The sequence below is a fragment of the Microbacterium sufflavum genome (genome assembly GCF_023101165.1).
Classification (GTDB): Bacteria; Actinomycetota; Actinomycetes; order Actinomycetales; family Microbacteriaceae; genus Microbacterium; species Microbacterium sufflavum.
In genome coordinates this window covers 3509299-3565559 of sequence record NZ_CP078076.1, presented here as the reverse complement: position 1 = coordinate 3565559, position 56261 = coordinate 3509299, and the positions used below count along the sequence as shown (strand labels likewise).

51 protein-coding genes and 2 pseudogenes (2 of these 53 only partly in view) are annotated in these 56261 nt (G+C 71.8%); 33 read left to right on the top strand and 20 right to left on the bottom strand.

The annotated features are described in order from the left end of the window. Positions 1 to 1105, bottom strand: the 5' portion of a protein-coding gene (locus tag KV394_RS17305) for an aspartate aminotransferase family protein (RefSeq protein WP_136044907.1). It extends 284 nt beyond the left edge of the window; 1105 of the gene's 1389 nt are visible here — the first part of the coding sequence; its start codon is at positions 1103 to 1105; the stop codon falls past the left edge of the window. 25 nt (positions 1106 to 1130) lie between these two features. Then, a complete protein-coding gene (locus tag KV394_RS17300) occupies positions 1131 to 2615 on the bottom strand; it encodes a CoA-acylating methylmalonate-semialdehyde dehydrogenase (protein WP_247982000.1) in 1485 nt (494 codons plus the stop codon). A gap of 96 nt (positions 2616 to 2711) precedes the next feature. On the opposite strand from KV394_RS17300, the gene KV394_RS17295 reads away from it, so the two are divergent. After that, the gene (locus KV394_RS17295) at positions 2712 to 4259 is read left to right on the top strand and encodes a PucR family transcriptional regulator (RefSeq protein WP_247981999.1); all 1548 of its coding nucleotides are present in this window, start codon (positions 2712 to 2714) and stop codon (positions 4257 to 4259) included. 16 nt (positions 4260 to 4275) lie between these two features. Here KV394_RS17295 and KV394_RS17290 read toward each other — a convergent pair. The 6 genes and pseudogenes from KV394_RS17290 to KV394_RS17265 all read right to left on the bottom strand — a co-directional run bounded on the left by KV394_RS17290 (position 4276) and on the right by KV394_RS17265 (position 10256). Further along, a pseudogene (locus KV394_RS17290) lies at positions 4276 to 5666 on the bottom strand (aspartate aminotransferase family protein). Further along, positions 5663 to 6130 carry an Lrp/AsnC family transcriptional regulator gene (locus KV394_RS17285; RefSeq protein ID WP_247981998.1) on the bottom strand — a complete coding sequence of 156 codons (468 nt, stop codon included), beginning with the start codon at positions 6128 to 6130 and terminating at the stop codon, positions 5663 to 5665. The pseudogene KV394_RS17290 and the gene KV394_RS17285 overlap by 4 nt, the downstream one beginning before the upstream one ends. 84 nt (positions 6131 to 6214) lie before the next feature. Then, positions 6215 to 7375 (bottom strand): acyl-CoA dehydrogenase family protein, encoded by a 1161-nt coding sequence (locus tag KV394_RS17280; protein WP_136031142.1) that lies wholly within the window; start codon positions 7373 to 7375, stop codon positions 6215 to 6217. Continuing rightward, the gene (locus KV394_RS17275; RefSeq protein WP_247981997.1) at positions 7372 to 8130 is read right to left on the bottom strand and encodes an alpha/beta fold hydrolase; all 759 of its coding nucleotides are present in this window, start codon (positions 8128 to 8130) and stop codon (positions 7372 to 7374) included. Before KV394_RS17275 ends, KV394_RS17280 begins: the two co-directional genes overlap by 4 nt. 48 nt (positions 8131 to 8178) lie before the next feature. Next, the gene (locus KV394_RS17270; protein WP_136031138.1) at positions 8179 to 9096 is read right to left on the bottom strand and encodes a sugar kinase; all 918 of its coding nucleotides are present in this window, start codon (positions 9094 to 9096) and stop codon (positions 8179 to 8181) included. Continuing rightward, complete coding sequence (locus KV394_RS17265) at positions 9093 to 10256, bottom strand: MFS transporter (protein ID WP_136031136.1); 1164 nt, start codon at positions 10254 to 10256, stop codon at positions 9093 to 9095. The genes KV394_RS17270 and KV394_RS17265 overlap by 4 nt, the downstream gene beginning before the upstream one ends. Positions 10257 to 10679: 423 nt before the next feature. On the opposite strand from KV394_RS17265, the gene nrdH reads away from it, so the two are divergent. From nrdH to nrdF, 4 genes are read left to right on the top strand one after another with little or no spacing between them, the layout of a single operon-like run. Continuing rightward, positions 10680 to 10913: a glutaredoxin-like protein NrdH gene (gene nrdH, locus KV394_RS17260; RefSeq protein ID WP_017202656.1), complete on the top strand. Its 234-nt coding sequence runs from the start codon at positions 10680 to 10682 to the stop codon at positions 10911 to 10913. Between the two features lie 6 nt (positions 10914 to 10919). Further along, entirely contained in the window at positions 10920 to 11354 is a 435-nt protein-coding gene (gene nrdI / locus KV394_RS17255) for a class Ib ribonucleoside-diphosphate reductase assembly flavoprotein NrdI (RefSeq protein WP_136031133.1), read from the top strand. Beyond that, positions 11351 to 13495, top strand: a complete 2145-nt coding sequence (gene nrdE, locus KV394_RS17250) for a class 1b ribonucleoside-diphosphate reductase subunit alpha (RefSeq protein ID WP_282187130.1) — start codon at positions 11351 to 11353, stop codon at positions 13493 to 13495. The genes nrdI and nrdE overlap by 4 nt, the downstream gene beginning before the upstream one ends. Positions 13496 to 13525: 30 nt before the next feature. Beyond that, a complete protein-coding gene (gene nrdF, locus KV394_RS17245; protein WP_136031130.1) occupies positions 13526 to 14506 on the top strand; it encodes a class 1b ribonucleoside-diphosphate reductase subunit beta in 981 nt (326 codons plus the stop codon). A 96-nt stretch (positions 14507 to 14602) separates the two neighbouring features. Here the strand turns inward: nrdF and KV394_RS17240 are convergent, their stop codons facing one another. Then, positions 14603 to 15607 carry a hypothetical protein gene (locus KV394_RS17240; protein ID WP_206253023.1) on the bottom strand — a complete coding sequence of 335 codons (1005 nt, stop codon included), beginning with the start codon at positions 15605 to 15607 and terminating at the stop codon, positions 14603 to 14605. A gap of 120 nt (positions 15608 to 15727) precedes the next feature. Between KV394_RS17240 and KV394_RS17235 the strand changes: the two genes are divergently transcribed. Together KV394_RS17235 and KV394_RS17230 are read left to right on the top strand one after the other, a co-directional pair. Further along, positions 15728 to 16039, top strand: a complete 312-nt coding sequence (locus KV394_RS17235; RefSeq protein ID WP_136031128.1) for a DUF7882 family protein — start codon at positions 15728 to 15730, stop codon at positions 16037 to 16039. An 18-nt stretch (positions 16040 to 16057) separates the two neighbouring features. Further along, positions 16058 to 17794, top strand: coding sequence for a DUF4304 domain-containing protein (locus KV394_RS17230; RefSeq protein WP_247981996.1), 1737 nt, complete (start codon positions 16058 to 16060; stop codon positions 17792 to 17794). 25 nt (positions 17795 to 17819) lie between these two features. Here KV394_RS17230 and KV394_RS17225 read toward each other — a convergent pair whose 3' ends face one another. Further along, entirely contained in the window at positions 17820 to 18431 is a 612-nt protein-coding gene (locus KV394_RS17225; protein ID WP_247981995.1) for a flavodoxin family protein, read from the bottom strand. An 88-nt stretch (positions 18432 to 18519) separates the two neighbouring features. Between KV394_RS17225 and KV394_RS17220 the strand changes: the two genes are divergently transcribed. Then, the gene (locus tag KV394_RS17220; RefSeq protein ID WP_136031122.1) at positions 18520 to 18726 is read left to right on the top strand and encodes a hypothetical protein; all 207 of its coding nucleotides are present in this window, start codon (positions 18520 to 18522) and stop codon (positions 18724 to 18726) included. Between the two features lie 24 nt (positions 18727 to 18750). Here KV394_RS17220 and KV394_RS17215 read toward each other — a convergent pair whose 3' ends face one another. From KV394_RS17215 to KV394_RS17205, 3 genes are read right to left on the bottom strand one after another with little or no spacing between them, the layout of a single operon-like run. Further along, positions 18751 to 19353, bottom strand: coding sequence for a GNAT family N-acetyltransferase (locus KV394_RS17215; RefSeq protein ID WP_136031120.1), 603 nt, complete (start codon positions 19351 to 19353; stop codon positions 18751 to 18753). Between the two features lie 33 nt (positions 19354 to 19386). Next, a complete protein-coding gene (locus KV394_RS17210; RefSeq protein WP_136031117.1) occupies positions 19387 to 19782 on the bottom strand; it encodes an ImmA/IrrE family metallo-endopeptidase in 396 nt (131 codons plus the stop codon). A gap of 25 nt (positions 19783 to 19807) precedes the next feature. Then, positions 19808 to 20179 (bottom strand): helix-turn-helix domain-containing protein, encoded by a 372-nt coding sequence (locus tag KV394_RS17205; RefSeq protein WP_136031115.1) that lies wholly within the window; start codon positions 20177 to 20179, stop codon positions 19808 to 19810. Positions 20180 to 20273: 94 nt separating this feature from the next. Between KV394_RS17205 and KV394_RS17200 the strand changes: the two genes are divergently transcribed. From KV394_RS17200 to KV394_RS17185, 4 genes are all read left to right on the top strand, one after another. Next, positions 20274 to 20504: a helix-turn-helix domain-containing protein gene (locus KV394_RS17200; RefSeq protein ID WP_247981994.1), complete on the top strand. Its 231-nt coding sequence runs from the start codon at positions 20274 to 20276 to the stop codon at positions 20502 to 20504. A 21-nt stretch (positions 20505 to 20525) separates the two neighbouring features. Next, the gene (locus KV394_RS17195; RefSeq protein WP_136031111.1) at positions 20526 to 21455 is read left to right on the top strand and encodes an aldo/keto reductase; all 930 of its coding nucleotides are present in this window, start codon (positions 20526 to 20528) and stop codon (positions 21453 to 21455) included. A 38-nt stretch (positions 21456 to 21493) separates the two neighbouring features. Beyond that, complete coding sequence (locus tag KV394_RS17190; protein ID WP_136037193.1) at positions 21494 to 21877, top strand: PLD nuclease N-terminal domain-containing protein; 384 nt, start codon at positions 21494 to 21496, stop codon at positions 21875 to 21877. A 67-nt stretch (positions 21878 to 21944) separates the two neighbouring features. Continuing rightward, positions 21945 to 22889 (top strand): DUF1214 domain-containing protein, encoded by a 945-nt coding sequence (locus KV394_RS17185; RefSeq protein WP_247981993.1) that lies wholly within the window; start codon positions 21945 to 21947, stop codon positions 22887 to 22889. A gap of 42 nt (positions 22890 to 22931) precedes the next feature. Here KV394_RS17185 and KV394_RS17180 read toward each other — a convergent pair whose 3' ends face one another. Continuing rightward, positions 22932 to 23894 (bottom strand): epimerase, encoded by a 963-nt coding sequence (locus KV394_RS17180; protein WP_247981992.1) that lies wholly within the window; start codon positions 23892 to 23894, stop codon positions 22932 to 22934. Continuing rightward, positions 23891 to 24541 carry a TetR/AcrR family transcriptional regulator gene (locus KV394_RS17175; RefSeq protein ID WP_136045873.1) on the bottom strand — a complete coding sequence of 217 codons (651 nt, stop codon included), beginning with the start codon at positions 24539 to 24541 and terminating at the stop codon, positions 23891 to 23893. Before KV394_RS17175 ends, KV394_RS17180 begins: the two co-directional genes overlap by 4 nt. A gap of 106 nt (positions 24542 to 24647) precedes the next feature. On the opposite strand from KV394_RS17175, the gene KV394_RS17170 reads away from it, so the two are divergent. Then, the gene (locus KV394_RS17170) at positions 24648 to 25454 is read left to right on the top strand and encodes a sugar phosphate isomerase/epimerase family protein (protein WP_136031102.1); all 807 of its coding nucleotides are present in this window, start codon (positions 24648 to 24650) and stop codon (positions 25452 to 25454) included. Next, positions 25454 to 26590, top strand: a complete 1137-nt coding sequence (locus KV394_RS17165) for a Gfo/Idh/MocA family protein (protein ID WP_247981991.1) — start codon at positions 25454 to 25456, stop codon at positions 26588 to 26590. The genes KV394_RS17170 and KV394_RS17165 overlap by 1 nt, the downstream gene beginning before the upstream one ends. Here the strand turns inward: KV394_RS17165 and KV394_RS17160 are convergent. After that, entirely contained in the window at positions 26542 to 27759 is a 1218-nt protein-coding gene (locus KV394_RS17160) for an ROK family transcriptional regulator (RefSeq protein WP_247981990.1), read from the bottom strand. The genes KV394_RS17165 and KV394_RS17160 overlap by 49 nt on opposite strands. A 114-nt stretch (positions 27760 to 27873) precedes the next feature. Between KV394_RS17160 and KV394_RS17155 the strand changes: the two genes are divergently transcribed. The 7 genes from KV394_RS17155 (at position 27874) to KV394_RS17125 (ending at position 35868) form a co-directional block, all read left to right on the top strand. Then, complete coding sequence (locus KV394_RS17155) at positions 27874 to 28983, top strand: Gfo/Idh/MocA family protein (RefSeq protein WP_247981989.1); 1110 nt, start codon at positions 27874 to 27876, stop codon at positions 28981 to 28983. Continuing rightward, entirely contained in the window at positions 28980 to 30500 is a 1521-nt protein-coding gene (locus KV394_RS17150) for a sugar ABC transporter ATP-binding protein (protein WP_247981988.1), read from the top strand. Before KV394_RS17155 ends, KV394_RS17150 begins: the two co-directional genes overlap by 4 nt. After that, positions 30497 to 31597: an ABC transporter permease gene (locus KV394_RS17145; protein ID WP_247981987.1), complete on the top strand. Its 1101-nt coding sequence runs from the start codon at positions 30497 to 30499 to the stop codon at positions 31595 to 31597. Before KV394_RS17150 ends, KV394_RS17145 begins: the two co-directional genes overlap by 4 nt. After that, positions 31594 to 32664 (top strand): ABC transporter permease, encoded by a 1071-nt coding sequence (locus tag KV394_RS17140; RefSeq protein WP_247981986.1) that lies wholly within the window; start codon positions 31594 to 31596, stop codon positions 32662 to 32664. The genes KV394_RS17145 and KV394_RS17140 overlap by 4 nt, the downstream gene beginning before the upstream one ends. A 14-nt stretch (positions 32665 to 32678) precedes the next feature. After that, positions 32679 to 33875 (top strand): substrate-binding domain-containing protein, encoded by a 1197-nt coding sequence (locus KV394_RS17135; RefSeq protein WP_372490612.1) that lies wholly within the window; start codon positions 32679 to 32681, stop codon positions 33873 to 33875. A gap of 77 nt (positions 33876 to 33952) precedes the next feature. Continuing rightward, positions 33953 to 34804: a sugar phosphate isomerase/epimerase family protein gene (locus KV394_RS17130; RefSeq protein ID WP_247981985.1), complete on the top strand. Its 852-nt coding sequence runs from the start codon at positions 33953 to 33955 to the stop codon at positions 34802 to 34804. Between the two features lie 56 nt (positions 34805 to 34860). After that, positions 34861 to 35868, top strand: a complete 1008-nt coding sequence (locus KV394_RS17125; protein WP_136031084.1) for a sugar phosphate isomerase/epimerase family protein — start codon at positions 34861 to 34863, stop codon at positions 35866 to 35868. 120 nt (positions 35869 to 35988) lie between these two features. Here the strand turns inward: KV394_RS17125 and KV394_RS17120 are convergent, their stop codons facing one another. Continuing rightward, positions 35989 to 36951: an NYN domain-containing protein gene (locus KV394_RS17120; protein ID WP_136031082.1), complete on the bottom strand. Its 963-nt coding sequence runs from the start codon at positions 36949 to 36951 to the stop codon at positions 35989 to 35991. After that, the gene (locus tag KV394_RS17115) at positions 36944 to 37939 is read right to left on the bottom strand and encodes a Gfo/Idh/MocA family protein (protein WP_247981984.1); all 996 of its coding nucleotides are present in this window, start codon (positions 37937 to 37939) and stop codon (positions 36944 to 36946) included. The genes KV394_RS17120 and KV394_RS17115 overlap by 8 nt, the downstream gene beginning before the upstream one ends. Before the next feature lie 104 nt (positions 37940 to 38043). Here KV394_RS17115 and KV394_RS17110 point away from each other — a divergent pair. The 9 genes and pseudogenes from KV394_RS17110 to KV394_RS17070 form a co-directional block, all read left to right on the top strand. After that, positions 38044 to 38469: pseudogene (locus KV394_RS17110) on the top strand (LLM class flavin-dependent oxidoreductase); the annotation flags it as partial. Positions 38470 to 38528: 59 nt separating this feature from the next. After that, positions 38529 to 39410, top strand: coding sequence for an LLM class flavin-dependent oxidoreductase (locus tag KV394_RS17105; protein WP_247981983.1), 882 nt, complete (start codon positions 38529 to 38531; stop codon positions 39408 to 39410). Between the two features lie 128 nt (positions 39411 to 39538). Further along, positions 39539 to 41173: a TIGR04028 family ABC transporter substrate-binding protein gene (locus KV394_RS17100; RefSeq protein WP_247981982.1), complete on the top strand. Its 1635-nt coding sequence runs from the start codon at positions 39539 to 39541 to the stop codon at positions 41171 to 41173. A gap of 16 nt (positions 41174 to 41189) precedes the next feature. Further along, positions 41190 to 42167 (top strand): ABC transporter permease, encoded by a 978-nt coding sequence (locus KV394_RS17095; protein WP_136030853.1) that lies wholly within the window; start codon positions 41190 to 41192, stop codon positions 42165 to 42167. Then, a complete protein-coding gene (locus tag KV394_RS17090; protein WP_247981981.1) occupies positions 42164 to 43054 on the top strand; it encodes an ABC transporter permease in 891 nt (296 codons plus the stop codon). The genes KV394_RS17095 and KV394_RS17090 overlap by 4 nt, the downstream gene beginning before the upstream one ends. Positions 43055 to 43109: 55 nt before the next feature. Next, positions 43110 to 44753 (top strand): dipeptide ABC transporter ATP-binding protein, encoded by a 1644-nt coding sequence (locus KV394_RS17085; protein ID WP_247981980.1) that lies wholly within the window; start codon positions 43110 to 43112, stop codon positions 44751 to 44753. Further along, positions 44750 to 45796: a putative FMN-dependent luciferase-like monooxygenase gene (locus tag KV394_RS17080; protein ID WP_247981979.1), complete on the top strand. Its 1047-nt coding sequence runs from the start codon at positions 44750 to 44752 to the stop codon at positions 45794 to 45796. The genes KV394_RS17085 and KV394_RS17080 overlap by 4 nt, the downstream gene beginning before the upstream one ends. Beyond that, positions 45793 to 46440, top strand: coding sequence for a CMD domain protein (locus KV394_RS17075; protein WP_247981978.1), 648 nt, complete (start codon positions 45793 to 45795; stop codon positions 46438 to 46440). Before KV394_RS17080 ends, KV394_RS17075 begins: the two co-directional genes overlap by 4 nt. Continuing rightward, positions 46437 to 47141: an alkylhydroperoxidase domain protein gene (locus KV394_RS17070; protein ID WP_247981977.1), complete on the top strand. Its 705-nt coding sequence runs from the start codon at positions 46437 to 46439 to the stop codon at positions 47139 to 47141. Before KV394_RS17075 ends, KV394_RS17070 begins: the two co-directional genes overlap by 4 nt. Positions 47142 to 47216: 75 nt before the next feature. On the opposite strand, the gene KV394_RS17065 is transcribed toward KV394_RS17070, so the two are convergent. Together KV394_RS17065 and hrpA are read right to left on the bottom strand one after the other, a co-directional pair. Continuing rightward, entirely contained in the window at positions 47217 to 48161 is a 945-nt protein-coding gene (locus KV394_RS17065; protein WP_247981976.1) for a quinone oxidoreductase family protein, read from the bottom strand. Between the two features lie 96 nt (positions 48162 to 48257). Next, positions 48258 to 52190 carry an ATP-dependent RNA helicase HrpA gene (gene hrpA / locus KV394_RS17060; RefSeq protein WP_247981975.1) on the bottom strand — a complete coding sequence of 1311 codons (3933 nt, stop codon included), beginning with the start codon at positions 52188 to 52190 and terminating at the stop codon, positions 48258 to 48260. 43 nt (positions 52191 to 52233) lie between these two features. Between hrpA and KV394_RS17055 the strand changes: the two genes are divergently transcribed. The 3 genes from KV394_RS17055 to KV394_RS17045 form a co-directional block, all read left to right on the top strand. Then, complete coding sequence (locus KV394_RS17055; RefSeq protein ID WP_247981974.1) at positions 52234 to 53469, top strand: heparan-alpha-glucosaminide N-acetyltransferase domain-containing protein; 1236 nt, start codon at positions 52234 to 52236, stop codon at positions 53467 to 53469. Next, the gene (locus tag KV394_RS17050; protein WP_247981973.1) at positions 53466 to 54305 is read left to right on the top strand and encodes an aldo/keto reductase; all 840 of its coding nucleotides are present in this window, start codon (positions 53466 to 53468) and stop codon (positions 54303 to 54305) included. The genes KV394_RS17055 and KV394_RS17050 overlap by 4 nt, the downstream gene beginning before the upstream one ends. Positions 54306 to 54497: 192 nt before the next feature. Then, a protein-coding gene (locus KV394_RS17045) for a thioredoxin domain-containing protein (RefSeq protein WP_247981972.1) crosses the window boundary here: on the top strand, positions 54498 to 56261 show its 5' portion. The gene runs 39 nt beyond the window's last position; the window shows 1764 of its 1803 coding nt (coding positions 1–1764); it begins with the start codon at positions 54498 to 54500; its stop codon lies beyond the right edge, outside the window.

Below are 56261 nucleotides of genomic sequence, written 5' to 3'. Positions count from 1 at the left end.
GGTGCCGTTCGACCCAGGAGCGCAGGGTCGGCTCGACGACGCGCTCGCCGAGGTCGCGGACGCGCTCCAGGATCCCGTCCCGGCGGAACACCTCGAACGTCGCGACGCCGGCCGCGCACGCCAGCGGATGCCCGGAGTACGTGAGCCCGCCCGCGAACGGCATCGTGTCGAACGCGCGGGCGATGCGGTCGGAGATCACGACACCGCCGAGGGGCACGTAGCCCGAGTTCACGCCCTTCGCGAAGGTGAGGAGGTCGGGCTGCGCGCCGAACGCGTCGATGCCGAACCACTCGCCCAGGCGCCCGAACCCCACCATCACCTCGTCGGCGATGTAGACGATGCCGTAGCGGTCGCACAGCGCGCGCACCCCCGGGAGGTAGCCGGGCGGCGGCACCAGCACGCCGTTCGTGCCGACGACCGTCTCGATGATGATCGCCGCGATCGTCTGCGGTCCCTCGAGCTGGATGGTCTGCTCCAGGTGGGCGAGGGCGCGCTCGGCCTCCTGCTCCGGCGTCTCGGCGTGGAACGGGGAGCGGTACAGGTACGGGCCGAAGAAGCGCACGGCTCCCGCGTCGGCGGTGTCGTTCGCCCAGCGGCGGGGGTCGCCCGTGAGCGAGATCGCGGTCGAGGTGGAGCCGTGGTAGCTGCGGTACATCGACAGCACCTTGCGGCGCCCGGTGGACTGGCGGGCCATGCGCACCGCGTACTCGTTCGCCTCGGCGCCGCCGTTGGTGAAGAACACCTTCTCGAAGCCGTCGGGCGCCACCTCGGAGATCAGCCGGGCGAGCTCGCCGCGGACGTCGTTGGCCATGGCCGGCTGGATGGTCGAGAGCCGCCCCGCCTGCTGTTGGATGGCGGCCACGAGGTCGGGGTGCTGGTGACCGAGGTTCAGATTGACCAGCTGGCTGGAGAAGTCGAGGTAGGCGTTGCCGTCGTAGTCCCAGAACGTGGAGCCGCGCCCCGCGGCGACGGGCAGCGGATCGATCGCCGCCTGCGCGCTCCAGGAGTGGAAGACGTGCGAGCGGTCGTCGGAACGCACGCGCGCGTCGGCCGCCGCATCGGGCAGGGGAAGGGTGGCGCCGTGCCGATCGGTGTAGGTGGTCATAAGTCGTGCCTTCCGGTCGCGGTGGTCAGTGGTTGCTCGGGAAGCCCAGGTCGATCTGGGAGGGGGTGTGGTCGGGCCAGCGGGTCGTGACGACCTTCGAGCGGGTGTAGAAGTGGATGGACTCGGGACCGTAGATGTGGGAGTCGCCGAACAGCGAGTCCTTCCATCCGCCGAACGAGTACGCGCCGATCGGTACAGGGATCGGCACGTTCACCCCCACCATGCCGACCTCGACGTCGAACTCGTACTGGCGGGCGGTGCCGCCGTCGCGCGTGAAGATCGCGGTGCCGTTGCCATAGGCGTTGGCGTTCACGAGGGCGACCGCGTCGGCGTAGGTGTCCACACGGACGACCGACAGCACCGGGCCGAAGATCTCCTGGTCGTACGCGGCCATGCCGGGACGCACATGGTCGAGCAGGCTCACGCCGAGGAAGAACCCGTCGGAGTCGAACTCCTGCCGCGTGCCGTCGACGACGACCGTCGCGCCCTCCGCCGGTGCACCGTGCACGTACGAGGCGACCGCGTCACGGTGCTCGCGCGTGATGAGCGGTCCCATGTCGCTCGCGGCGTCGGTGCCGGGGCCGATCCGGAGTCCGCCGATGCGTGCGGCGACCGCGGCCACCAGGTCGTCGGCCACGTCGCCGACCGCGACCAGCACGGACACCGCCATACAGCGTTCACCCGCGGAGCCGTAGGCGGCGGACACGGCCGCGTCGGCCGCGGCGTCGAGGTCGGCATCGGGCATCACGACCATGTGGTTCTTCGCGCCGCCGAGCGCCTGCACCCGCTTGCCCGCGGCCGACGCCCGCCGGTAGATCGAGCGCGCGATGGGCGTGGAGCCGACGAAGCTCACCGCATCCACGCGGGGCGAGTCGAGCAGGGTCTCGACGGCCTCCCGGTCGCCGTGCACGACGTTGAGCACGCCGTCGGGGAGCCCGGCCTCCCGGAACAGCTTCGCGAGCCAGACCGCGGCGGAGGGGTCCTTCTCGCTGGGCTTGAGCACGACCGTGTTGCCACACGCGATCGCGGACGCGACCATCCACAGCGGCACCATGACCGGGAAGTTGAACGGGGTGATGGCCGCCACGACACCGACCGGCTGCTTGACGGAGTGCACGTCCACGCCGCGAGCGACCTGTTCGCTGCGCTCGCCCTTGAGCAGGTGCACGAGCCCGGCGGCGAACTCGACGTTCTCGATGCCGCGCGACACCTCGCCCGCCGCATCGGAGAGCACCTTGCCGTGCTCGGACGTCACGATCGCCGCGAGCTCGGACGTGCGGTCGGCGAGCAGCTGCCGCAACCGGAAGAACACGTCGGCGCGCTTGATCAGGCTGCTGGCCCGCCACGCGGGGAGCGCCGCGGCCGCGGCGGCGACGGCGGCCTCGACCTCCGTGGCGTCGGCGAGCGCCACCTGCTTCGTGATCCGGCCCGTCGCGGGGTCGTACACGGGGGCGGTGCGGCGTGCCGCCGCGGTCTCGCTGCCGTCGATGATGTGTCGGACGATGTCCACGGTTCCTCCGCTGGGTGATGCGCGGCCGGACACTCTGACCGGCGCTCGCTACGCTGGGTGCGAGTCCATGGTCACAGAGCGGGCAGGAGATGCGGAGTGTCAGAACGTCGGGAGTTCTCCCCGTCCGAGACAGATCGTCCGGAGCGACACGGATCGCCGCTGCTGCGCGTGGCGGACGTGGTCGCGCTCCCCGTGGTGCAGGACGGTGCGCCGCGCGTGCTCGTGGGCGGGGCGGCGCTGGACGCGGGCGTGCGCTGGGTGCACGCGTCCGACAGTGCCGGGGTCGCGCGATTGCTCGACGGGGGAGAGCTGCTGCTGACCACGGCGGCCGCCTGGCCGCGCGACGCCCGCTCGCTGCGCGCGCTCGTGCGCGAGCTGGCCGCGGTCGGCGTCTCCGGGGTCGTGGTGGAGCTCGGCGACCGGATGCCGCGCGTGCCGGACGCCGTGGTCGAGGCGTGCGCGGAGGCGTCGCTCGCCCTGGTCGCGCTGGCCGGAGAGGTCAAGTTCGTCACCGTGACGGAGGCCGTGCACCGCGCACTGATCGACGCGCAGACGGCGGCCCTGCGCGAACGGCAGCGACTGCACGAGCTGTTCACGGCCCTCAGCCTGCGGGGAGCCCCGGCGGACGTGATCGTGACCGAGACGGCCCGCGCGCTCGACGCGCCGGTCGTGCTGGAGAACCTGGCGGGAGAGGTGATCGCCACCGAAGCGCTGTCCCGTCCGGTCGCCGAGGTGCTCGCGCTGGGCGCCGACGGGGCGTCCGAGCGGGTTCCCGTGCAGGCGAGGGGTGTGCGCTGGGGGTCGCTCACGGCACTCGTGGGGCCCCCGCACCCGGCCGGTCGGCTCACGGTCCTGGAGCTGGGGGCCACCGCGCTCGCGTTCGGATGCCTCGCAGACGGAGCGGCGGAGTGGACGGTGCTCGCGCATCGCACGCTGATCGACGACCTACTGGGGTCGCGGTTCGCGCGCGTCGACGATGTCGCGGCACGGCTCGCCCGACTGGGGTTCGACGTGGGCGGGCGTGCGGCGTGCGGCGTGGTCGTGCGCACGTCCGAGGCGGCGGACCGTATCCGAGCCCGCGCGACCGCGGAAGGGGTGGCCGCGCTCGCCGCCCGACGCGACGACGCGGTCGTGCTCCTCGTCGTCCCACCAGCCGGAGGTCTGAGCGACGCCGCCGCGCGCCGCATCGCCGGCCCCGCGGTCGCGGTCGTCATCGGTCAGCCGGCCGACGACGTACCCGGCCTCCTCGCATCCACCAGGGCTGCACTGGAACTCGCCGCCCGGGCCCCGGAGGACGCCGCCGACACCGTGCGCCGCGTGGCCGACCGTCCGCTGGCGCAGCTGGTGGCGGCGCTCGGCGATGACCGCCGACTGCAGGAGCACGGCGAACGCATGCTCGCGCCGCTGATCCGCTACGACCGGGAGCGCCGCGGGGATCTGCTCGACGTGCTCGCCGCGCTCGTCGCCCACCCGGGGAACCGGTCGGCGGCCGCGACGGCGAGCCACCTGTCCCGCTCCGTGTTCTACCAGCGGCTCGCGGTCATCGCAGATCTGCTCGCCGTCGACCTCGACGACGGCGAGGTGCTGGCGGCGCTGCACATCGCGCTGCTGGCGCGGCCCCGCGGAGCCCGAGAACGTTCCTGACGCCGCACGGCGTGGCTCAGAGCACCGCCTGCGCCCGCGTGAGCACGTCCCGCAGGATCTGCGTGATCTCGCGGAACTCCGCGGGTCCGACGGTCAGCGGCGGGGCGAGCTGGATGACCGGGTCGCCGCGGTCGTCCGCCCGGCAGTACAGCCCGGCCTCGAACAGCGCGGGCGAGAGGAAGCCGCGCAGCAGCCGCTCCGACTCCTCCTCGTCGAACGTCTCCCGCGTGGCGGTGTCCTTCACCAGCTCGATGCCGAAGAAGTACCCGTCGCCGCGCACGTCGCCCACGAGCGGGAGGTCGAGCAGTGTCTCCAGCTCCGCGCGGAACACCGGCGAGTTCTCCCGCACGTGCGCGTTGAGTCCTTCCTCGTCGAAGATCGCGAGGTTCTCCAGGGCCACCGCGGCCGACACGGGGTGGCCGCCGAACGTGTAGCCGTGCGGGAAGGAGACATCGCCCTGCGCGAACGGCTCGTACACGCGGTCGCTCACGATCGTGGCGCCGATGGGGGAGTAGCCGCTGGTCATGCCCTTGGCGCACGTGATCATGTCGGGCACATACCCCAGCCCCGTGCAGGCGAAGGTGTGCCCGAGCCGTCCGAACGCGCAGATCACCTCGTCTGACACCAGCAGCACGTCGTGTCGGTCGCAGATCTCGCGCACGCGGGCGAAGTAGCCGGGCGGCGGGGGGAAGCAGCCGCCCGAGTTCTGCACCGGCTCGAGGAACACGGCCGCGACGGTGTCCGCACCCTCGAACAGGATCATCTCCTCGATGCGGTCGGCGGCCCAGCGCCCGAACGCCTCGAGGTCGTCGGCGGGCGCGCCCATCTCGGCCGCACGATAGAAGTTGGTGTTGGGCACGCGGAACCCGCCGGGTGTGACCGGCTCGAACATCGCCTTCATGGCGGGGATCCCGTGATCGCGAGGGCCCCCTGCGGGGTGCCGTGATAAGCGACGGCACGCGAGATCACCTTGTGCTTGGCGGGCTTCCCCTGCAGCTTCCAGTAGTGCTTCGCGAGCTTGAAGGCCGTCTCCACCGCCTCGCCACCGCCCGTGGAGAAGAACACGCGGTTGAGGTCGCCGGGCGCCTCGTCCGCCAGCCGGTCCGCGAGCTCGATCGCCGCGGGGTGCGCGTACGACCACAGCGGGAAGAACGCCAGTTCGGACGCCTGCGCTGCCGCGGCCTCGGCGAGCCGGCGCCTGCCGTGTCCCGCGTTCACCACGAACAGTCCCGCCAGACCGTCGATGTACTCCCGGCCCTCGACGTCCCAGATGCGGTGCCCGTCGCCCCGGACGATGATCGGCACGCCGGAGTCCGCCATGGTCGACTGGCGGGTGAAGTGCATCCAGAGGTGATCCTTCGCCATGGACTGCAGCGCGGACGCGGACGGCACGGAGCGCGAGGTCATCGGGTCCCCCAGTTGTAGAGCTGCTTCTGCAGCTTCGCGTAGATGAACGTCTCGGTCGACAGCACGCCGTCGATCGGACGGATCACGTCGTTCACGAGGGCCAGCAGGTGGTCGTCGTCTTCGCACACGACCTCGACGATCACGTCGAACGAGCCCACCGTGATGACGACGTAGTCGACGGCGTCGATCTCCGCGATCGCCTCCGCCACGTGCCGGGCGTCCCCGGCCACACGGATGCCGATCATCGCCTGGCGGTGGAAGCCGAGCTGCATCGGATCGGTGACCGCGACGATCTGCATCACGCCGGTCTCGGTGAGCCGCTGCACGCGCTGGCGGACCGCCGCCTCGCTGAGGCCCACCACGCGGCCGATGTCGGAGTAGGAGCGACGCCCGTCGTCCTGTAGCAGTTCGATGATGGTCTTGGAGATCGCGTCGAGGGCGGAGTTCTTCTTCGCCGATGCCATGCTGCGATCCTGGCACTGACGGCGGTCATGGACAACCGGATCCGTCGAATCTGAGTGACCGACCTGCACGATCCGTGCGTTCGGTCAGGCCTCCACGGGTCCGAGCCAGGCGCTGGCCGCGGTCGCGTGCGCCGACTCGGGGTCGGACGGATGGAACATCCCGGCGAGCACATCGCGGTACAGCCGGGAGAGCTCGTTCCCAGAGAAGTAGGACCCGCCGCCCGCCACCAGCATCGCCTCGTCGACCACGCTCTTGGCCATCGTCACGGCACGGTGCTTGAGGCCGGACAGGGCGGGGAACCAGCGCGGCCCGTGGTCGACGCGCTCGTCCACGTCGCGCGCGAGCGCGGCGATCTGGGGCGGCAGCGCGTCGTACGCGATCGCCATGTCGGCGATGCGCCAACGGATGTCGGGGTCCTGGCTGTAGGCGGCACCGCTCTTCTTGGAGCGACGGGTCTGCGCGGTCGCGACCGCGAGCTCGAGGGCACGGCGGGCGATGCCGGTGTACACCGAGGCCAGCAGGATCTCGAACACCGAGAAGATGCCGAAGACGATGGGGTCGGCGCTCGGGCCCTGGTCGATCCGCCGGACCACGTGCGCCGCGTCGGCGACGGCGCGGTCGAGCCGCGTCGTCCTGCTCTGGGTGCCGCGCATGCCGAGCGTGTCCCAGTCGTCCGAGGTGGTGACGGCGTCGGTCCGCTCGACGAACGCGAACACGAGCTTCGGGGCGTCCGCGCTGGTGGTGTCCAGGCCGTGCAGTCCGAGCCTGGTCCAGACGGGCGCGAGCGAGGTGAAGATCTTGGTGCCCGTGAACGCGTAGCCCCCGTCGGCGTCGGGCACCGCGGCCGTGTCGCTGCCGAACAGCACGAGGTCGTTGCCGCCCTCGCTGATGCCGAACGCGAACACCTCGCCGGCGACCGCGCCGTCCTGCACGAACTCGAGCCCGGGAACACCCCGGTCGGAGAAGACCTTCGCGACCCCGGTCCACACCAGGTGCATGTTGATCGCGAGGGCCGTGGCGGGGGCTGCGCCCGCAAGACGCTGCTGAAGGATCGCGGCCTCGGCGAGCCCGAGTCCGGCGCCGCCGCGCTCGACCGGGACCAGGATCGACAGGTAGCCGGCGTCGCGGAGCTCGTCGAGGTCCTGCTGCGGGAACGTGTTCTCGCGGTCGTGGATCGGCGCGCGTTCGCGGATGCGGGCGAGGAGGTCGTCCGGGAGGTAACGGGTCGGGTCGAACGCGGTCATGCGAGTGCCTCCAGGAGCTGTCGGATCGCTTCCTCCGGCCGGTCGCGATGAAGGGAGTGCCCGGCGCCCGCCACGACCGACATCGTGATCCGCGGGTTGCCGGCGAGCACCTCGGCGGCGAGGTCGCCCGCGAAGATGCTGTACACGGCGGGATCGGCGCCGATGACATGGGTGGGGACGGTGAGACGGGCGGCGTGCGCGCGTACGTCCCACGGCTGGTTCTGCGCGCTGGTCTGCTCCACGGCCCAGGCGCTCGCGCGCCGCACGGCGTCGATCTTCAACTCGTGATCCTGCGGGTGCCAGTGCGGGTGCTCCTCCCGGACGACCTCGATCCGGTTGTCGGAGAAGGCCCGTTCCTGGCTGCGCCGCACGATGCCCGCGTCGCGTCCCTCGACGTGGAGGGCGGGGTCGATCAGCACGAGGCGTCGCGTCCAGTCCGGCGAGCCGGCGGCGGCGACCGTCGCGGCCGCCCCGCCCAGCGAGTGGCCGACGACCGCGTCCCACGGTCCTCCGCCGTCGGATGCCGTCGCCGCGAGGTCGGCGGCGTACGCGTCGACGGTGTAGTCGAGGGAGCGGGGGGCGTCACCGTGCCCGCGCAGGTCGACGGCGGTCGCGGCCGCTCCGGTCGCCGCGATGGCATCGCCCAGGCGCCACATGAGGGCGCCCGACGAGCCGAGTCCGTGCACGAGGAGAATGCGGCGCGCGGCTGCGGGATCGCCCCACGACCGTCGGGGCAGGGTGAGGGGTGCGGGCATGGCACCAGCCTACGACCGCGGCCGCGGCACCGGTCGGCCCGGCGGGGCTCAGCCGACGCGGGTCAGCGGGGGCAGGTCGGCCGCGATCCGCAGGACCCGGGCGGCGGCGGCGTGCCCGGCGGCCAGGCGTGCGGCGAGGTCCTCGCCCTCGAGCGTCGCCGCGAGGAAGCCGGAGGCGAACGCGTCGCCGGCTCCCACCGGCTCGACCACGTCCACCGTGGGGGCCGGGACGAACACGGGCTCGGCGTCGTGCGCGAACGCGGTCGCGCCCACGTCGCCGTCCTTCACCACGAGCAGCGCGCAGTGGGGGAGGTGCGCCCGGATCGCGGCCGGTGTCGCGGTGCCCCAGATGCGCTCCGCCTCGTCGCGGCCGACGAAGGCGATGTCGGCGGCGTCCGCGAGTCGCGCGAGCGTCGAGGCCGCGTCCTCCGGGCTCCACAGGGCGCGGCGGTCGTTCACGTCGAACGACACGGTGGCTCCCGCGGCGCGGGCGTCGGCGTACAGTGCATCGACCATCGCCAGGCAGGTGGCGGATAGCGCCGGGGTGATGCCGGTGGTGTGCACGATGCGCACGCCCTCGAGCCGGGCGGCGTCGAGGAAACCGGGAGCCATGCGGGAGGCCGCGGATCCGCGCCGGTAGTAGTAGACCGCGGATGACTCGACACCGGGATCCTTGAACATGACCCCGGTCGGCGCGTCCCCGTCGCGCTCGACCCACAGCTCGACCCCGCGACGCTCGAGCTCGCCGGCGAGACGGTCGCCCAGCGGGTCGTCGCCGAGGCGCGAGGCCCAGGCGGCGCGGTGCCCGGCCGCGGCGACGCCGACGGCCACGTTGGCCTCCGCGCCGGCATGGGTGAGGGTCGCGGTGTCGGCGTCCGCGAGCGGTGCGCCGGTGGGGGTGATCAGGGCCATCGACTCGCCGACGCAGACGATCTCGGGCGCGGGGGAGGGGACGGGGAGGCTCATGAGGGGGTGACCGCCAGGGGTTCGGTGTCGGGATGCGGGCTCGCGTCGCGGTGACGCAGGTCGGGGAAGGCGCGGACGAAGACGATGGAGACCAGGAGGCCGACGCCGGCGAAGATCGTGGCGGCGAGGTAGGCGCCGCGCCAGTCGCCGACGTCGACGAGGAAGCCCGCGACGGCGGACCCCGCGGCGGCGCCGATCAGCTGCCCGGTTCCCGCCCAGCCGAAGGCCTCCGCTGTCTCGCTGAACTTGACGCTCGCGGTCGTGATGGCGAACAGGACCGCGAGCGCGGGGGCGATGCCGATGCCCGCCAGGATCAGGGTGCCCCCGAGCCAGAAGACGTTGAGCATGACCATGGTGAGCGCGAGCCCGACCGTGACGATGAGGAGCCGTCGGGCCATGGCCCACGGGCCGATCGGGATGTGGCCGAACGCGAGGCCTCCGGCCAGGCTGCCCGCCGAGAACACCGCGAGGATGAGGCCCGCCGCGAGGCTGCCGTGCTCGAATGTCGCGACGACGCCGACCTCCACGGCCGAGCAGGCGCCGATCAGGAGGAAGCCGATCACGGTGGCCAGCAGCACGGGGGGCTTGAGCACGACCGTGCCGAGCGCGTTGCGGCTGCGCGGGATGCGCACGCGCCCCACCTCGGGGGAGAGGATGAACCACGCGCCGCCGCCCACGAGCACGATCGCGACCAGCAGCAGCCCTTCGGTCGTGCCGATCTGGGTGGAGACCAGGGTGATGACGACGGGGGCGAGCACCCAGATGATCTCCTGCAGCGAGGCGTCGAGCGAGAAGAGCGGGGTGAGCTGACCGGCGTTGACGAGCTTGGGGTAGATCGTGCGCACAGCGGCCTGCACGGGAGGGGTGGAGAGCCCGGCGACCATGCCGAGCGCCATGTATCCCGGCACCGAGAGCGGGAGGACGGCCAGGCCGAGCACGGCGAGTACGCACACCGTCAGGGTGAGGGTGAGCACGCGACGCATGCCCCACGCGCCCATCCAGCGGCTGGTGATCGGCCCGGCGACGGCCTGCCCGACGCTGGTCGCGGCGAGCACGAGACCGGCCGATCCGTAGGAGCCGGTCTGCTGTTCGACGTGCAGCAGGATCGCCAAAGACATCATCCCGTTGGGGAACCGCGCGGTGAGCTGGGCGGCGATCATGCGCCCGACTCCCGGCGTGCGAAGGAGATCCCGATAGCCCGCCACCCGACAACGGTACCGGCCCGCGAGGGGGCTGCGGAGACGGCGTCGGGGACGACACGCCGCGACACGCCCGCGACACGCCGAAGAGCGAATTCCACAGGCATTCGGATGTCCGAGGCCCGGCGTACGGTGCCCCCTGTGGATGGATCTCTCCCAGCGTCTTCCCAGCCGCGATTTCACGCGGTTCGGGAGGGCGGCGAGCGCACCTCCGCCTGTGGAAGAAACGGTGGAGAACCTGTGTTGTATCAGTGGAGAGCGGTGGAAAAACTACACGGATGTAACTACTACCCCTTGTGGTCACTCCGAATGTCCGCACCCATATGTAGTATTGAGATCCCGGCGGGGGCCTGCCGGAGAAACCAGAGATTCGAGGGGAATCAGATGTCGATCACGGTCTACACCAAGCCTTCCTGCGTTCAGTGCAACGCCACCTACCGCGCCCTCGACGCCAAGGGCATCGAGTACGAGATCCACGACCTGTCGGAGGACCCGACGGCCCTGGAGCAGGTCAAGGCGCTCGGCTACATGCAGGCGCCGGTCGTCGTCACCGACGAGGACCACTGGTCGGGCTTCCGTCCCGACAAGATCGACGAGCTCGCCTCCCGCCTGGCGTGATCGGCCATGAGCGCCGTCGCGACCGCAGCGCCGCTCCTGGTCTACTTCTCGAGCGTGTCGGGTAACACCGCGCGCTTCATCGAGAAACTCGGGTTCCCCGCCCGACGCATCCCCCTTCACCGCACGGACGAAGACCTCGTCGTCGACGAGCCCTTCGTGCTGGTCACCCCCACTTACGGTGGGGGTGCGGGGCGCGGCGTCGAGAAGGGCGCGGTGCCCAAACAGGTGATCCGGTTCCTCAACGACGAGCGCAATCGGCGCCACATCCGCGGAGTGATCTCCGCGGGCAACACCAACTTCGGCGACGCGTTCTGCCTCGCCGGCGACATCATCAGCCGCAAGTGCCACGTGCCTCACTTGTATCGGCTCGAGATCTTCGGCACACAGGACGACGTGGATCGCGTGAGCGACGGATTGGAACGACGGTGGGAACTTCAGTGACCGAGACGGTGGCCTTCAAGGTGAACCCCGCATACGAGGGGCTCGACTATCACGCCCTCAACGCGATGCTCAACCTGTACGACGCGAACGGCAAGATCCAGTTCGACGCCGACAAGCGCGCCGCGCGGGAGTACTTCCTGCAGCACGTGAACCAGAACACCGTCTTCTTCCACTCGCTCCGTGAGCGCCTGGACTACCTCGTGGAGAAGGAGTACTACGAGGGCGCGGTCATCGAGAAGTACTCGTTCGACTTCGTGCAGAAGCTCAACGACCTGGCCTACTCCAAGAAGTTCCGCTTCGAGACGTTCCTCGGCGCGTTCAAGTACTACACGAGCTACACGCTCAAGACGTTCGACGGCAAGCGCTACCTGGAGCGCTTCGAGGACCGCGTCGTGATGACGGCCCTCGCCCTGGCCGACGGCGACGAGAAGCTCGCGGTCAACCTGGTCGAGGAGATCATCTCCGGTCGCTTCCAGCCGGCCACCCCCACGTTCCTCAACGCGGGCAAGGCGCAGCGCGGCGAACTCGTCAGCTGCTTCCTGCTGCGCATCGAAGACAACATGGAGTCGATCGCCCGCGGCATCAACTCCGCGCTGCAGCTGTCCAAGCGCGGCGGCGGCGTCGCCCTGCTCCTGTCGAACATTCGCGAGGCCGGTGCGCCGATCAAGCAGATCGAGAACCAGTCGTCCGGCATCATCCCCGTCATGAAGCTGCTCGAAGACAGCTTCAGCTACGCCAACCAGCTCGGCGCGCGTCAGGGCGCCGGCGCGGTGTACCTCAACGCGCACCACCCCGACATCATGCGGTTCCTCGACACCAAGCGCGAGAACGCCGACGAGAAGATCCGCATCAAGACGCTGTCGCTCGGCGTGGTCGTGCCCGACATCACGTTCGAGCTCGCCAAGAACGACGAGGACATGTACCTGTTCTCGCCGTACGACGTCGAGAAGGTCTACGGCGTGCCGTTCGGCGACATCTCGGTCACCGAGAAGTACCGCGAGATGGTCGACGACCCGCGCATCAAGAAGACGAAGATCAACGCCCGCGAGTTCTTCCAGACCGTCGCCGAGATCCAGTTCGAGTCCGGCTACCCGTACGTCATGTTCGAGGACACGGTCAACAAGGCCAACCCCATCAAGGGGCGCATCAACATGTCCAACCTCTGCAGCGAGATCCTGCAGGTGAACACGCCGACCACGTACAACGACGACCTGTCGTACGACAGCATCGGCAAGGACATCTCGTGCAACCTCGGCTCGATGAACATCGCGCTGTCGATGGACGCCGACGACCTCGGCCAGACGGTCGAGACCGCGATCCGCGCGCTCACCGCGGTCAGCGACCAGAGTCACATCGGCTCGGTGCGCTCGATCGAAGACGGCAACGACCGCTCCCACGCGATCGGCCTCGGCCAGATGAACCTGCACGGGTACCTCGCCCGCGAGCACGTGTTCTACGGTTCGGAGGAGGGCATCGACTTCACGAACATCTACTTCTACACGGTGCTGTTCCACGCGCTGCGCGCGTCGAACAACCTCGCCATCGAGCGCGGCACCACGTTCGACGGGTTCGAGGACTCGACCTACGCGTCGGGGGAGTTCTTCGACAAGTACATCGAGCGCGCCTGGGTCCCCGAGACCGAGAAGGTGAAGGAGCTCTTCGCCGGCAAGCACATCCCCACGCAGGACGACTGGGCCGCGCTGAAGGCGTCGATCCAGGAGCACGGCATCTACAACCAGAACCTGCAGGCCGTGCCGCCCACGGGATCGATCTCCTACATCAACAACTCCACGTCGTCGATCCACCCGATCGCGTCGAAGATCGAGATCCGCAAGGAGGGCAAGCTCGGTCGCGTGTACTACCCGGCGGCGTTCATGACGAACGACAACCTGGAGTACTACCAGGACGCGTACGAGATCGGCTACGAGAAGGTCATCGACACGTACGCCGCGGCCACGCAGCACGTCGACCAGGGCCTGTCGCTGACGCTGTTCTTCAAGGACACCGCCACCACGCGCGACATCAACAAGGCGCAGATCTACGCGTGGCGCAAGGGCATCAAGACGATCTACTACATCCGCCTGCGTCAGCTGGCACTCGAGGGCACCGACATGACCGAGTGCGTCTCCTGCATGCTCTGACCGGCCTCCGTACCCCAAGGAACACGAGAAATGACTCCGCACGAACCCCTCAAGCTGGTCGACAGCGTGCAGGCGATCAACTGGAACCGCATCCAGGACGACAAGGACCTCGAGGTCTGGAACCGCCTGGTGAACAACTTCTGGCTGCCCGAGAAGGTGCCGCTGTCGAACGACATCCAGTCGTGGAACACGCTCACCCCCGACGAGCAGACGCTCACGATGCGGGTGTTCACCGGCCTGACGCTGCTCGACACCATCCAGGGCACCGTCGGCGCCGTGTCGCTCATCCCCGATGCGATCACTCCGCACGAGGAGGCCGTCTACACGAACATCGCGTTCATGGAGTCGGTGCACGCGAAGAGCTACTCGTCGATCTTCTCGACGCTGTGCTCCACGAAGGAGATCGACGAGGCGTTCCGCTGGTCGGTGGAGAACCCGAACCTGCAGAAGAAGGCGCAGATCGTCACGGACTACTACCGCGGCGACGACCCGCTCAAGCGCAAGGTCGCCTCGACCCTGTTGGAGAGCTTCCTCTTCTACTCGGGCTTCTACCTGCCGATGCACTGGTCGAGCCGGGCGAAGCTCACCAACACCGCCGACCTCATCCGCCTCATCATCCGTGACGAGGCCGTGCACGGCTACTACATCGGGTACAAGTTCCAGCGCGGGCTCGAGACGCTCGACCAGGCGCGCAAGGACGAGCTGAAGGACTACACGTTCTCGCTGCTCTACGAGCTGTACGACAACGAGGTGCAGTACACGCAGGATCTCTACGACGGCGTCGGCCTGACCGAGGACGTCAAGAAGTTCCTGCACTACAACGCCAACAAGGCCCTGATGAACCTGGGCTACGAGGCGATGTTCCCCTCGACGGTCACCAACGTGAACCCCGCGATCCTGTCGGCGCTCTCCCCGAACGCGGACGAGAACCACGACTTCTTCTCGGGGTCGGGCTCCTCGTACGTCATCGGCAAGGCCGAGGCCACGGAAGACGACGACTGGGACTTCTGAGTCCCCCGGCCGACGTCGACGATCGATAGGCCCCGCGACCCGCTCACCATGAGCAGGTGGCGGGGCCCTTCCGCGTGGACGTGCACCCGGCAGTCGTCACCGGGCGTCGCGCTCGTCGGCCAACCGGGCGCGGCGCTCCTCCTCGCGCTTGGAGTACGTGGCGGCCCGGATCGCCTCGTCGGACTCCAGGCCGGTGCCCAACGCCCCGCCGACAGTCGCCGCCGACGCGACGAACCAGGTGAGCACGAACAGATCGCCGAACTCGACGGACCGCCCGAGGTCTTCACTCATGACCGCGGGGTCGAGGACGAACAGCGCCCACGCCAGGTTCACGACGTAGAGCGTCAGATAGCAGATGACGATCCCGACGGTGAGGGTCAGCAGCGTCGAGGTGTTGTAGAGACGGGATCGCTCCCGCGCCGCGGGCGAGTCGTCGTCGGGTCGGTCCCACAGCCTGCCGTCGATCACGATCCAGGCGATGATGATCGCGATCGAGGCCACCGTCGCCGCCACCAGGCGCCAGGGCGACAGCGAGAGGGCGAGAGACCACACGGTCGGCTCGATGGTCGCCACCGCGCCGGTGGCGAGGGCGGCGACGAGCGCCGATTTGAGACCCGCGGCGAGCCGCCACGGGCGGTTGGCCAGCACCATGCCCAGGAGCACACGCCCCCGGGCGCTGAGCCGGGGGAGCGGCAGGCGCTGCTCTTCCGGCGAGACGGGTTCAGCCATCCCGTCCACGAGGCCCCGAACCGCGTGTCGTGCGCGGCGCTGCACCCGGAACCCTCCCAGTGCGGGAAGCGACAGGACGGCGGAGCGCCGTCGAGGGTGGACCGCTGCCAGGAGATAGCGGCCGTCGTCGTCGCGGAGCGGAAGCTCGGTGACGCCGATGACGAGGTCCCACCCGTGCTGATCGGCGTGCGAGCGGAGTCGCTCCAGAGCGACGTCGACATCCTCCGACCCGAGGGTGAACGGCTCGCTGACGAGCTCGACGATCCATCCGTCGGCCTCGGCGGCGAGCGGTGGAGTGAGGCCGGTCATCCGGCGCGCAACGGCGGTGGGCGACGCCGGATCCGCGACGAGACCCACTCTGATCGTCTCCATGCGCGGAACCTACACCCGCACCGCGCCGGGCCCAGGGCCTTGACAGCCCCGGACGAGTCCTCCTCCCGCGAGCGCAGCACGGCCTTCGCATGCGGGAGAGTCGCCCGCTACAGTCGTGGCATGGGAACCATGCAGTACGGGAGCGGCAGCGAGATCCAGATCGAGGACCGCGCCCTCGCACACCTCAAGGTCGCGATCGCGACCAAGCTCCGCCGCAACGAGAGCTTCACGCTCTCCTGGCGTCACCCGGAGGGCGACACCCCCGGCCGCTCGACCATCTGGCTGCACCCGTCCATCCCGCTCCGGTTCACGTTCGAGGAGCCGGAGACCCCGCAGCTCAACGTGAAGTGGATCCAGGCGCTGATGGTCGAGGCGAGCTCGTCCGGAGGTATCAGCCTGGTCGACGAAGTCATCGATGGTCCCGCCGAGTAAGCGCTCGGCGGTGCCGGCGTGGCACTGACCCGCGAGGCACTGCGCCGTGAGCTGGGGGAGGCCCTCGGTCGTCCCGTGTCGTCGGACACCGACTGGGCGGAGGCCTTCGCCGGGAGAGCGTCGACACCGCGCCTCCAGCTCGTCGCGCTGCTGCTGATCATGGACGTCAGCCCGCAGCTCGTGAACGGGTGGCGGCATCGATCGGCCGAAGACGATCTCATCCGCTCCCTCCCGCGCAAGAAGCTGCCCTGGGACGCGGAGACCGCGGCGTTCGCCCTGCGCGCCGCGCTCGCCATCGATGCCATGAGCTATGTGTGCGCCCCGGCGCTGCGCGGCGCCGAGACGGCGATGGACGCCGGGCATCGGGATGCCGAGCTGTATGAGGCGCTCGAGGCCAGCGTGCAGCACCTCGACGGGCTGATGTCCGGACGGTTCGCTTCGCGCTACGGCGTCGACAAGGATCTCAAGGTCGCGCGCCGCCTGCGGGCGTCGTTCCTGCCGTCGGGAGTCCTCGACCTCACGGTGGTCGACGACGGGGACGAGTGGGCCGAGCGGGCACGACGACTCGCCCGCGCGCTGCCCGTGGATGACATCGAACCGATCGTGCGGCACCTGGCCGCGCTCGGACACAAGGCGCCGTCCCAGACCTGGCAGCGCCAGGCGCGGCAGCACGTGCAGTCCGACGCCGGCCGCCGTCTGGTGCGCGAGTGGATACGCGCCGCGGCCGAGACCGGGGTGGCCGCGGACGGCCACCTCTTCACGCCGTCGAACGAGGATCTCGTGCGCGCGGCCGTCGTCGCCGCGCGCTGGCTGTCCTCGGACGACGTGCCCGCGCCGCTGCTCGGCGCGCTCGCCCGCCAGGGCGCCGCCACGCGACCCCCGCAGACCGAGTCGCTCGCCCTGCGGGTGGCGACCGCGGCGATCGACAGTCTGGTGCAGCGCGAGGCCCCCGCCGACACCGCAGAGCTCGAGGCGCTGCTGGAGAGCATCGCACGCCGCGATCTGGTGAAGCGCATCGGAACGGCGCTCGGCTCGGAGGCGACGGCCCGAGCGGCGACGCGCGACGACGACCTGAAGCGGGAGAAAGCGGCGGCCGTGCGGGCCAAGGCGAATCCGATCCCCCGGGTGCTGCGTGGTGAGGTCGATCGGCTGTTGCGCGACCACGTCGACGGCACGATGCGCGGATTCGGCTTCCGCAAGTCGGGGCGCACGTGGCGGCGGACCGTGGAGGATCGCGTCGAGGTCGTCGACTTCTTCTCCAGCGGCCTGCACATGAGCGTGCACTACGGCGTGCTGTTCCCGGCGCTGCATCCGGAGGACGGCGTCGCCATCCACCGCGACCCGCAGCGGGTGAAGCCCTACCAGCTCGATGTGTCGATCGTGGAGAGCGCGTGGTTCGCGGAGGAGGACACCCTCGAGCGGCTGGCCGCCCGCGTGCGCTCGGCCATCGTGCCGTTCCTGGGCGCCTGCGGCGACCGGGCTCGGCTCGCGGCGGTGCTCACCACAGGGGAGGGCATCCCGGCTGCGGAGGGCGTGCGGGATCCGGTGACCGGCCACACCGAGACGACGCTCCACCTGCGCACCCGACCGTTCACGCCCGGCATCGCGCTCGGCGCCCTGTCGTGCGTGGCCGGGGACCGGCTCTCCGCGCAGGCGTGGCTCGACGACGCCGATGCCGCGGTCGATCCCCTCAGCCATCCACGGTCGAAGGCGGAGATCGACTACTGGCGCCGGCGCCTCGCGGCCACGGAGTGAGGGCGCCGCGGCGGACGTCCTCGCGTCAGGACGCCGGGTACGGCTGCGCGGTCAGCTGCCGTGCGAGGTGTGCCGCGTTGCGCGCGGCCGTCTGGATGGCCGAGGCCACCTTCTCCGGGGTCTCCTCGAGGTCTTTGTAATCGACCGTCTGCATCGCCTCGCCGTTCCAGTACACCGAGGCCTGGGCGGGGATCGTGTAGCCGATGTCGTCGAGCGCCTGGAACAGGATCGCCGAGATGTGGTGGGCGCCGTCCTCGTTCCCGAGCACGCCGGCGATCGCGACCTTGTCGAACAGGATCGGGCGGCCCTGGTCGTCGGTCTCGCTCAGCTCGGCGTCGAGCCGCTCGAGCACGCGCTGCGCCACGCTCGAGTGCTGGCCCATCCAGGTCGGCGTCACGAACACGAGGATGTCCGCCGCCAGCACGCGCCGACGCAGGGCTGGCCACTGGTCGCCGTCGCCCATGTCCTTCTCGACACCGGGACGGATGTCGAAGTCGACGGCCCGCACCATGTCGCCGGAGACGTCGTGCGCGGACAGGGCGTCGAGCAGCTGGCGCGCGAGGAGGTCGGAACTCGACTCCGCGGGGGACGGCTTGAGCGTGCAGGAGATCGCGAGGGCGGTGAGCGTACTGGTCATGCGACGATCACACCAGGCCCGGAGACCGCGGCACAGGGCCTTCCCGGGGCCGGGCTATCCTGGTAGGGCACCGACGACAGGAGATCCCGTGATCCTCAGCTTCTTGTTCTTCATGATCCTCTTCCTCGGAGGCTTCTGGCTGCTGGGGATCGCGCACGAGCTCCCCGACACCGCCGCCGCGCTCACCTTCTGCGCCGGCATCATCCTGGTCTCGCTCGCCCTCGGTTTCGCGATGCGGCAGCGCGGTTCGGCCACGCGCCGCTCCAAGAACTGGACCGGCAGCCCGACCGAGTGAGGCCGACCCCGTCGGCGCGATCGCTCAGCGCCGACGGGACAACCGCGCCTCCAGGTTCGCCCGGACCGCGGGCCACTCGGGCTCGATGATGGAGTACTCGACGCTGTCGCGGAGCGCGCCGTTGCGGTAACGACTCATCGCGCGCATCACGCCGTCCTGCTTGGCGCCCAGTCGCTCGATCGCCGTGCGCGACTGGAAGTTGACCCACTGCGTGGTGAGCCCGACGCGGAACACCCCGAGCGTTTCGAACGCGTGCCGCAGGAGCAGCAGCTTCGACTCCGCGTTGGTTCCGGTTCCGTGCGCGGACGGGCGGTTCCAGGTGTAGCCGATGTGGAGCCGGGGCACGTCGGCGACGATGTCGTAGTACGACGTGAGGCCGAGGATCCGTCCGCTCGCGTCGATCGCGGTGAACGGCAGCATCTCGCCGCGGTCGACGAGCCCGAGCCGCCGATCCACCTCCGCGGCCACGCCGTCGGGCTCCGGGACCGACGTGTACCACGCCGTCTTCCACAGCTCGCCCTCGCGGACGGCGTCGACCAGCCCGTCGATGTGGGAGCGATCGAGGGGACGCAGCTCGACGAGGTCGCCGGTCAGGGTCACGGGGGCGGGTGGGACGAGGAAGGCCATGTCCCCATTCAACCAGCGCGATGCGGGTGGACCTCACGCCGCCCGGGTCGCGGTGGTCCCCTGGCGCAGCAGACGCTGGAAGGCGACGACGATCTCGACCGTGACATCGAGCTCGAAGGCGAGGCTCGCGAGGTGCGCGCCGCGAGCCCGCTCGGCGGCGGCATACGCCTGCGGTGTGAGGAGGAGCCGGGCGGCCCACTCGTCTGCCGCCCGTTCCTGGCGTTCGCGGGTGTGGGGAACCTCGGTGGGTCGATGACCGAGATGTGCGTGACCCAGCTCATGCGCCAGCACGCTGCGGGCCGTCCGTCTGCTCATGCCCGGCGCGAGGCGGATGGTGCCGGTCGCGGGGTCGAACCCGCCGCGCGTGCGTCCCGGGCGCTCGATCACGCGCAGACCGAGGTCTTCGGCGCGCAGGAGGAGCTGCTGCATGTGCGTCCTCCCACGGTCGTCGGCGTCAGTCGTAGAGGTCGTCGGTGTCGGCGTCGTGCCGCTCGTCGGATTCGAAGGCGACCTCGCGGGTATTGTCGCGCGGGGTGGCGACATCGGCGGTGCGGCGCAGGGGAGTGATGATGGCGGTGGTGCCGTCGGCGTCGAGGCGCTCCTCGGCTCTCGCGACCAGGACGTGCGGCTCGATCCCGAGAGTCGCGCACACGGCATAGACCACGGGCACCGGGATCGCGCGCTTTCCGGTGACGTAGTTGTCGAGGGCGCTGCGTGCGATACCCACGCTGCGTGCCATCGCCGCGATGCTGCTGCGCGCGGCGGCGATCTCGGCCCGCATCTGCCGCCCGACGGCCTCGTTGAACTGCTCGGCAGGTGTCCTCATTCGGCACACCCTAGCAGCGCTCCGAGATCAAGATGCCGTCATATCGGTTCATTCTTCCCGAGTGCGTGTCCGCGTGTGGGGGTAGTGTCGGCGTATGGGGACAGAACTGAGTCACACGATGGCATCGACGGTGGAGGCGGCGCGACTGCACGCCGGAGTGTCGCTCGACCGGCTGGTGGATCGATCGGGCATCTCCGCTCGTCGACTGCACGACCTCTTCGACGCGCGCGTGGACTTCACCATGGTCGACCTCGCGCGCATCGCGGCGGCGCTCGACATCCCGGTGACGGACCTCCTGCCGTTCTCGACTGCCGTGGACCCGTGAGTGCGCGATAGCGTGGCGACCATGAAGACCGTGCCCTTCGGAACCGCCACCGCCCCCGCCGTCATCGCCGGGATGATGCGTATCGCCGACAAGGACGACGCCCACATCCGCGAGCTGTATGCGACAGCCCGCGAGGCCGGCATCGACTTCTTCGACCACGCCGACATCTACGGCGGTGCGATGCACCGCTGTGAGGCCCGCTTCGCGGAGGCGCTCGCCCTCAGCCCGGGCGAGCGCGACGAGATCGTGCTGCAGACCAAGTGCGGCATCGTGCCGACGCAGGGGATGTTCGACTTCTCCTACGACCACATCGTCACCCAGGTCGAGGGATCGCTCGCCGCGCTGCGCACCGATCGCATCGACGTCCTGCTGCTGCACCGACCGGACGCGCTCGTCGAGCCCGACGAGGTCGCGCGGGCGTTCGACCACCTCGAGTCCTCCGGCAAGGTCAGGGCGTTCGGCGTCTCGAATCACACCCCGTCGCAGATCGACCTGCTCCGCACGGCCGTCCGCCAGCCCCTGATCGCCAACCAGCTGCAGCTGTCGCTCACCCACGCGCCGATCATCGCGCAGCCGGTCGCAGCGAACATCGGCGGACACGACCAGAGCATCGTGCGGGACGGCGGGGGCATCGTCGACTACTGCCGGCTGAACGGCATCACGGTGCAGGCGTGGTCGCCGTTCCAGAGCGGCACCGACGCCGGTGTCTTCCTGGGCAGTCCGGAGTATGCCGAGCTGAACGCCGTGATCGACCGGCTCGCGGCCCAGTACGGCGTCGAGCCGATCGCGATCGCCACCGCGTGGATCACGCGGCACCCCGCCGGGATGCAGGTCGTGCTCGGTACCACGACCCCCGAGCGCGTGCGGGACGCGGCGGCCGGCGCCGACGTCGTCCTCACGCGGCCCGAGTGGTACGAGCTGTTCCGCGCCGCCGGGCATCTCCTGCCCTAGGGCGGCGCGGCGCACGACCCGTCGTCTACCCTGAACTCATGCCGTTCCTGTTCTCGCTGCTGATCATCGCGCTGATGGTCGGTGCGCTGATCGACATCATCACCCGCGACGACGGGCAGGTGAAGCACCTGCCCAAGATGGTGTGGCTGATCATCGTGATCCTGCTGCCGCTCGTCGGAAGCCTGCTGTGGTTCGCGCTCGGACGCGAGTACGGCGAGGGCGGCGTCGCGATCCCCCGGATGCGGAGGGCCGAACGACCCGCCGCACCCACCGTGACGGCGCCTCCCTCCCGGCCCCGCGACACCCGCACGACGGAGCAGCAGATCGCCGACCTCGACCGCGAGATCGAGGAGTGGCGGTTGCGCGAGGAACTTGAGAAGCGGCGACGCGACGACGGCGACGCGCCCGCGGCGGGAGCGTAGACGGTTCGGAGACCGGCCGTTCGAGACGATCCTGGCTCGGGGTGCGCGTCGGTGCCATGATGCCGGTATGAGCACACCCGTGAACGTGGAGAACTTCGCCGTCGCCGAGACCCACCGCATGATGTCCGACCTGCAGCGCGACGCCGGGGGCGTGAACCGGTTCCGACACAACAGGGAGCCGGCCGCGATCGAGCATCAGACGGTCATCCGGCTCAACCGTGACACGCTCTACAGCTTCGCCGTCGTCGACATCCGCGCGGGGGCGACGCTCACGATCCCGGACCACGGCGATCGCTACCTCTCGGCGATGGTCGTCAACGAACGCCACTACGTGGACGCCGTCTTCCACGACCCCGGAGAGTACCGGCTGACCACCGAGCGGTTCGGCACACCCTACGTCGTGGTCGCGGTGCGCATCCTCGTCGACCCGGAAGACCAGGCAGACGTGGCCGTCGTGACGGCGCTCCAGGATCAGCTCGGGATCGACAGTGCGTCCGCCGAACCGTTCCCCCTCCCCGACGACGACCCCGCGGACCTGGACGAGACACGCGGGGCACTGCTGACTCTTGCGCGGAACCTGCGCGGCTTCGACCGCATGTTCGGAGCCGAGGCCGAAGTCGATCCGATCCGGCACCTGATCGGAACCGCGGCGGGGTGGGGAGGGCTGCCCTCCTGGGAGGCTCAGTACATCGGAGTCGACCCGCGGCTGCCGCAGGGGCGGTACGAACTCCGAGTGGTCGACGTTCCCGTGGACGGGTTCTGGTCCATCTCGGTGTACAACGCCGACGGCTTCTTCGAGCCGAACGACCGCGGTGCCTACACGATCAACAACATCACCGGAGTCCGGGACGACGACGGCGCCATCACGGTGCGGTTCGGCGACCACCCCGACGGCGTGCCGAACGTGATCCCGATTCCGGAGGGGTGGAACTACCTCGTGCGTCTGTACCGTCCGCGGGCCGAGCTCCTCGACGGGAGCTGGACGTTCCCGGCCCTGCAGCGTTCGGTGTGACCCTCGCCGGAGACGTCGACCTGATCGCGCGCCGGGGTGCGATCAGGTCGACGCGGCGAAGGAGGAGCGCAGCGCCTCATCGAGGTCGGGATAGCGGAACGTGAAGCCCGCGGCGCGGAGCTTCTCGGGCAGCACCCACCGGCTCTTCAAGACGAGCTCGGTCTCGGTGCGGATGCCGATCGCGCCCAGCTCCAGCATCCACCGCGGCGTCGGCGGGCCGAGACGCACCCCCAGCGCGCGACGCACGGCCGCCATGAAGGCGACGTTGTCCACGGGGTTCGGTGACGCGGCGTTCACCGGACCCTCCAGCGCCGGCGTCTGCTCCAGGAACTCCACGATCCGCGCCACATCCTCGAGGTGGATCCAGCTGAACCGCTGGCGACCGCGGCGCGCGCCGAAGCGATGCGCGGTGCCGGCCTCCCGGCGCGCACGGCTCACCGGCCAGCGCCCGTCGTACTGCGGGCCACCGAGGCCCAGGCGGGCGAGGGTGCGCAGCGGGCCGAGCACTCCGCCGTCGCCCAGAACGATCGCGCTGCGCAGGGCGACACGGCGCGTGCCGGGCAGCGCGCCCGTGAACAGCTCCCGCTCCCAGGCCTTCGCGACCTCGACCGAGAAGCCGCTGCCGAGCTCGCCGTCCGCCTCGGTCATCGGCCGGTCCTCGGCGTGGCGGTAGATCGTCGCGGTGGACGAGTTGATCCACAGGGCGGGCGGGGCCGAGGCGCGCGCGATCGCGGTGCGCAGGGCGGCGGTGGTGTCGAGCCGGGAGCGGAAGATCTCGGCGCGGTTCGCCGGCGTGTACCGGCAGTTGACGCTCTTGCCCGCGAGGCCGAGGACGAGCGCGGAACCCTCGACCGCCGCGTCGATCCCGGCCTGGTCGGTCCAGGCGAGGTCGGCGCCCGAGCGAGAGACCGTGACGACCTCCCGCCCCTGCCCGCGCAGGCGTTCCGTGAGGTACTGCCCCATGAATCCGGTGGACCCGCCCACCACGACCCGTCCTGTGCTCATGCGCGGTCATCCTCCGGTGGTCGGGGCTCGGCACCCGAGGTGGGGCGGAGCAGGCGGTCCAGCAGTGTCAGCGCCTCGTGCTGCGGGGCGTCGGGGTCGAGCAGCCACTGCGTCTGCAGGCCGTCCGAGGCGGCGATGACCAGGGCCGCGACCGCCTCGGGGTCGGCGTCGTCGCGGATGCGCCCCTCGCGCTGCTGCTGCCGCACGGTCGCGGCGATGCTCGCTCGCAGTCGCGCGAACCGGTCGGTGGCGAACTCCCTCGCCGCCGGATGGCCCTCCTCGAGCGCGGAGGCCACCAGGGCCGAGTACAGCTGCACGAGGCCTGGCACCTCGCGGTTGACCCTGGCCGACAGGATCATGCTCTCCACGGGTGTCGCGTCGTCTCGCGCCTCGGGGTGCCGGCCAGGGGCGTTGCTCTCGCGGTAGACCGCGACCAGGAGCTCCTCCAGGGAGCCGAAGTAGTGCGTGAGCGCGGCGTGCGTGACGCCGACCTCGCTGGCGATCGCGCGCAGGCTCGTGCGGTCGGCGCCGCGGGTCGCGAACACCTCGATCGCGCGGTCGAGGATCTCCTGCCGACGCGCGATCCCCTTGGCGTAGGCGCCACGGGCGCGTGGGCGCTCCGGACCGTCGGCGGAGGAGGGGGGCACGGCCCGAGTCTAGTGCGATCAAAACTTCCATGTGGAGGTATTCGGTGATAGCGTGCCAGCGCGGGGCACCACCCGCGAGTCGCCGACGACCCGAGGAGCACGACCGATGACGATCCAGACGTCCCTGCAGCTGTTCACCATCCGCGAGCAGCTGGAGGCCGACCTCGACGGCACTCTCGCCGCCGTCGCCGCGCGCGGGTTCACGGCCGTCGAGCCGTACGACTTCGTGCGCAGGGCCGAGGCGATGGCCGCCGCGCTCGCCGCCGCCGGTCTCACCGCGCCCTCCGGACACGCGTTCCTGGCGTCGGAGTCGTTCGTCAACCCGGACGGCAGCGGCACCACCCTGCCCGTGCCCGCGCCCGCCGAGGTGTTCGCGGCGGCGAAGACGCTCGGCATGCACACCGTGATCGACCCGTACACCGAACCTGCCCGCTGGGAGTCGGTGGAGCAGATCGCCGAGACCGCCCGACTGCTCAACGCCGCGGCCGAGGTCGGCGCCGCGATGGGCGTGCGCGTCGGCTACCACAACCACGCCCACGAGCTGGAGGCCGCGTTCGACGGCGTGACGGGGCTGGAGGTGCTGGCGGGCCTGCTCGACGACCGCGTGGTGCTGGAGGTGGACCTCTACTGGGTGGCGCGCGGTGGGGTCGACCCCGTGGCCCTGCTGGAGCGCCTGGGCGACCGCGTGATCGCGGTGCACGCCAAGGACGGCACGCTCGACCCCGCCCTGCTCGACGCCTACCCGCCGGCGGACCAGGTGCCCGCGGGCGACGGCGCCGTCCCGCTCGTGGCGGCCATCGCGGCGGCCCCCGCGCTCGAGCTCGCCATCGTGGAGTTCGACCACTACGAGGGCGACCTGTTCGACGCGATCGAGCGCAGTCGGCGGTTCCTCGACGCGGAGGTCGCGGGCTGATGGGGCGCACAGGCGACGCGGTCGGCGTCGGCATCATCGGCGCGGGCAACATCAGCGACCAGTACCTGCAGAACCTGACCCGGTTCCCCGACGTGCGGGTGCTCGCGATCGGCGACCTCCTCCCGGAGCGCGCCCGCGCTCAGGCCGAGGCGTACGGCGTGCCGCGGGCGGGCGGCGTGGACGTGGTGCTCGACGACCCCGACATCGCCGTGGTCGTCAACCTCACGATCCCGGCCGCGCACGTCGCGGTGTCCGAGGCGATCATCCGCGCCGGGAAGCACGTGTGGACGGAGAAGCCGCTCGGCGTGAGCCGGGAGGAGGCCAGCCGGCTGCTGCTCACCGCCGAGGCGGCCGGACGGCGCATCGGCGCCGCGCCCGACACGGTGCTCGGCCCCGGGGTGCAGACCGCGAAGCGCGCGATCGCGCGCGGCGACATCGGGCGGCCGCTGTTCGGGCAGACGACGTTCCAGTGGCAGGGCCCGGAGATCTTCCACCCGAACCCGGCGTTCCTCTACGCCAAGGGCGCCGGTCCGCTGCTCGACATGGGCCCGTACTACGTCTCGACGCTCGTGCACGTGTTCGGCCCGGTGGCGGCGGTCGCCGCGCTCGGGCTGCAGGGGGCGCCGACCAGGCGGGTGCAGGTCGGCGAGCTCGCCGGGCAGGAGTTCCCCGTCGAGATCCCGTCGACGCTGAGCGTGCTGCTCGACTTCGAGGGCGGCGGTCAGGCCCAGAGCCTCTACAGCACCGACTCGCCCCTCGTGCGGCAGGGCAGCGTGGAGATCACCGGGACCGAGGGCACGATCACGATCCCCGACCCCAACACCTTCGGGGGACCGATCACGATCACCCGCCCGCTCGCGCGCCACTTCGTGCCGCCGGAGCCCGTGGAGCAGGAGATCGTCGACGTCGCCCAGGAGGGCGTGCTCGCCGGTCGCGGCATCGGCCTGTTGGACATGGTCCGCTCGATCGCGGACGACCGCCCGCACGTCGCCACGGGCGAGTTCGCGTACCACGTGCTCGACACGCTGCTGTCGATCGAGGAGGCCGCGGAACAGCGCCGCTTCGTCGAGGTGGCCAGCACGCTCGATCAGATCGGCGCGCTGTCGGCCGACTTCGACCCCTTCGCCGCGACATAGCGGTCGACGCTCGCGGGGGAGAGCACCTCGCGGGCGACCATGATCGCCGCCCCCAGCACCGCGGCCCGGTCTCCGGCCTGGGACTGCACGATGGCCAGGTGCTGGGTGGCGAGGGGGATCGACCGGCGGTACACGACCTCGCGGACACCGGCCAGCAGATGCTCGCCGGCCCGCGCGATGCTGCCGCCCAGCACGATGATCGACGGGTTGAGGAGGTTCACGACGGTGGCGAGCACCTCGCCCACGTCGCGGCCCGCCTGCCGGGTCGCCTCGATCGCCGCCGCGTTGCCTCCGCGCACCAGGTCGACCACGTCGGAGGCGCTGTGCACCTCGTGCCCCGCCGCGCGCAGCGCGATCGCGAGGGCCGAGCCGCTGGCCAGGGCCTCGAGGTCGCGCTCGTCGTCCGGATCGCGCTCGGATCCCGCCCCCCGCGGCACCTGCACGTGGCCCATGTCGCCCGCCGACCCCTGGGCTCCGCGCTGCAGCTGTCCGCCCGCGATGATGCCGGCGCCGATGCCCGTGGACACCTTGACGAAGATCAGGTCGTCGACGCGGGGCCAGCTCGTGGCCTGCTCGCCGAGCGCGAGGATGTTCACGTCGTTGTCGACCAGCACGGGCACGTCGAATGTCCGCTGCACATAGGCGGGAACGTCGAAGCGGTCCCACCCCGGCATGATCGGCGGGTTCGTGGGCCGTCCGGTCGAGTGCTCGACGGGGCCGGGAACCCCGATGCCGACGCCGACCAGCGGTAGTCCGTCCGCGGTCGCCGCGAGCAGCGCGGCGCCGTCGGCGAGGATGGTGTCGAGGAGCTTCTCGGGGCCGTCGCCGATGTCGATCGTGCGCGTGCGGGCGTCGAGGATGACACCGGACAGATCGGCGACCGCGACCGTGGCGTGCGTGGCACCGAGGTCGACCGCGAGCGAGAGTCCGGCGCGGGGATTGAAGGCCACCCGCGCGGGCGGGCGTCCGCCCGTGGAGGCTGCTTCGCCCGCCGGCCGCAGGAGCCCGGCGGCGAGGAGCGCGTCGACGCGGAGGGCGACGGTCGAGCGGGCGAGTCCGGTGAGCGCCGCGAGCTCGGCCTTGGTGCGCGCCTGGCCGTCTCGGAGGATCTGGAAGATCTCGCCCGTCCCCGGGGAGGGCACCGTGACCGGCCTCAGCACGTCAACCATTCGGTCAGTAAACCACAGCACTTCGGAGTGCAGACGCAGAACTTCGAATTCGGTTCGAACAACTTTTGACGAAAAGCTAGCAAAAGTCGTTCGGAGTGTGTCAGACTCCCCGACATGACAACGGATGTCACAGACACCGGTCTCGGGACGATCCGAGCCGGCATCCTCGGCGGGGGATTCATGGCCCGCGTCCACCGCGCGGCAGCGCGCGACGCAGGGGGAGAGCTGCGGGCGATCGCCACCCGGTCGGCCGCGGGCGGACGCGATGCGGCGCAGGCCCTGGGGGCCGAGCGGGCGGAGGTCGACGCCGACGCCCTCCTCGACGCCGACGACATCGACGTGGTGCACATCTGCACCCCCAACGCCACGCACGCCGACCTCGCGCGCCGCGCGCTGCACGCCGGCAAGCACGTGATCTGCGAGAAGCCGCTCGCGACCACCGCGGACGACGCCCGCGAGCTCGCGGAGGCGGCCGCCGCGGCCGGCCTCATCGGCGCCGTCCCCTTCATCTACCGCTACCACCCCATGGTGCGCGAGGCCAGGGCCCGCATCGCCAGGGGAGAGGCGGGAGACCTGCTCACCCTCGACTGCTCCTACCTCCAGGACTGGATGCTGCTGCCCGGCGACGACGACTGGCGCGTGAGGTCTGAGGCAGGCGGCGCCTCGCGCGCCTTCGCCGACATCGGCTCGCACCTGTGCGACCTGATCGAGTTCGTCACGGGAGAGCGCATCCGTGCCCTCAGCGCCCGCAGCCGCCGCGTCTACGCGGAGCGCGGCGGGCACGCCGTCGACACCGAGGATCTCGTCGCCGTGCTCGTCGAGACCGGCTCCGGCGCGCTCGGCACGCTGCTCATCTCGCAGATGGCACCGGGGCGGAAGAACGCCCTCACCCTGGAGCTGCACGGCTCGCGGCAGAGCCTGCGGTTCGAGCAGGAGCGCCCGGAGGAGCTCTGGGTCGGGATGCGCGAGGAGTCCCGGCTGCTGCTGCGCGATCCCGCGACCGCCGGCGCCGATGCGGGCCGGCTGCAGCGGGTGCCAGCGGGGCATGCGATGGGCTACCAGGACGCGTTCAACGGCTTCGTGGCGGACGTGTACGCCGCGATCGGCGGGGCTCGACCGGACGGACTCCCGACCTTCGCCGACGGACACCGCTCCGCCGTGCTCACCGAGGCCGTGCTCGACTCGGCGGCGCACGACGGCCGATGGGTGGAGGTGACCGCATGACCGCCACGACGACGCAGCCCGTGCTCGCGGCGCGCGGCATCCGCAAGTCGTTCTTCGGCGTGGAGGTGCTGCACGGCGTCGACCTGGACGTGCGACCGGGTGAGGTGCACGGCCTCGTGGGCGAGAACGGTGCGGGCAAGTCCACGCTCATGAAGATCATCGCCGGAGTGCAGCTCGCCGACGAGGGCACCCTGACGTACCTCGGCGAAGAGGTGCACCACGCGCACCCGCGTCAGGCCATGGACGCGGGCATCGTGACCGTGTTCCAGGAATTCACCCTCCTGCCCGAGCGCACGGTCGCGCAGAACGTGTACCTCGGACGTGAGCCGCGCCGGGCGGGCTTCGTGGACGTGCGCGGCATGAACGCGAAGACGAGCGCACTGCTCGACGACCTCGGAGTGTCGTTCATCGACCCGCAGGCCCGCGTCGGCTCGCTCACCGTGGCCGAGCAGCAGATCGTCGAGATCGTGAAGGCCCTGTCGTTCGACGCCCGGGTCATCTCGATGGACGAGCCGACGGCGGCGCTCAGCGACCGCGAGGTCGAGCTGCTGTACGCCATCATCCGCCGGCTCACCTCGCGCGGGGTCGCGGTGCTCTACGTGTCGCACCGGCTCAAGGAGATCTTCGACCTCTGCGACCGCATCACCATCCTCAAGGACGGCGCCCTCGTGTCCACCGACGACACCGCGGCGCTCACGACCGACGAGCTCGTGCGGCGCATGGTCGGCCGCTCCATCCAGTCGTACTTCCCCGACGCGCTCGAGGGCACCGAGGTGGGGGAGCCGCGGCTCGAGCTCGACGGCTGCGGCAACGCCTACGTGGACGGGGTGTCGCTCACGCTGCGCGCCGGCGAGATCGTCGGCGTCGCCGGGCTCCAGGGCTCCGGACGCACAGAGCTCGTGGAGGGCGTGTTCGGCATCCAGGCGTTCACGCGCGGCACGATGCGCATCGACGGCGCCCCCGTGCGCATCACCGGCCCCCGGGTGGCCGTCCGTGCGGGGCTCGCGCTCGTGTCGGAGGACCGCAAGGCGCAGGGCCTCGCGCTCGGCCAGTCGGTGCTCGACAACGCCCTGCTGGTCGTGCGCAGCGTGTTCGCCGGGCGCACGGCCGCGTCGCGCCGCGAGGTGCCCGGCGTGCTCAGCGCGCTGGAGGTGTCGTCGCGCGGGCTCGACCAGGAGGTGCGGTACCTCTCCGGCGGCAACCAGCAGAAGGTCGTGCTCGCGAAGTGGCTGCTCACCGGACCGCAGATCGTGCTGTTCGACGAGCCGACACGCGGCATCGACGTGGGCGCGAAGTACGCGGTGTACGAGCTGATGCGCCAGCTCGCGGCGCAGGGCACGGCCGTGCTGATGGTCTCGAGCGAGCTGCCGGAGGTGATCGGCATGAGCGACCGCATCCTGGTGATGCACGACGGGGAGCTGGTCGCCGAGCTGCCCGCGGGCTCCGCGGAGCACGAGATCCTCGCCGCGGCGACCGGTGCGGATGCGCGCCCCTCGACCGAGGGAGGCCAGCGATGACCACCGCCACCCGCCCCCGGCTGCGCATCGACTCCACCGTGATCGTGCTCGGCATCCTCGTGCTGACCCTCGTGGTCGGGGCGATCCTCGTCGCGACCGTCGGCCGCAACTTCCTCAGCCCCGGCAACATCCGCGACGTGCTGACCGGCATGAGCGTGCTCGGACTGGTCGCGATCGGGCAGACGCTCGTGGTGCTCGGGGCGTCGCTCGACCTCTCCGTCACCTACGTCATCAGCCTGTCGAGCCTGCTCGCGGCCACCCTGATGAACGGCAACCCCGGCAACATCCCGGTCGCCGTGGCCGTCACGCTGCTGGTGTGCGCGGGCATCGGGCTGCTCAACGGCGTGATCGTGACGGTGCTCAAGGTGAACGGCTTCATCGCCACTCTCGGCGTGGGGCTGATCCTCCAGGGCATCCTCAACACGAACTTCGAGGGCTCGGCGGGCAACGTCCCCTGGGCGTTCCAGCTGATCGGCGCCACCGGCGTCGGGCCCGTCCCGGTGTCGACGATCATCATGATCGTGCTCGCCGTGGTGGTCTGGGTGCTGCTGAACCGCACCCGCACCGGCGCGCACCTGTACGCCGTCGGCGGCGACCCGGAGATCGCACGGCTCAGCGGCGTGCGCACGCGGATGCCGCTGATCTGGGCGCACGTGCTGTGCTCCGTGTTCGCGGGGCTCGCCGGACTGCTGCTCGCGAGCCGCCTCGGCGTCGGGAGCCCGACGGTGGGGCAGCAGGGCGGCTATGCGCTGCTCTCGATCGCCGCGGTCGTGCTGGGCGGCACGCTGCTCCTCGGCGGCCGCGGCTCCATCTGGGGCACGATCGGCGGCGTCGCGATCCTCGCGGTGGTCGACAACGTGATGAGCGTGCTGCAGGTGAACCCGTTCCTGAAGGACGTGGTGCGCGGCGTGGTCATCGTCGCGGCGGTCGCGGTGTACAGCCGTCGCGCGATCGTGCGGCGTCGCCCGCGCTTCGGCGCCGGGGGCACGCGCACCGGGGGCGATGCGGCGGCCAAAGCCGCGGAGGCCGAGATGGCGGCGGCGGCGCGGGAGCTCGCGCCCAGTCCCGGCTCCACGACGGAAGGAACGCGCTCATGAAGGCCCTGCGCACCCTCGTCAGCCCGCGCGGCGCCGTGTTCCTGCTGCTGGTGGTGCTGCTCGTCGCGGTCACGATCCTCAACCCGAGCTTCGCCGAGCCGGGGCAGTTCATGCGGTTCCTGCAGCGGGTCGCACCCATCGCCATCGTCGCGATCGGGCAGTACTTCGTGATCATCGCCGGCGAGTTCGACCTGTCGCAGGGCTCGCTCATCACGGCGCAGGTCATCATCGCCGGCAACCTGGTGGGCCAGGACGACGCCCGCACCATCCCGGTGCTGCTGCTCATGGTGGTCTTCGCGGTGGCCGTCGGGCTCGTGAACGGCCTGATCACGACGCTGCTGAAGGTGCCGTCGTTCATCGTGACGCTCGGCATGATGCTCGCGCTGCTCGGCGGGGTGATGTGGTGGACAGGGGGAGCGGCCACCGGAAACCCCGCCGACAGCTTCCGCGAGATCGGACGTGGCGGCCTGCGCGACGTGCCGCTGCTGGACTTCATCCCGTGGGCGGTGCTGCTGCTGATCGTGTGGCTCGCGCTGGGCATCGTCCTCACGAAGCGGCCGCTCGGCAAGACCCTCATCGCCATCGGCGACAACGCCAGGGCCGTGGACTACGCCGGTGCCCGCCGCGCCTGGGTCACCACGCGCGCGTTCGTGATCTCCTCGCTCTCGGCCACGCTGTCGGCCGTGCTGCTGGTCGGCTATGCGGGCGTGCACCCGTCGGTCGGCCGCGGCTACGAGTTCACCGCCATCACGGCGGTCGTGCTCGGCGGCGTCGTGCTCGGCGGTGGCCGGGGCTGGATCGTGGGCGCGGTCGCCGGGGCGTTCACGCTCGAGGCGCTGTTCATGCTCCTCAACATCGCGGGCGTGCCGTCCACGCTGCGCGACGCCGTGCAGGGCGTCATCATCATCGCTGCGGTGGCCTACTCCGCCGTCGCCTTCCGTGCCCGCCGCGCACGCGGCCCCCAACCCGCGGCGCCGGAGCCCGCGGAACCCGAACCCGCGGCGCCCGTGACCCACGGGGCCGCCACGACCTCACGCACCATCCACACAGAAACCAGAGGAGATTAGCAATGCGACGATCGATGAAGATCGCCACCGCCGGGGTGGCCCTCTTCGGCCTCATCGCGCTCGCCGGGTGCACGACCGACCCGTCCGTGGCGCCGGCGGAGTCGGAGAACCCCGAGCAGGCGGCGGAGACGACCGAGTGGTTCGACCAGGAGCTGTTCGACAAGCAGGACGAGGAGCGCGGCGTGGAACCCCAGGGTCCCGCCGACGAGCCCTACCTGCAGCACATCAACGCCGAGATGGTCGACACGTCCGAGTTCGCCAGCGCCGGGGCCAAGAAGGCCTGCTTCGCGAACGCCTCGATCTCCAACCCGTGGCGGCAGACGGGCTGGATCACCATGAACGAGCAGCTCAAGGCGCTGCAGGAGGCCGGGGCGATCAGCGAGATGGAGACGCGCGACGCGCAGGACTCCGATGACACGCAGATCGCCGACATCGACTACTTCATCTCGGAGGGGAACTGCGACGTGTTCCTCATCTCGCCGAACAGCACGGCGGCGATGACGCCCGCCGTCGACCGGGCGTGCGAGACCGGGAAGCCCGTGGTGGTGTTCGACCGCGGTGTGAACACCGACTGCCCCGTCACCTTCATCCACCCCATCGGCGGCTTCGCCTGGGGCATCGACACGGCCGAGTTCCTGATCGACAACCTGGAGGAGGGCGACAAGGTCGTGGCCCTGCGCATCCTCCCCGGCGTCGACGTGCTGGAGCACCGCTGGGCCGGTGCCGAGAAGCTGTTCGACGAGGCGGGCATCGAGGCCGTGGACTACTTCACGGGCGCCGACCCGGCGGAGATCAAGAGCATCATCAGCGACGAGCTCGCCAAGGGCGACGTCGACGGCATCTGGATGGACGCCGGTGACGGCGCCGTCGCGGCCATCGAGGCGTTCGAGGACGCCGGCGCGGACTACCCGGTCATGACCGGTGAGGACGAGATGAGCTTCCTGCGCAAGTGGAAGGACACGGGCCTCACCGGCCTCGCCCCGGTGTACTCGAACTTCCAGTGGCGCACCCCGCTGCTCGCGGCGCAGATGATCTTCGCCGGCCAGGAGGTGCCGAAGGAGTGGGTGCTGCCGCAGAAGCCCATCACCGAGGCGGAGCTGGACGACTACCTGGCGGCGAACGAGGGCATGCCCGACGGCCACTACGCCAAGTTCGGCGGGGAGAACCTCCCCGGCTACCCGACGGTGTGGCAGGAGCGGCAGATCCCGTAACCGCCTGCGCTCCCGCCCTTCCGCTCCGTGTCACCGGGGTGGGAGGGTGGGAGCGACTCCCTGATCGAAGGACAACGATGCCCCGCACGATCGCCGTCAACACCTGGGTGTGGACGTCTCCGCTCACCGACGAGACGCTGGAGCCGCTCGCGCACACCGCCGCACGGATGGGCTACGACGCCCTGGAACTGCCGCTGGAGAACCCCGGCGACTGGGACCCCGTGCGGGCGCGTGCCGTGCTGGACGGCCTCGGGATGGGCGCGGTCCTGGTCGGCGCGATGGGGCAGGGGCGGTCGCTCGTGGCACGCGCGGGCGACGTGCCGGCGACGCAGGAGTACCTGCGCGCCTGCCTCGACGCGGCCGCGATCCTCCGTTCCCCGGTCGTGGCCGGTCCGTTCTACGCGCCCACCGGGGCGCCCTGGCGGATGGACGCGGGGGAGCGCACCGCGGTCGTGGCCGAGCTGCGGGAGAACCTGGCGCCCCTGGCGGACGAGGCGGCGGCCGCCGGGCTCATCCTCGCCGTCGAGCCTCTCAACCGGTATGAGACGAGCGTGCTCAACACGGTCGCGCAGAGCCTCGACGCGCTCGAGCCGCTGCTGGGCGCGGGCGTGGGGCTCGCCCTCGACACGTACCACCTCAACATCGAGGAGAAGCGGCCGGCCGACGCGATCAGGGCCGCGGGATCCGCGATCGCCCACGTGCAGGTGTGCGGCAGCGACCGCGGGGCGGTGGGCGACGACCACACCGACTGGCCGGGCATCCTCGCGGCGCTCGACGACGCGGGCTACCGCGGGGTGCTCGGGCTGGAGAGCTTCACCGGCGAGAACGCGACGATCGCGGTCGCGGCGTCGGTGTGGCGCCCGCTCGCTGCGAGCCAGGACGAGCTCGCCGCGCGCAGCATCGCCCATCTGCGCGCCCTCGGTGCCTGACCTCGCGACCCCGCCCGCCCCGCCCCGTACCCCGTACCCGCGACCAAGGAGGATCCATGAGCACTCGTCCGGTCACCCTGTTCACCGGCCAGTGGGCCGACCTGCCGTTCGAGGAGGTGGCCCGGCTCGCCGCCGAGTGGGGCTACGACGGGCTGGAGGTCGCGGCCTCGGGGGACCACCTCGACCTGCGCCGCGCCGACGAGGACGACGCCTACCTCGCCTCGCGCCGCGAGATCCTCGACCGACACGGCCTGCGGCTCTTCGCGATCTCGAACCACCTGGCGGGCCAGGCCGTGTGCGACGCCCCGATCGACTTCCGCCATCAGGGCATCCTGCGCCCGTACGTGTGGGGCGATGGCGAGGCCGAAGGGGTGCGGCAGCGAGCGGCCGAGGACATGACGCGCGCCGCCCGGGTCGCCCGCAAGCTCGGGGTCGACACGGTCGTGGGCTTCACCGGCTCGTCGATCTGGCCCTACGTGGCGATGTTCCCGCCCGTGCCCGCCGCCGTGATCGAGCAGGGGTTCCAGGACTTCGCCGACCGCTGGAACCCGATCCTCGACGTGTTCGACGGCGAGGGCGTGCGGTTCGCGCACGAGGTGCACCCGGGTGAGATCGCCTACGACTACTGGTCGAGCGTGCGTGCGCTCGACGCGATCGACCACCGCGAGGCGTTCGGGTTCAACTGGGACCCCTCGCACATGATGTGGCAGAACATCGACCCGGTCGGGTTCATCGTCGACTTCGCCGACCGCATCTACCACGTGGACTGCAAGGACACCCGGATGCGTCCGCACAACGGCCGGGCGGGCGTGCTCGGGTCGCACCTGCCGTGGGGCGACCCGCGGCGCGGCTGGGACTTCGTGTCGACCGGTCACGGTGACGTGCCGTGGGAGGACGCCTTCCGGGCGCTCGACGCGATCGGCTACGACGGCCCGATCTCGATCGAGTGGGAGGACGCCGGCATGGACCGGCTCCACGGTGCCCCCGAAGCGCTCGGCTTCGTGCGGTCGCTGCTGTGGCCGCCGCCCGAGGCCGCGTTCGACGCCGCCTTCAGCAACCAGTAGGGGCCGGACCTCGGCCTGGATGGGCCAGGCCCCGCGCAGGCGGGTGGATCAGGCCCGGCGCAGGTGGGGGGATCAGGCCCCGCGCCGGCGGGTGGATCAGGGCTCGCGCAGGCGGGGGGATCAGGGCTCGCGCAGGCGGACGAGGCGCTCGTGCCCCGTCTCCTCGAGCTCGGCGATGTCGTCGCGCGACTTCAGGAAGTCGGAGAACGACCGGTAGCCGAGCGCCTTCTCGCTGAAGGACGGGTCCATGCGGCGCATGTGCGTCTTGACCGCTGAGCTGTGCAGCCACTCGTCGGCATCGGCCTTGTCGTGCCCGAGGCGCAGCGCCCGCTCCAGCAGACGCGTGGCCTCGCCCTGGTCGTCGATCTTCTCCTCAACCTTGGGCTCCTCGGTCTTCGCGGCCTTGGCCTTCGCGCGCGTCTTGGGTGCCGCCTTCGGCTTGGTCGCGGTGTCCGCCGGTGGGGCCGCGAGTTCCGCCGGGGCCTCCGCGGGCGTGCGGTTCACGCTCTTCGCCGGGCGGGCGACACCGGGCAGCGAGTCGTACGACTCGAACTCGTCGCACGCGGCGGCGAGCGACTTCGCGGTGGAGCCGGCCACGCCGACCCCGATCACGTAGCGGCCGAGGCGCTTGCAGCGCTGCGCGAGCGGCACGTAGTCGCTGTCGCCCGCCACGATCACCACGTGGGTGAGGTCGGGCAGGCGGAACATGTCCTCCACCGCGTCGACCGCGAGCCGGATGTCGGCGCCGTTCTTGGCGTACGCGGCGGCCGGGAACAGCTGCACCAGGTCGACCGCACGGGCCACGAGTTGCGAGCGGTACTCGGCGTTCACGGGCGACGACCAGTCGGCGTAGGCCCTGGTGAGCACGAGGGTACCGAACGAGGCGGCGTAGTCGATGATGGCGCCGACCTCGATCATCGCCCTGTTCAACCGCTCGGCGACCTCGGGGTCGTTGGGGTTCTCGGTGATGCGCTGGCGGTCCTTGCCGTACGAGTTGCGGCCGTGGACGCGGTCGTACCAGGAGATGACGATGTTGTCGAAGTCGAGGTAGACCGCGACACGGGCGTCGGGGGTCTCAGCCACGGTGGTCCTCCTCGCCGGGGTAGCGGACGCCGATCTGGGCGCGGATCTCGTCGAGCGCCCCCATGATCGCGACGCTCTCGGCGATCGGGAGGATGTCGCCGGCGAGGTTCCCCTCGGCCACGAGACGCTCCGCCGCGATCGCCTCGAACTGCATCCCGCGCCCGGTGATGTCGGTCACGTACTCCTCCGCGACCGTGCCGTCGGGCAGCACCAGACGGAACGTGGTGGGCGCGTACCAGACGCGATCGATGTCGATGCGGGCGGCGGTGCCCACGATGCTCGCCGCGTTGGGGCCCGCGCCGCGCGAGGACGACAGGCTGGTCGACACTGCGCCGCCCTCGTGCGTCATGACCGTGGCGACCTCGGAGTCGGCGCCCGTCTCGACCAGGCGGCCCACCGCGCGGATGCTGGTGGGGGCGCCCAGGATGTCCCAGATGAACGAGATCGGGTAGATGCCGAGGTCGAGCAGCGCGCCGCCGCCCAGCTCCAGCGCGTTCAGGCGGTGCGCCGGGTCGGTCGGCAGGAGCTGCGTGTGGTCGGCGCTCACCGTGCGGATCTCGCCCAGCGCCCCCTCGGCGATCAGCTCGCGGATGCGCACCATGTGCGGCAGATACCTGGTCCACATGGCCTCGGTGACCAGCAGGCCGCGCCCGGCGGCGAGCGCCTGCAGGTCGGCGGCCTCGGTCTGGTTCAGCGTGAACGCCTTCTCGACCAGCACGTGCTTGCCGTGCTCCAGGGCGAGCCGGGCGTTCTCGTGGTGCATCGGATGGGGTGTGGAGACGTAGATGATGTCGACGTCGGGATCTGCCACGAGCGCCTCGTACGAGGCGTGCGCGTGCGGGATGTCGAACCGCGCGGCGAACGCGTCGGCGGACTCCTGCGAGCGCGAGCCGACCGCGACCAGGTCGAGGCCCGCCGTGCGCAGGTCGGAAGCGAAGGCGCCGGCGATGCCGCCGGTCGCGAGGATTCCCCAACGAAGACCAGTCATCCTCTCAGCGTAGAGGGTGGGGTGGACATGTCGCCGTGTGACGTCGCGTGACCCCCGGCTTCCGCGCCGTGGTCGCCGCCGTCCCGCGCTCCTAGCGTGACGGCATGACCGAACCCCTCGTGATCGGCGCCATGGTGCGCACGCTCGGTGCCTACCCGTCCGGCTGGCGTCACCCCGGAGCACACCGCGACCCCGCACGCGACGCCGATGTCCTGCGGCGCATCGCCGCGGCGGGCGAGGAGGCCGGGCTCGACTACCTGTTCTTCGGCGACTGGCTCGCGACGGGCCCCGACCTGGAGTTCCGCGACCCGTACCTGCTCGCGCGCATCGACCCGGTCAGCGCCGTGCTGTTCCTCGCCGGCCTCACCTCGCGCATCGGGCTCATCGCGACCTACGCGGATCCATACACGACCGCGCGGGCGCTGGCGTCGCTCGACGTGCTCTCGGGCGGACGCGCCGGGGTGAACCTGGTCACCGGGGCCGAGCCGCGCGCGGCGGGCAACCACGGACGCGAGGCGCACGCCGACAACGAGACCCGCTACGACCGGGCCGAGGAGTTCGTCACGGCGCTGCGCCGGCTCTGGGACTCGTGGGACGCCGACGCCTGGATCGCCGACGCCGAACGCGGGGTGCTGATCGACGCCGACCGGCTGCGCGCCGCGAACCTGGAGGGCGCGCACGTGCGCGTGACGGGACCGCTCAACTCGCACGGCCGCCGCAGGGGCGCATCCCGGTGGTACACGCCGGCACGTCGCCGCGGTCGCGCGCGCTCGCCGCGACCGCGGCCGACCTCGCCCTCATCGCCTCGCCGACCCTGGCCGACGCGGTCGCCACGCGGCGGGGGCTGCGGGAGATCGCGGCGGAGGCCGGGCGCTCGCCGGAGGAACTGCGGGTGATCGCGCCCGTGCTGCCCGTGGTCGCCGAGACGCACGCCGAGGCGCAGCGCATCGTGGCGCGGTTGCTCGCGCTCGTGCCGCTCGCGGAGGGGCCCCAGGTCGAGCGCCCCGGTTTCCCAGCGAACCGCACGGTCGCGGCGCTCGCGGACGCCCTCGACGTGCCGGGGGACGACCCCCTGCGCGACGCGGCCTTCGACGCCCCCGTCGGTCCCGCCGAGGCGCTGCGCCTCGGCGGACGAGGGGCCGCCCTGATCGAGCGCGTGGCACACCTCGCGGGTCTCGGCATCGGCGCCGACGCAGCCCTCACCTGGCGGCACCTGGTCGCCGCGCACGCCGTGCCCGCCGCGTTCGTGGTCGGTGACGCCGCCGCGGTCGCCGACCACTTCGAGACGTGGCGCGACGCGGGAGCGGCCGACGGGTTCAACGTGCTCTCGGCGTTCCAGCCCGCGCAGTTCGAGGCGTTCACGCACCTGGCGGCGCCCGAGCTGCGGCGACGCGGACTGCTGCGCGAGCACGGTGACGGCGCGATCACGCTGCGCGACCGCCTGCGTGTGACGTCGCGTGTCGATGCGTGACCGCGGGTGTCGCCGGGCGACCTTCCGCGTCCGCCGCCCGGCGCGCACCGCCCGCCGCTTCCTAGCGTGAACCCCACGCCGCACCCCTACCCACCTGCACCCACCCGCACCCCCGAGGAGTCCTCCGCATGAGCCGCCGCCTGATCCGCACCGCCGCCGTCGCGCTGCCCCTCGTCCTGGCCGGGAGCCTCGCCGCGTGCGCGACCTCCGCCGCCCCCGCCGGCACACCGACCGACGCCGGGGCCCCTGTCACGGGCGGCACGCTCACGTACCTGGAGCACCAGGCGTACACGAACCTGTACCCGCCGCAGGCCGGCTTCTACCCGAACGGCGGCATCGTCAACAACATCGCCGCCCGGCTCACGTGGCAGAACCCGGAGACGCTCGAGATCGAGCCGTGGGTCGCCGCGGACTGGACCGTGAACGACGACGCCACCGAGTACACGTTCGACCTGAACCCCGGCGTCACCTTCTCGGACGGCACGCCCCTCGACGCCGCCGCCGTCGCGAAGAACTTCGACACCTACGGCCTGGGCGACGCCGACCGCGGGCTCACCGTGTCCGAGGCGATCAACAACTACGCCGGCAGCGAGGTGGTCGACGAGGACACCGTCACGTTCCGCTTCTCCGCCCCGTCGCCCGGGTTCCTGCAGGCCACGTCCACCATCAACTCCGGCCTGCTGTCACCCGACACGCTCGACGGCACGATCGAGGACTTCGGCGCGGGCAATGCGGCCGACATCATCGGCTCCGGTCCGTTCACCGTCACCGACGAGAAGCTCGGCACGGAGTACACCCTCGCCGCGCGCGACGACTACGCCTGGGGTCCGGAGAGCGCCGACAACGACGGCCGCCCGTACCTCGACGCCGTGCACGTGCTGATCACCCCGGAGGACTCCGTGCGCATCGGCTCGCTGCTCGCGGGGCAGGCCGACTACGTGCGCTACGTGCAGGCGTTCGACGAGGATCGTGTGGAGGGCGCCGGCTTCACGCTCTACGTCCCGCAGACCCGCGGCGTGAACAACTCGATCGCCCTGCGGCCGGACAACCCGCTGCTCTCCGACATCCGCGTGCGCCAGGCGATCATCGCGGCCGTGAACGCGCAGGAGGTGGTCGACACGCTCTTCACCGAGAACTACCCGGTGGCGACGTCGGTGCTGTCCTCCCAGGCGGTCGGCTACAAGGACGAATCGGAGCACTACACCTTCGACCCCGACCGGGCCGAGGAGCTGCTCGACGAGGCCGGCTGGACGCCCGCAGGCGACGGCATCAGGGAGAAGGACGGCGAGCGCCTCGCGATCACGGTCTACGAGGCGAAGCCGCAGCCGCTGTCGAAGCAGACGCTGGAGCTGATCGCCCAGCAGCTCGCGAAGGTCGGCGTCGAGCTGACCGTGAAGCCCGGCGATGCCGGCACCTATGCCGAGGACACGCGAGACCCGCTGAAGACCGGGTTCTATCACTCGATGGTCGGACGCGCCGACCTCGACGTGATCAAGAGCCAGTACTTCACGAAGAACCGCGACGTGCTGATCTCGCAGGACGCGACGCTCGACGAGCTGCTGCTCGCCGTGGCCTCCGAGCCCGACGCCGACGCGCGCATCGCCGCGTCGCAGGCCGTGCAGGACTACATCGCCGAGCAGGCCTACGTGATCCCGCTGTTCGAGGAGCCGCAGGTCTACGGTGCCGCGACGTACGTGCACGGCGTGGCGTTCGAGTCGGTCGGGCGCCCCACGTTCTCCGGCGTCTGGCTCGCGGAGCACTGAGGGCGACGGTGACGCGATGAGCTTCGTCCTCCGACGAGCCGGGCAGGCCGCGATCGTGCTGGTCGCGGCCTTCACGGCCACCTTCTTCCTGCTGCAGCTCCTGCCGGGCGACGCGATCCTGATCAAGTTCTCCGACCCGAGCCTCGGGCTCTCGCCGGAGCAGCTCGACGGGATCCGCGCGACCTATGGCGCCGACCTGCCGTGGTGGGAGCAGTACGTGCACGCCGGGCTCGGCTTCCTCGCCGGCGACTTCGGCTACTCGACGCAGTTCGGCACCCCGGTGCGCACGATGCTGGCCGAGGCGCTGCCCGCGACCCTGCTGCTCGCGTCGCTCGGGCTCGCGGTGGCGCTCGTGCTGGCCGTGCTGATCGCCGGCCTGTCGTCGCTGGCGCCGTTCGCGTGGCTGCGCACGGGACTGCGCCAGGTGCCCGGCCTCTTCGTCGCGGTGCCGGTGTTCTGGCTCGGGATCCTGCTCATCCAGGTGTTCTCGTTCGGCCTCGGCTGGGTGCCGATCGTGGGAGCCGACCCGGTGAGCGGTCTCGTGCTGCCCGTGCTCACCCTGGCCGTGCCGATCTCCGCGCCCCTCGCCCAGGTGCTGGTGCGGTCGATCGACCAGGTGCAGGCGCAGCCGTTCGTGACCGTGCTGCGGGCGAAGGGCGCACCGCCGGTGTGGGTGCTCACGCGCTCGGTCGCGCGCAACGCGGCGGTGCCGACGCTCACGATCGCGGGCGTGCTGTTCGGCGAGCTCGTGGGCGGCGCCGTCGTGACGGAGACCGTGTTCGGCCGGACCGGGATCGGACGCCTCACGGAGCAGGCCGTCGCGAACCAGGACATCCCGGTGCTGCAGGGGGTGGTGCTGCTGTCGGCACTCGGCTTCGTGCTCATCAGCTTCGCGGTCGACCTCGCCACGCCGCTCATCGACCCGCGGCAGCGCACCTCCGCCCGCCGCGGTCGCCCCGAACCCCGCCGGACGCTGCAGGAGGCCACCGCATGACCGCGCCCGTGATCGCCGAGACCGCGGACGTCGTCTCCGCGACCCCCTCGGCCCCCGCCCCCGCCGCGACCCCGCGGCGCCGTCGCGGCCTGCGTCGCCGCCCGTGGGGGCTCTACCTGGCCGTCGCCGCGGTGGCGCTCGCGGTGCTCTGGGCGCTGATCCCCGGAGTGTTCGCGCCGGGCGACCCGCTCACGGGCGTGCCGGCCGACAAGCTGCTGCCCCCGAGCGCCGCGCACTGGTTCGGCACGGACACGCTCGGCCGCGACCTGTTCGGCCGGGTCGTGCACGGCGCGGTGCACTCGCTCTCCGGCGCGCTGATCGCGGTGACGGTCGGCCTCGCCCTGGGCACGGTGCTCGGTGCGATCGCCGGATCGGTCGGCGGGATCGTGGACGACGTGCTGATGCGCATCGTCGACGTGCTCCTGGCGATCCCCGGCCTGCTGCTGTCGCTGTCGGTCATCATCCTGCTCGGGTTCGGCACCGTCAATGCGGCCATCGCGGTGGGACTCGGCAGCGTCGCGGCGTTCGCGCGCCTGATGCGCGCTGAGGTCGCGCGGGTGCGGCGCACCGAGTACGTCGAGGCGGCGTTCGGCAGTGGCGGGACGTTCGTCGCCGTGCTGCGCCGCCACGTGCTGCCCAACTCGCTCACCCCGATCGTCGCGCTCGCCGCGCTCCAGTTCGGCACCGCGATCCTCGCCATCTCCACGCTCGGGTTCCTCGGCTACGGCGCTCCGCCGCCCACGCCCGAGTGGGGCCTGCTGATCGCCGAGGGGCGCAACTACATCGCGACGGCCTGGTGGCTCACCGCCCTCCCCGGCCTCGTCGTGGTCGCGGTGGTGCTAAGCGCCAACCGCATTAGCCACCGCCTCGGAAGGGGAGTGCGATGAGCGCGATCTCTGCGTCCACGACCACGATCAGCCATCGCCTGGGAAGGGGAGTGCGATGAGCGCGAGCCCCGTCCTCACCGCCACCGACCTCACGGTGTCGTACGGCGACCGGGAGGTCGTGCACGGCATCTCGTTCGACATCGCCGAGGGTGAGACGCTCGCGCTCGTCGGCGAGTCCGGGTCGGGCAAGTCCACCACGGCGCACGCGCTGCTGGGGCTGCTGCCGGAGGGGGGTCGCGTCGACGCGGGGCGTGTGCTCCTCGGCGAGCTCGACATCTCCGGCTGGAGCGACCGCGCCCTGCGCAGCATCCGCGGCCCCGAGATCGGGCTCGTGCCGCAGGACCCCGCCACCTCGCTCGACCCCGTGCGCCCGGTCGGGGTGCAGGTGGAGGAGATCCTGCGCCTGCACGGGCACCGCGACCGGAGGTCGCGCCGGGCCAGGGCGATCGAGCTGCTCGACCGCGTGGGCATCGACGACCCGGGGCTGCGCGCACGGCAGTATCCGCACGAGCTGTCCGGCGGCATGCGGCAGCGCGTGCTGATCGCAACCGCGGTGGCGCTGCGCCCGCGGCTGCTGATCGCGGACGAGCCCACCAGCGCGCTCGACGCCACGGTGCAGCGCACGGTGCTCGACCTTCTCGACGAGCTCCAGCGTGAGGAGGGGACGAGCATCCTGCTGGTGACGCACGACCTGGGGGTCGCGGCCGACCGTGCCGCGCGGCTCGTGGTGCTCAAGGACGGCCGCATCGTCGAGCAGGGGGCGAGCGACGCGGTGCTCGCGGTGCCGCGGGAGCCGTACACGCGGCAGCTGCTCGCCGACGCGCCCGCCTTCGCGACCGGGTTCCGCCGGCCGGACGCACCGCCGTTCCTGCGGGATGCGGCCGCGGTCGCCGCCGAGAACCCCTACGCGATCGTCGCCGAGGGACTCGTGAAGGAGTTCCGCGTGGCGGGTCGCGAGCGGTTCCGCGCGGTGGACGACGTGTCGTTCCGCGTGCGCCGCGGCACCACGCACGCGCTCGTGGGGGAGTCGGGCTCGGGCAAGACCACCACGGCACGACTCGTCACCCGGTTCCACCGCCCTGATGCCGGATCGATCGAGGTCGCCGGGGCCGACGTGACGGCCGCGACGGGGGCGCCGCTACGCGCGATGCGCCGGCGCATCCAGCTCGTGTACCAGAACCCGTTCGCGTCGCTCGATCCGCGGCAGCACGTCGTCGACATCGTCGCGGAGCCCCTGCAGAACTTCCGCGTCGGAGGCAGGGCCGAACGGCGGGAGCGCGCACTCGCCCTGCTCGACCGGGTGGCGCTGCCGGCCGACGTCGCCCGCCGCACCCCGCGGGAGCTGTCGGGCGGGCAGCGGCAGCGCGTCGCGATCGCCCGTGCCCTCGCGATCGACCCGGAGATCGTGGTGCTCGACGAGGCGGTGTCCGCGCTCGACGTGACGGTGCAGGCCCGCATCCTCGAGCTGCTCACCTCGCTGCAGGCCGAGCTCGGGCTCACCTACCTCTTCATCTCGCACGACCTCGCGGTGGTGCGGCGCATCAGTCACACGGTGTCGGTCATGCGCCGCGGTCGTGTGGTGGAGGAGGGCCGGACCGAGGAGCTGTTCCACGACCCGCAGCACGAGTACACCAGGGAGCTGCTCGCCGCCGTGCCCGGCGTCGGCGACGCTCCCCAGAGCCGAGAGGTCCTCGCATGACCGCACCAGCCGCCGCACCCACCGTGGCGTTCTTCACCCGTCTGCTCGACGATGCGTCGCCCGCCGATCGCTACGCGCTGGCCACGGCGCAGCTCCAGCACGCGGAGCGGCACGGCATCGGTCGTGCATGGGTCGCGCAGCATCACTTCCGCGCCGCGGAGGGCGGGCTGCCGTCGCCGCTCGTGTTCCTGGCGCACGCGGCCGCGCATACGAACCGCCTCCGGCTCGGCACCGGGGTGATCACGCTGCCCCTGGAAGACCCGGTGCGCGTGGCGGAGGATGCGGTGGTCGCCGACCTGCTCTCCGGCGGGCGTCTCGATCTCGGGCTCGGCAGCGGGGGCACGCCCTCGTCGTTCGTACCGTTCGGGGAGGACGTGCGCGACAAGGCCGCCACGTACGACCGCAAGCTGCGCGTGCTGCTCGACGCGCTTGCGGGTGAGGACGTCGGCGGCGACAACACCCTGTACCCCGACCCGGGCGACCTCGCCTCACGCGTCTGGCAGGCGACGTTCTCGGCCGCGGGCGGGAGCCGCGCGGGTGTGCACGGCCACGGGCTGCTGCTCTCGCGCACGCAGCCGCGCACGGCCGAGCGCCTCCGCGCGCCGCTGTCGGAGCTGCAGGACCCCATCATCGACGCCTACCTCGATGCGCTGCCGGCCGGCGTCACGCCGCGCATCACGGCCTCGCGCACCGTGTTCGTGGCGGATGACAGGGCCGAGGCGCTGCGGTTCGCGGAGGTCGGGCTGCGGCGCGCCGCGGAGGGCTTCCGCCGCCAGGGGCAGACGATCCCGGGCGACGACCTCGACGACCTGATCGCCGCGCTCGACACCCACCTGGGCACGCCGGAGGAGGTGGCCGCCTCGCTCGCGGACGACGCGACGCTGTCCCGCGCGACCGAGGTCGCGTTCCAGGTGCACTCGGTCGACGCGCCCCACGAGCACGTGCTGCGCTCGATCGAGCTGTTCGCCGCCGAGGTCGCCCCGGCACTCGGCTACGCCCTCACCCCGTCCCCCGCGGACACGACCCTCAAGGAGAACGCATGACCGACGACATCGTCGACCGCATCGCGGAGGTGACGCCGGGGCTCGACGCGCTGCGGCGGCGCCGTCCGATCACGCGCGAGCAGTTGCAGGCGAGCTTCGACGCGCTGTTCCGCCCCGTCTCGGTGCAGCACGCGTCGCAGGCCGAGCGCGAGCTGATCGCGGCCTTCGCGACCGGGCTCGCCGGCGCCGACGACCCGACCGCGCTGTTCTACGCCGACCGGGCGGAGGCCGCCGATCCCGAGCGCGCCGCGGTGGTCAGGGCCGAGCTGGCCGGGGCCGCCGCCACCGGTCCGTTCGGCGCGTACACCGAGGCCGGGCTCCAGGGGGAGAGCACCGACGGGCTGAGGTATGCGCCGGACGCCACCGCCACGGACGCTCTGGGCGGGCGACTGGCCGCCGCGCTCGCCCACGCGCACCTGCTGGTGCTGCGGCCGCGCGAGGCCTCGGCCGCCGACCTGGGCCGCCTGCTCGACGCGGGGTGGACGCCCGACGGCATCGTCACGGTGTCGCAGCTCGTGTCGTTCCTGGCGTTCCAGCAGCGCGTCGTGACCGGGCTCCGCGTGCTCGCCGCCGCCGGACTCGCGACCGCCACCACCGCCACCACCGACCCCACCGCCGCGTCCACCGAGGAGGAGGCCGCATGACCACCACCGACGCCACCGCTACCACCGAGCCCGACACCACCGACCCCGCCATCACCGACCCCGACACCACCGATCCCGACACCACCACCGAGCCCGCCACCGCCGACACCGTGCTCCGGCACGACGACGCCCCGCACCCGCACGGGTTCACGCGCGCCGAGGTCGGGTGGACGCCGCACGTGCCCCCGCTCGCGGAGGACGAGTTGACCGAGCGGCACTATGACGGCCTGGTCGACGCCGCTCGCGCCAAGAACGACTACTTCCGTCTGCTCGCGCGCGACCCCGAGGTGCTCCGGGCGCGCACCCTGGTCGACAAGGACATCTTCTACAACGTCGCCGACGGACTGCCCAGGGCCGATCGTGAGCTGGCGGCCACCGCGGCCTCGCGGCGCAACGGCTGCGTGTTCTGCGCCTCGGTGCACTCGCGCTTCGCGGCCCATCACAGCAAGCGGCCAGACGACGTGGACCGGCTGCTCGACGAGGGCGTGTCCGCCCACCTCGGCGAGCGGTGGAACGCGATCGTCGCGGCCTCCGTCGCGCTGACCGAGACGCCCAGCGCGTTCGGGGCCGACCACATCGCGCTCCTGCGATCCGCGGGGCTCGACGACGGCGAGATCGCCGACGTGGTGCACGGCGCCGCGTTCTTCAACTGGGCGAACCGGCTGATGCTGTCGCTCGGCCGACCCGTGGCTCCGGCCTGAGCCGGGCGGCCCCGGCTATGGCACCAGGGTGATGGCTACGGCACCAGGGTGTTGGCTACGGCACCAGGATGATGGCTACGGCACCAGGATGATCTTGCCCGAGGCGGCGCCGGATTCCATGAGCTCATGGGCCCGCGCCGCCTCGGCGAGCGGGAGCTCCGGGCCGAGCTCGATCGTGAAGTCGCCCGCCGCCAGCAGCTCCACGGTCTTCTCCAGGGCCTCGGCGCGCCAGGCGAGCTCCTGCTCCGTGAGCGGGACGGGGGAGCCGCCCGAGAACGCGCGGATGCCGAAGTCGGCCGCGTCGGGGCCTCGCACGATCGTGGCGATGCGGTCGCGATCGGGCACCAGGGCGAGCGAGGTCTCGATGGCCTCGTCCGTGCCCGCGCAGTCGAGCGCCACCGTGACGGGCGACGGAGCGGCCGCGCGCACGCGGTCGAGCAGGCCGTCTCCGTATGCGACGGGGATGGCACCGAGCTCGCGCAGCTGCTCGTGCCGGGCGGGGCTCGCGGTGGCGATCACGGTCGCGCCGCCGGCCACCGCGAACTGCACCGCCGCCTGACCCACCGAGCCGGAGCCGCCGTGCACCAGGAGCACGTCGCCCGCGGTCACGCCGAGCGAGCGCAGCGCCTGATACGCGGTGCCGGCGGGGATGCCGATCGCGGCGCCCTCGGCAGCGGTCACCGCGTCGGGGAGCTTCACCAGCTTGTCGGCCTCGACCGCGAGCGCCGAGGCGTACGTGCCGACCGTGTCACGGATCGCGACGCGGTCGCCCACCTCCAGCCCGTCGACGCCCTCGCCGAGCACCTCCACCACGCCCGCGCCGTCGAAGCCGACGCCCCGCGGTTCGGTGATCGGCGGTGACGGACGCTTGCCGCTGCGCAGCTTCGCGTCGATGGGGTTCGCGCCGGCGGCCTCGATGCGCACCACGGCCTCGCCGCGCACGGCGACTGGATCGGGCACCTCCATCAGGTGCAGGACATCGGGGGAGCCGAACTCGGTGTAGACGATCGCGCTGGCCATGTCCCCAGGCTACCCGGGGAGGACACCGTCGGCGCCCGGACAGGATCAGCGCCCGGACCGGATCAGCGCCGGGGCAGGATCAGCGCCGGGGCAGGATCAGCGCCCGGACAGCGCCTTCATGATCCGCTGCGGCGAGACCGGCTGCGCGGTGCCGAGGCGCTGCGCGAACACGCTCACGCGGTACTCCTCCAGCAGCCACCGCACCTCCACCAGCGTCGGCGGCGCGTCGGGCGGCAGCGGGATCGTGCCGCCCGCCTCGGTGAACGCGGTCGCCATGCGCTCGAACTCGGTCAGCCGCGCCCGGTCCTTGCCCGGCTCGTTCGCCAGCGTCTTCAGGCGGTCGAGCATGCCGTCGAGGTAGCGGGGGTAGTGCGCGAGCCGGTCGATGCCCGCCGCCGACACGAACCCGGGGTGCAGCAGACCGCTCAGCTGCGTGCGGATGTCGTTCAGCGGTCCGAGCAGCGCCAGGGAGTTCTGCGCCTTGATGCCCCGCTCGACCTCGCGCGCCTTGACCAGGATCCGCGCCACCAGGGACACGGCGGCGAACAGCTCGTCCACGAGCACCGCCGACACCGCCTCCCGGACGCGGGCGAACGCGGCCTCCGTGCGCACGATCCCGCGACCGGCGCCGTCCGGCCCTCCGGTCGACGCGTCGATCACGCGGCGGGCGACCGCGGCCCTGGCGTCTTCGATCAGCGCCGCGGCGGAGGGATACGGCGACGCCGCGAGCGCCAGCTTCTCCTGGCTCGTCAGATGCTCCTGCACGTACGACGACGGCGAGGGCACCGTGAGCAGCACCAGCCGGAGCACGCCGTCCCTGGTCGCGGTCGCGGCGGCCTCCGCGGTCGCCTCCACGCGTACGGAGACGCTCTTGCCCGCGTCGACGATCGCCGGGTAGCCGCGCACGACGCCGCCGGCGACCCGGGTGTCGAGCACCTCGGGCAGGTCGCCGAAGGTCCACGCGGTCAGCCCGGTCTGCTCCACCGGGGCGGCCGCGACGCGCTCGGCGCCCGCCGCCGCGGTCGGGCTCGCGCGTCGTGACGGCGCCGCGATGGAGCGGGCGACGCTGCTGCGGGCGCGGTCCGACAGCTCGGTCTGCAGCGCCCGGAGGTCGCGCCCCGAGCCGACCACGCGGCCGCGTTCGTCCACGGCGCGGAAGTTCATGCGCAGGTGCGCGGGCACGCGGTCGTCCTCGAAGTCCGCGGCCGACACGAGCTGGTTCGCGAGAGGCTGGATGAGGCGGGCCAGTGCCTCCTTGAGCGTGCGCGGGGGAAGGCCCTCGTGCGACTCCGGGCCCTGGTCGGCCAGCTCGGCGCCGAACTTCTCCGCCCAGTCGGCGGCGGGCACCACGTGGCGGCGGATGGCCTTGGGCAGCGCGCGCAGCAGTCCCGTGACGAGCTCGGCGCGCAGACCCGGCACCTGCCAGTCGAAGCCGCGGTCCTCGATCTGCGCGAGCAGCGGCAGGGGCAGCACCACGCTCACGCCATCGTCGGGGGCTCCGGGCTCGAAGCGGTAGGCGAGCCCCAGCACCTGGTCGCCCTGCGTCCACCGCGTGGGGAACTCGCGCTGGTCGGCGCGGTCGGCCTCGTCGACCAGGTCGCTCTCGCGCATCACGAGCAGCTTCGGCGCGGTCGTGAGCGCCTCGCGCCACCACTTCTCGAACGAGCGCACATCGAACACGTCGGCGGGGATGCGCTCGTCGTAGAAGCGGAACACGGCCTCGTCGCCGGCGAGGATGTCGCGGCGGCGCTCCCGCTCCTCCAGCTTCTCCAGGCGGCGGCGCAGCTCGGCGTTGCTGCGCCAGAACGCGCTCACCCGCTTGTCGATGCGCGACGGATCCCACTCGCCCTCCACGAGCGCGTGCCGCACGAACAGCTCGCGCGACGCGGCTCGGTCGATGCGGGCGAACTGCACGCGGCGGCGGGGGATGATCTCCACCCCGAACAGCGTCACCTTCTCGAAGGCGACGGCGGCGCCGGCATCCTTCGACCAGTGCGGCTCCGTGACCTGACGCTTCGCGAGGTCACCGGCCAGCGGCTCGGCCCACGCGGGGTCGATCTGGGCGACCGTGCGGGCGAAGGTGCGGGAGGTCTCCACGATCTCCGCCGCCATCACCGCCCGCGGGCTCTTCTTGCGCAGCGCCGAGCCGGGGAAGATCGAGAACCGGATGCCGCGGGCCCCGCGGTACTCGGTCACCCGGCGCTTCGGGTCCTTCGCGGGGGAGTGGCTCTTGCTGGCCGGGGCGGTGCGCTCGTCGAGGATGCCGATCTGCGACAGCAGACCAGACAGCAGGGCGCGGTGGATCGCGTCGGGGTCGGCCGCGCCACCCGCCTCCGCGCCGCGCTCCGGGTTCTTGCCGAGCGTGCGCAGCTGGCGGTGCACGTCGAACCATTCGCGCACGCGCACGTAGTTGAGGTGCTCGGCGCGGCACAGCCGGCGGAACGCGCTCGACCCCAGCTCGCGCTGCTGCTCGCGCAGGTGGTTCCACAGGTTCAGCAGGGTCAGGAAGTCGCTCGTGGGGTCGGCGAAGCGCGCGTGCAGGCGGTCGGCCTCCTCGCGGCGCTCCTCCGGCCGCTCCCGCACATCCTGGATCGTGAGTCCGGCGACGATCGCGAGCACGTCGCGCAGGACGGCGCCGCTGCGGTCGCGTCCCGCCTCGAGGAGCATGCGCGCGAACCGCGGATCGATCGGCATGCGGGCGATGTCGCGGCCCACGCGCGTGAGATGCGTCGAGCCGTCCCGCCGCGACGGCTCGACCGCGCCCAGCTCGGTGAGCAGGTCGAACGCGGCCTTCACGCCGCGGGAGTCGGGCGGGGTGAGGAACGGGAACGCCTCGATGTCGCCGAACCCCAGCGACAGCATCTGCAGGATGACCGAGGCGAGCGAGGTGCGCAGGATCTCCGGCTCGGTGTACTCCGGGCGCCGGTCGTAGTCCTCCTCCGAATAGAGGCGGATCGCGATGCCCTCGCTCGTGCGGCCGGCGCGCCCCGAGCGCTGGTTCGCGGAGGCCTGGGAGATCGCCTCGATCGGCAGGCGCTGCACCTTGGAGCGGTTGCTGTACCGGGAGATGCGGGCGGTGCCGGTGTCGATCACGTACTTGATGCCCGGCACGGTGAGGCTGGTCTCGGCGACGTTCGTGGCGAGCACGACCCGCCGTCGCACACCCGCCACGCGACTGCGCTCGAACACCCGGTGCTGTTCAGCCGCCGAGAGCCGTCCGAACAGCGGCAGCACCTCGGTGGGGGAGCGGTCCTTCCCGTAGGCGCCGCGCACCGCATCGGCCGCATCACGGATCTCGGCCTCGCCGGGCAGGAACACCAGCACGTCGCCGGGGGCTTCACGGTCCAGCTCGCGCAGGGCCGCGACGATCGCGGACACCTCGTCCTCCGGGTCGCCGGATGCCGATGCGTCCTCGTCCGCGTCGTCCACGAGGGGCCGGTAGCGGACCTCCACCGGGTACGTGCGGCCGGAGACCTCGATGATCGGGGCGGGGGTGCCGTCGGCGGCGGCGAAGTGCCGCGCGAAGCTCTCCGGGTCGATGGTCGCCGAGGTGATGATCACCTTGAGGTCGGGGCGCTCCGGGAGGATGCGGGCGAGGTAGCCGAGCAGGAAGTCGACGTTGAGGGAGCGCTCGTGCGCCTCGTCGATGATGATCGTGTCGTAGCGCGTGAGCAGCCGGTCGCGGTGGATCTCGTTGAGCAGGATCCCGTCGGTCATCAGCGCGATGCGCGTGGCATCGGAGACCTTGTCGGTGAAGCGCACCTTGTAGCCCACGAGCGTGCCGAGCTCGACGTGCAGCTCCTCCGCGACGCGCTCTGCGATCGTGCGGGCGGCCAGGCGACGCGGCTGCGTGTGGGCGATGCGCTCGCGCCCGAGTTCGAGCGCGATCTTGGGCAGCTGGGTGGTCTTGCCCGAACCGGTCGCGCCCGCGACGATCACGACCTGGTGGTCGCGCACGGCGTCGGCGATCTCCTCCCGCGCGGCGCTGACGGGCAGCTCCGGGGGATAGGAGATCACGGGGGAGGACATAGCCCTCCATCGTATGCCGGGATGCGCGCCCTACGATCAACTCGTGACCTCCCCCCTCGCGCCCACCCGCTGGTTCCGGGACTTCGGCCGGCCCCCGCGCATCCTCGGCCTCGACGTGGCCAGGGCCCTCGCGATCCTGGGCATGGCCGCCGCCCACGTCGGCGAGCTCCGGCCGTTCGCGTGGGGCGACCCGTCCACCTGGACCGACCTGGTGAACGGCCGCTCCTCGATCCTGTTCGCTCTGCTCGCCGGGGTGTCGATCGCGCTGATGACGGGGCGCAGCACGCTGCCCGCTCCCGAGCGCATGCCGACGCTGCGCCTGAACCTGGTGGGCCGGGGTGCGGCGATCTTCCTGATCGGTCTCGCGCTCGAGATGCTGAACACGCCCATCGCGGTGATCCTCACGCTCTACGGGCTGCTCTACGTCGCGGTGATCCCGTTCCTGCGGTGGCGGGCGTGGCAGCTGCTCCTCGCGGCCGGGGTGCTCGCGCTCGTGGCCCCCGCCGCGCTCGCGCTGCTGAGCGCGCTCGCGCTGGAGCCCTACGGCGCAGGGCTCGGCTTCGCGCTGTACGGCGTGTACCCGCTGACGGCGTGGCTCGCATTCGTGCTGGGCGGCCTCGCGCTCGGCCGGCTGCACGTGGAGCGACTCCGCACGGCGGTCGTCGCGCTCGCTGTCGGCGTGCTGCTCGCGGTCATCGGATACGGGCTCGGCGCGGTCGGCCAGGCGGCCGGAGTCGGGGGCGAGGACGGTGGCATCGGCTCCGGCGACGGCGGCTTCGGATTCGGCTCCGGGTGGGACGCGTACCCCGCGGCGCTCGCGGGGCTGGACCCGCTGCGGTCGGTGCTGTCGGCGTTCTTCGGCGTGGAACCGCACTCCGGGGGCACGGCCGAGATCCTCGGCTCCGGGGGCTTCGCGCTCGCGGTGGTCGCGCTGTGCCTGCTGCTGAGCCGGCCGCTGCGGTGGGTGTTCCTGCCGCTCGCGGCGCTCGGCTCCATGCCGCTCACGGCATACACGGTGCACGTGGTGTCGATCGTGGTGCTGGTCGGCCCCGGCGGCTTCGTGCAGAGCACGGCCTTCTGGCTCCTCACGGCGGTCGCACTCGTGGTGGCCGCGACGCTGTGGTCGATCCTCTTCGGCCGCGGACCCCTCGAGCGCCTCGTGGGTCGGGCGGCGCAGGCCATGGCCTCGGTGCCGGTCGACCGACGCGGTGCCTCCGCCGACACGGAAAGACACGATCCCGCCACACCTGTCATCACAGGTCATAGGCTGGACCCATGACCACCATTCCCTCTCTCGAACTCAACGACGGCAACTCCATCCCGCAGCTGGGCTACGGCGTCTTCAAGGTGCCGCCGGCCGAGACCGAGCGCGCGGTGAGCGAAGCGCTGGAGATCGGCTACCGCCACATCGACACCGCCGCGATCTACGGCAACGAGGAGGGCGTGGGCGCCGCGATCGCCGCCTCCGGCATCCCGCGCGACGAGCTGTTCATCACCACCAAGCTCTGGAACGACCGCCACCACGACGACGAGCCGCGTGCGGCGATCGGCGAGAGCCTCGAGAAGCTCGGGCTCGACCGGGTCGACCTGTACCTCGTGCACTGGCCCACCCCGGCGAAGGACGACTACGTGCACGCGTTCGCGAAGCTCATCGAGCTGCGCGAGGCCGGACTGACCCGCAGCATCGGCGTCTCGAACTTCCTCGTGCCGCACCTGGAGCGCACCGTGAAGGAGACCGGCGTCGTCCCGGCCGTGAACCAGATCGAACTGCACCCGGCCTACCAGCGTCGCGAGGAGGTCACGTGGGCCGACGCGAACGACGTGCGCATCGAGGCGTGGGGTCCGCTCGGTCAGGGCAAGTACGACCTGTTCGGTATCCCGGCGGTCGCCGACGCGGCCGCGGCCCACGGCGTCACCCCGGCGCAGGCGGTGCTGCGCTGGCACCTGCAGAAGGGGATCATCGTCTTCCCGAAGTCGGTGCGCCCCGAGCGTCTGCGCGAGAACCTCGACGTGTTCGGCTTCGAGCTGACCGACGCGGAGATCGCCGCGATCGACGCCCTCGACCCGCTCGACGGTTCGGGTCGTGTCGGCTCGCACCCCGACGAGGTCAACTGACGGGAACCCCCGCCCCCCGGGAGCCGGCCCGATCGACCGGTCACGCAACGGACCGGTCGCGCCGACCGACCACCACCCCCGCACCCGGACGCCCCGTGTCGCCGCTCGCGACGCGGGGCGTTCGCGGGGGAGCCGCGATCCGTGCTCACCGGCGCAGCCCGCCGTGCCGCCGCGCGGCGTAGCGTGGACGGCATGACCAACCGGCTCGCGGACACCCTCAGCCCCTACCTCCGGTCGCACGCCGAGAATCCAGTCGACTGGTATCCGTGGGGCGAGGAGGCGTTCGCGGAGGCGCGACGGCGGGACGTGCCGCTGCTGATCTCGATCGGCTACTCCACGTGCCACTGGTGTCACGTGATGGCCCGCGAGTCGTTCTCCGATCCCGTCACGGCCGCGCTGATCGACGAGGGCTTCGTGGCGGTCAAGGTCGACCGCGAGGAGCACCCGCACGTCGATGCGGCGTACATGGCCGCGGCGTCGGCGTTCACGCAGAACCTCGGCTGGCCGCTCACGGTGTTCACGACGCCGGGTGGCCGCGCGTTCTTCGCCGGCACCTACTGGCCGCCCGAGCCCCGGCCGCCGATGCCCGCGTTCCGCGAGGTGCTCGCGGCCGTGCGGGAGGCGTGGACGGTGCGGCGCGCGCAGGCGGAGGAGTCGGCGGACGCGGTGACCGAGGCCCTCGCCAGGGCGGCCGAGTCCGCGCCGTCCGACCTGCCCGACGCGGCGGCGATCGTCACCGCCGCCGAGGGGATCGCGGCCAGGGAGGACCGGCTGTTCGGAGGCTTCGGCGGGGCGCCGAAGTTCCCGGTGGCGACCACGCTGCGGCTGCTGCAGCATCCGCTGGTGCGGGCGGGTTCTCCCGACGCCGGGGCAGCGGCCACGCGGGCGCTCGCGGCCATGTCCGGCTCCGACCTGCGCGACGAGGACGGCGGCTTCTTCCGCTACGCCACGCAGCGGGACTGGACGGTGCCGCACTACGAGCGCATGCTCACCGACAACGCGCAGCTGCTGGAGGTCGCGCTGGACGAGGGGGATACGGGCACCGCCCGCGGCATCGCCGGCTTCCTCCTGGGCGTGCTGCGACGCGACGGCGGCGGCTTCGGGGCTGCGCAGGACTCGGAGTCGTGGATCGACGGGGTGCGCAGCGAGGGCGGGTACTACCAGCGCCCGGTGTCCGCGCGCGGCGAGCTGGAGCCTCCCGCGGTGGACGGCAAGGTCATCACGGGCTGGAACGGCCTCGCGGTCGGGGCGCTGGCCAGGGCGGGGATGGCTCTCGGCAAGCCCGACTGGGTCGAGGCGGCGGCCGCGGCGGCCGATCATGTGCTGCGCGTCAACCGCGGCGACGACGGCGCGCTCGCCCGGGCGTCGCTCGACGACCGCGCCTCGGCAGCCCCGGCGACCGCGGCCGACCTCGCGCTGTTCGCTGAGGGGTTGCTGGGCCTCGCCGCCGCGACCGGGGAGGCCGAGTGGGCGGTCACGGCGCTGCGGCTGCTCGACCCGGCCCTCGACGGTGCCGCCGGCGCCGACCCGCTGCTTGCGGCGCAGGGCATCGCGACCTCGCCCGACCACACCGACGGCGACCTCCCCTCCGACGCGGCGGCGGTGGCGGGCGCTGCGCTGGCGGCGTGGCGGCTCGGTGCGGGGGACCGGTACCGCGAGGAGGCGGTCGCCCGGGTGCGGATGCTGGCGGCGCGTGCGCTCGGTCAGCCGTTCGCGCACGGGAGCCTGCTCCGGGTGGCCGCGGGGCTGGTCGCACCGCCCCGTCAGCTCGTGGTCGTGACCGACGACCGCGACGGGGCGCTCGCCCGCGCCGCGCGGGACGCCGACGCCGACGTGCTCGCGGTGGTGTCGCCTGCCCAGGCCGCCGCGTTCGCCGCGGCGGGCTTCGAGCTGTTCGAGGGCAAGGCCGCGACGCCCGAGCGCCTGTACGACTGCCGGGCGTTCGTGTGCCGGCTT

What these genes read in the sequence shown, in the direction of transcription:
- KV394_RS17285 (WP_247981998.1), bottom strand. Translation starts at nt 6,130, where the DNA reads ATGGCATCGGCGAAGAAGAACTCCGCCCTCGACGCGATCTCCAAGACC.
- KV394_RS17280 (WP_136031142.1), bottom strand. Translation starts at nt 7,375, where the DNA reads ATGACCGCGTTCGACCCGACCCGTTACCTCCCGGACGACCTCCTCGCC.
- KV394_RS17275 (WP_247981997.1), bottom strand. Translation starts at nt 8,130, where the DNA reads ATGCCCGCACCCCTCACCCTGCCCCGACGGTCGTGGGGCGATCCCGCA.
- KV394_RS17270 (WP_136031138.1), bottom strand. Translation starts at nt 9,096, where the DNA reads ATGAGCCTCCCCGTCCCCTCCCCCGCGCCCGAGATCGTCTGCGTCGGC.
- KV394_RS17265 (WP_136031136.1), bottom strand. Translation starts at nt 10,256, where the DNA reads ATGATCGCCGCCCAGCTCACCGCGCGGTTCCCCAACGGGATGATGTCT.
- nrdH (WP_017202656.1), top strand. Translation starts at nt 10,680, where the DNA reads ATGTCGATCACGGTCTACACCAAGCCTTCCTGCGTTCAGTGCAACGCC.
- nrdI (WP_136031133.1), top strand. Translation starts at nt 10,920, where the DNA reads ATGAGCGCCGTCGCGACCGCAGCGCCGCTCCTGGTCTACTTCTCGAGC.
- nrdF (WP_136031130.1), top strand. Translation starts at nt 13,526, where the DNA reads ATGACTCCGCACGAACCCCTCAAGCTGGTCGACAGCGTGCAGGCGATC.
- KV394_RS17240 (WP_206253023.1), bottom strand. Translation starts at nt 15,607, where the DNA reads ATGGAGACGATCAGAGTGGGTCTCGTCGCGGATCCGGCGTCGCCCACC.
- KV394_RS17235 (WP_136031128.1), top strand. Translation starts at nt 15,728, where the DNA reads ATGGGAACCATGCAGTACGGGAGCGGCAGCGAGATCCAGATCGAGGAC.
- KV394_RS17225 (WP_247981995.1), bottom strand. Translation starts at nt 18,431, where the DNA reads ATGACCAGTACGCTCACCGCCCTCGCGATCTCCTGCACGCTCAAGCCG.
- KV394_RS17215 (WP_136031120.1), bottom strand. Translation starts at nt 19,353, where the DNA reads ATGGCCTTCCTCGTCCCACCCGCCCCCGTGACCCTGACCGGCGACCTC.
- KV394_RS17210 (WP_136031117.1), bottom strand. Translation starts at nt 19,782, where the DNA reads ATGCAGCAGCTCCTCCTGCGCGCCGAAGACCTCGGTCTGCGCGTGATC.
- KV394_RS17205 (WP_136031115.1), bottom strand. Translation starts at nt 20,179, where the DNA reads ATGAGGACACCTGCCGAGCAGTTCAACGAGGCCGTCGGGCGGCAGATG.
- KV394_RS17200 (WP_247981994.1), top strand. Translation starts at nt 20,274, where the DNA reads ATGGGGACAGAACTGAGTCACACGATGGCATCGACGGTGGAGGCGGCG.
- KV394_RS17195 (WP_136031111.1), top strand. Translation starts at nt 20,526, where the DNA reads ATGAAGACCGTGCCCTTCGGAACCGCCACCGCCCCCGCCGTCATCGCC.
- KV394_RS17190 (WP_136037193.1), top strand. Translation starts at nt 21,494, where the DNA reads ATGCCGTTCCTGTTCTCGCTGCTGATCATCGCGCTGATGGTCGGTGCG.
- KV394_RS17185 (WP_247981993.1), top strand. Translation starts at nt 21,945, where the DNA reads ATGAGCACACCCGTGAACGTGGAGAACTTCGCCGTCGCCGAGACCCAC.
- KV394_RS17180 (WP_247981992.1), bottom strand. Translation starts at nt 23,894, where the DNA reads ATGAGCACAGGACGGGTCGTGGTGGGCGGGTCCACCGGATTCATGGGG.
- KV394_RS17170 (WP_136031102.1), top strand. Translation starts at nt 24,648, where the DNA reads ATGACGATCCAGACGTCCCTGCAGCTGTTCACCATCCGCGAGCAGCTG.
- KV394_RS17165 (WP_247981991.1), top strand. Translation starts at nt 25,454, where the DNA reads ATGGGGCGCACAGGCGACGCGGTCGGCGTCGGCATCATCGGCGCGGGC.
- KV394_RS17160 (WP_247981990.1), bottom strand. Translation starts at nt 27,759, where the DNA reads ATGGTTGACGTGCTGAGGCCGGTCACGGTGCCCTCCCCGGGGACGGGC.
- KV394_RS17155 (WP_247981989.1), top strand. Translation starts at nt 27,874, where the DNA reads ATGACAACGGATGTCACAGACACCGGTCTCGGGACGATCCGAGCCGGC.
- KV394_RS17150 (WP_247981988.1), top strand. Translation starts at nt 28,980, where the DNA reads ATGACCGCCACGACGACGCAGCCCGTGCTCGCGGCGCGCGGCATCCGC.
- KV394_RS17145 (WP_247981987.1), top strand. Translation starts at nt 30,497, where the DNA reads ATGACCACCGCCACCCGCCCCCGGCTGCGCATCGACTCCACCGTGATC.
- KV394_RS17140 (WP_247981986.1), top strand. Translation starts at nt 31,594, where the DNA reads ATGAAGGCCCTGCGCACCCTCGTCAGCCCGCGCGGCGCCGTGTTCCTG.
- KV394_RS17135 (WP_372490612.1), top strand. Translation starts at nt 32,679, where the DNA reads ATGAAGATCGCCACCGCCGGGGTGGCCCTCTTCGGCCTCATCGCGCTC.
- KV394_RS17130 (WP_247981985.1), top strand. Translation starts at nt 33,953, where the DNA reads ATGCCCCGCACGATCGCCGTCAACACCTGGGTGTGGACGTCTCCGCTC.
- KV394_RS17125 (WP_136031084.1), top strand. Translation starts at nt 34,861, where the DNA reads ATGAGCACTCGTCCGGTCACCCTGTTCACCGGCCAGTGGGCCGACCTG.
- KV394_RS17115 (WP_247981984.1), bottom strand. Translation starts at nt 37,939, where the DNA reads ATGACTGGTCTTCGTTGGGGAATCCTCGCGACCGGCGGCATCGCCGGC.
- KV394_RS17100 (WP_247981982.1), top strand. Translation starts at nt 39,539, where the DNA reads ATGAGCCGCCGCCTGATCCGCACCGCCGCCGTCGCGCTGCCCCTCGTC.
- KV394_RS17095 (WP_136030853.1), top strand. Translation starts at nt 41,190, where the DNA reads ATGAGCTTCGTCCTCCGACGAGCCGGGCAGGCCGCGATCGTGCTGGTC.
- KV394_RS17090 (WP_247981981.1), top strand. Translation starts at nt 42,164, where the DNA reads ATGACCGCGCCCGTGATCGCCGAGACCGCGGACGTCGTCTCCGCGACC.
- KV394_RS17085 (WP_247981980.1), top strand. Translation starts at nt 43,110, where the DNA reads ATGAGCGCGAGCCCCGTCCTCACCGCCACCGACCTCACGGTGTCGTAC.
- KV394_RS17080 (WP_247981979.1), top strand. Translation starts at nt 44,750, where the DNA reads ATGACCGCACCAGCCGCCGCACCCACCGTGGCGTTCTTCACCCGTCTG.
- KV394_RS17075 (WP_247981978.1), top strand. Translation starts at nt 45,793, where the DNA reads ATGACCGACGACATCGTCGACCGCATCGCGGAGGTGACGCCGGGGCTC.
- KV394_RS17070 (WP_247981977.1), top strand. Translation starts at nt 46,437, where the DNA reads ATGACCACCACCGACGCCACCGCTACCACCGAGCCCGACACCACCGAC.
- KV394_RS17065 (WP_247981976.1), bottom strand. Translation starts at nt 48,161, where the DNA reads ATGGCCAGCGCGATCGTCTACACCGAGTTCGGCTCCCCCGATGTCCTG.
- hrpA (WP_247981975.1), bottom strand. Translation starts at nt 52,190, where the DNA reads ATGTCCTCCCCCGTGATCTCCTATCCCCCGGAGCTGCCCGTCAGCGCC.
- KV394_RS17050 (WP_247981973.1), top strand. Translation starts at nt 53,466, where the DNA reads ATGACCACCATTCCCTCTCTCGAACTCAACGACGGCAACTCCATCCCG.